Below are 57,250 nucleotides of genomic sequence, written 5' to 3' on the forward strand. Positions count from 1 at the left end.
CGATTGACAACTTCGGTGACATTTCGGGTGCGGGCGGTACGGCGATCAGGTTTGCCGGCGGCACCAACCAGTTGATACTGGAAAACGGCAGCTCGCTGAACGGCATCGCCGANGGCACGCTCGGGGTCAACACCTTGCTGGTGAATGGCAGCGCTACGCTTGCCNGCGTGACAGCCATCGGCTTCCGGTATGTCGGCTTTATCAACGCGACTCAGGCCGTCGACAGCACCTCGACCATCACCAACGCTTCGGTAATGTCAGGGACACTGACCAACCAGGGCACGCTGGACGGCGCTTTACAGATCACCAGTGGCGCCACGCTTGTCAGCAGCGGCGTCGTATCGGTGGATGATGACTCGGTCAACAATGGCCAGATCCATTCAAACGGCCTTCTGATTAACACCACCACCCTGACCAGCAACGGCGCCATCGCGAATGCCGGCACGCTCAGCAATTCAGGATCCGTGATTAATAATGGTTCGCTGAGCAATACCGGCAGCCTTGCCAATACCGGCATGATGACCAACAGCGGCGGTATGACCAATACCGGCACCATCAGTAATTCCGGCATTTTCAGTAACGCGGGGACCTTCAACAACACTGGTGACGTGTTGGCATCGAGCATTGGCGTGACGGGCGGGGGAAGCGTCAATAACACCGGCACGATTATCGGCACCGATGATACCGGCGTAAGGCTGGAGGCGGGGGGTGTGCTCACCAACTCTAGCAGCGGCTTTATTCAGGGTGGCATTTTCGGTGTGCAGGTCGCCAGCGGCGGCACGGTCGTCAATGCAGGCACCATTCTTGACGATGCGATCGCCGGTCTTGCACTCGGCAGCCAGGCTTCTCTTACCAACAGCGGCGTGATTGGCGGGGTTATCGGCCTTCAGTTTACCGGTCAAGACGCCAGCGCTATCAACAGTGGTACGATCTATGGCACTGGCGGTATCGCTGTGCAGTTCGGCAGCGGCGCGAATGCCCTGACTCTGACCACCGGATCTGTCGTCAACGGAGATATAGACGGCGGTTATGGCGCGGGTCAGATCACACTTGCGGGTTCGGGAATTTTGGCCAGCCAACTGGCCAATTTCGGTGCCGGAAGTCGGCTATCGATTGTTGAGAAGGCCGTGTGGAGAGCCAGTGGCACTTGGACGATAGGGTCTGTGATGAACGCCGGAACGCTGCAGCCCGGTGCTGCGGGCAGTGCGTTGCAGGTCAAGGGTGACTTCATACAGACGGCTGGCGGTACGCTGCAGGTCGCTGTCAATGCGGCCGGCGAGAGTTCACAATTGCAGGTCTCTGGCAGCGCGACGCTCGACGGCACCTTGTCTGTGCTGGCGGCCAACGGCACCTATAACACCTCTACCGCCTACTCGGTCATTTCCAGCACAAGCCTGACCGGTGAGTTCAGCAGCGTGAAGACCGATCTTGCCTTCCTGACGCCCCAGGTGACCTATAACCCGAACGGAGTCACCCTGACGCTCACGACCGGTCGTAAACCCGTGGACTTCTCCAGTGCGGCCAGCACCACCAACGAACATAACGTCGCGGTCGCTGTGCAGGCGGGCGGTGAGGACACGACGCTTTATCAGGCAGTCCTGGGACAGAGCATAGAGGGCGCTCGCAGCGCCTTTAACATGCTTTCGGGTGAAGCCTACGCCTCTGTCACCACGGCCTTGCTGGACGACAGTCGTGCCGTGCCAAAAACCATGCTGAACAGGCTACGACAGCAGACCTACGGCGCTGCCGCCGGTGAGTCTGCAGCTCTGGGCACCGGCGAAGCGAGTACGGTCACGTCTGGAAGTGAGTCCACAACCTCCACTGTGATAACATGGGCCGAAGCCTTTGGTGGCCGAGGCAAGATCAGAAACGACGGTAACGCCGCATCGCTCAGTCACGATCGTTCTGGTTTCATGACCGGCATGGATGCGCGCTTTGGTCAGGATTGGCGGGCGGGGGCTGCAGCCGGCTACACAAGTTCCAGCCTGACCCTATCTGAGCGGACGAGTTTCGCTGATGTCGATACCTATAACCTTGGTCTTTATGCAGGTCGCGCCTTCGGCCGTGTCACGCTTCGCTTGGGCGGCGCCGTTAGCTGGAGCCATGTTGACATGGGACGCCTGGTCAGTTTCCCGAGCTTCGAGGATGCACTGATCAGCCAATATGATGCCCGTACAGCGCAGATGTTTGGTGAGATGGGTTATGGCTTTGTCTGGAAAGGCGTTGCCATGGAGCCGTTTGCAGGCCTGTCGCGTGTCCACCAGACGCGTGGTGCCGCTCAGGAACAAGGTGGCGACGCGGCCCTGAACGTGCAAAGCGCCACCACGGATACGACCTACTCTACGCTGGGACTGCGCTCAGCCAGCCGCTGGATATTCAGTAATGGCGTCAGGCTCGTACCCCGCATGACATTGGGTTGGCAGCACGCCTTCGGGGACCTGAACCAGGCCAGCTATATGACCTTGACCAGCACGGGCAATAGTTTCAAGGTAAATGGTGTTCTGCTGGCAAGGGATGCGGGTGTGGTCGAATTGGGCCTGGACTGGAAGGTAAGAGACGAAATCAAGGTGGGCCTCTCCTATCAAGGGACGCTCTCCAAAAACGCTCAGGACCATGCCGTCACCGGTGTCTTCTCCTGGGTATTTTAAGGTCGTCGTGCATCTTTACAGGCGTGGTTTGCAACGCTGATCAATAGTTTCTATCAGGTTCTGCCGCCTCACCAATAAAGGGACGGGGCGTCAGACCACAGGGCGGCTTAACAAAAAAGCCGGCCCAGTCCGGGATACAATATATGAATCGTTTACAGCCAAACTTCTGTGCCTGTGGCAGCGGGCTCAGTGCATTGCGCTGTTGCCAGGCGGATCTTCAAAATTTTGCCTCTACGCCCTCCAGCCGTCACCTGTTGCCTCTTGTTGACGAAGCCATTAGCCGACATGCCAATGGCGCTTTGAAGGAAGCGGAGGCCCTGTGTCTTGAGGTGCTTGAACTTGCACCCGGTCAGGGCGGGGCGTTGGCCGTTCTCTATCAGATACGTAAGGCTGAAGCCGCAATGGTGGCCGCAGAGGTGCTGGTTAAGCGTCTGGTGTCGCTAGATCCCAACAATATCTGGGCCACTCAGGAACTCGCTTTGCTGTTGTTTGGCAGGGGCCATCTGGCGGAAGCGGAAGGTCACGCGCGCAATGCCGTGCGTATTGCGCCCACCGACCCGGTTTCACATAATCTGATGGGCATGATTTTGACGGAAATGAACCGACCGCAGGTTGGCGAATTTCACTATCGCAGGGCGCTTGAACTTCTGGGGCACCGGCAGCCCATTCTTCTCGCCAACCTCGCCTGGAACCTGAAGAATCAGGGGAAGATGGCGGAATCGCGGGCGCTTTATGAAGAGTCCGTTGGCCTCGACCCATCTATTCTGCAGACCTTGCTCGGTTGGGCGCGCATGGAGGAAACCGACCGGGATTTCGCGCGCGCGGACGCGCTTCTGGATCAGGCTGAGGCCATGGCGCCTGGCCATCCCAGCATATGGTTGCATCGCGCGGTCGTGCGCGGGCGTACCAAACATTATGACGAGGCCTTGGCCATACTAGATCGCATCGCTCTATCGAGTTCTGGAACCGGGCTTGGCACCAATGAGATGCTGGAAAAGGGGCGCTTGCTGGACAAGATGGGGCGCTTCGATGAGGCTTTCGAGGCCTTTAGCGGCGGAAAACGTCTTAACGTGGAGCAGGGTGGCCCGGTGTACATGGCGGCGCATGCCACGCAATTGGTTGAGCGACTGAAGGCCTACTTCACCAGCAGCCGCTTACGCATTGTGCCCCGCGCCACGACGCTTGAAAATAACCCGAAGCCCATTTTCATCCTTGGATTTCCGCGCTCTGGCACGACGATGGTCGAACAGACTCTGTCGGCCCATCCCAAGGTGTCCGCCGGAGACGAACTGACCTTCGTTAGTGATGTGGCTGATTTGATGCCCCGCATGCTGAATAGCCCTCTGACCTATCCCGAGGCCCTTGCGGACCTATGGATGGGGGACCAATGCGAGGGGCTGAACAATCTGCGGGATTATTACCTGCAGCGTGTGAAGCAACTGGGTATTGTCGAGCCGGGCGCCACGCGCTTTACCGACAAGATGCCTCTGAATGAAACGCACCTCGGGCTGATTGCGCTGATGTTCCCGGATGCGCCGCTTATACATGTCCTGCGCCATCCTCTGGATATTGTTCTGTCGGTCTATTCCAATCACCTGACCCACGGTTTTTACTGTGCCAACCAGCTGGAGACCATTGCTCAGCATTATGTTCTGGTGATGGATCTGGTGGCGCACTATCGGCGTGAAATGACGCTAAAATATCTGGCCGTAAGATACGAAGACATCGTCGAAGATCAGGAGCCCAATGTCCGTCAGATTTTGGCGTTCGCGGATTTGCCTTTCGACAAGGGATGCTTAAAGTTCCATGAAAATAAGCGTTATGCACGCACAGCGAGTTATGCTCAGGTAACAGAACAGCTCTATGACAAGTCGCGCTATCGTTACAGGCATTATCTGAAGCACCTGGCGCCGGTGATTCCGATTCTGGAGCCAACGATCGCGCGCCTGGGATATTCGATAGATGGCTAGTGTGGCGCAAGGTCAGCAGGCCTCCCTTCAGGGGGGGGTATCTCGGACGGTCGATGCGTGGTTGGCGGAAGCTGAGGCGCATGTACAATCGGAGCGTTTCGACGCTGCGGAAGAGATTGTGTCACGCGTCCTGGAGGCGCATCCCGCCTATGCGCCCGCTTTGCACCAGGCCGCCATCCTTGCGCACAGGCGAAAGCAGCCGCAAATGGCTTTGCATTGGCTCGAAAAGGCGATTGTCAGCGCGCCCGATCAGCCGATTTTTCATCGCAATATCTGCGAGCTCTATCGCAGTCAGGGGCGTTTGGAAGAAGCGGTTATTCATGGCAGGAAGGCTGTAGCGCTGGCGCCTGAAGACGCAGGCGCTCACTATAACCTCGGTGTCATTCATTACGACCGCATGGAGATCGACGAGGCTATTGCCTGCGCACGTCATGCCTTGTCACTCCAGCCGGACATGGCAGCCGCACATTTTGAACTGGCGGAAGCCTTGCTGTTGAATGGCGTGTTTGAAGAAGGATGGCGGGAATATGAATGGCGGTTTGATCTGCCGAATTCCCCGTCCTTGCTGCCCCACAAGGGTAAAACTTTGTGGGACGGTAAAGCCATGCCTGATGGCACCTTGCTTCTGATCGGCGACCAAGGTTTTGGCGATACCATCCAGTTTTGTCGCTATGTGTCAGAGGTGGCGAAACTTTGCCCCAACCTCATTATGGCGTGTAGTTCCGAGATGCGGCCCATCGTGGCCCAGCAGAATGGGATCGTCCATTATGCCGATCGTTGGGAGGAGGTGCCGGCATTTGACGCCTATTGCCCGCTTTCGGGTCTCCCGCGCCTCTTTGGCACGGATTTGCAATCGATCCCGGCGCCTGTGCCCTATGTACATGCTGAGGCCTCTTTGGTGGCCAAGTGGCGGAAAAGGCTAGAGGCTTTGATCCCTAGAGGGTTTCGGACTGTGGGGATTGTATGGGCGGGAAGACCAACCCATGGCAATGATCTGAACCGCTCGATGTCGCTTAGGAAGCTTGCGCCTTTGAGCGCTCTGGAACAGACCGTCCTTGTGTCGTTGCAAATGGGGCCAGCGGCCGCGCAGGCGGCTGACTACTACGGCAGGGCACCGCTGATCAATCTGGGTGCTGAAATTGTCGATTTCACCGACACCATGGCCATTCTGGAAATTCTGGATCATGTGGTCGCAGTCGATACGTCCATTGTTCATTTGGCAGGCGCTATGGGCAGGCCGGTTTCGGTCTTATTGCCGTTCGCACCCGACTGGCGGTGGCTGCGTGATCGCTCTGACAGTCCTTGGTATCCGACTGTTGAGCTGTTCCGTCAGGCGTTTCCAGCCGACTGGTCTGGTCCCGTGGCGTCTGTAGCCGCTCGCCTTAGGCTCGCCACCCGTTAAGATCTCCATCCGCGCCATAGTCGCCAAGCTCCAGTGATATCCCCGGAGATAGTTCCGGACCTATCTCCGGCACTTCGCTCAATTCGACCGCGGCACAAAATCCGCCGACCGGCCGCTTACTTTCAGCATACACTGAAGGCCGTGAAGGATACGGCGGCGGTCATTAAGCGGTTCGTGTGGCCTTGGGTGTCCGAGTCTTTTTAGCAGACGGGTTCTTTTCAGCGTCGTTGTCGCCGGAAGCGGCTGGCGCTGGTGCCTTAGTCTCGGGTGCTATTGCAGGTTTTGGGACATTCCACTTGCTATAGGCGTCGAAGTTGAACTCGGTTGCTGAAATTATTGAGCTCTGACGCAGAGATAAAAGGATCGTTTGATCCACTTCGCCGTAGTGCGTGGTGAACTTTACGGCGAGATCGTCTTTATCCCGATATCCGCTCATAAGGGGGATAATAGTGATGTCCTGATCCATACCGTTCGTCTCTGATGGTTCACCCAAGCTGATGACCTTCCCCACATACACCTTACGATCATCCATCGAGATCATTACATACTTGTTTCTTTGAAGTGACAGGTTGAATAAGAGATTATCCAGTGGGCTATCGGCCAGAATGCCGCCCATTATGAACACCCGCGCATTCCATGTTCCAAATCGGAAGCGTAGCTTTAGGGATGAATAAAACTGGTAGATGTAGGCGGAGAGGAAAGTGGTTGCTGATAGTATGAGAAACCAACTTACGCGCATCGCCTCGGGCTTATCCTTAGCTCCCAGGTTCATCACCATATCTTGCAGCCACAAATAGACTGGCAGACGAACCGTGAGCCGTCCAATTTGAAATGACGGAATATGGTATAGAATGAAGGTGAGACTGACAGCTATGACCAAGCATTTCAGTCCCAGTTCCGCACTTTTCAGATAGAGATACTGGCCTTCATATCTATGAAGCTTGTAAACGTGATTGGGACTGATATGGCATGCAATAAAGCCAACCACGAGTACAATAAGGCCCAGGAAGGTCAGCATCGACCGAACCTAATCAGGCGTTGACGATAGCTTTTGCACGTTCGGACGCTTCTTTAAACTCGTCCGTTTCGCGCACTTCTTCGGGATCAATTTTTATGGTTCCGCGGCCCACGACTTCTACCGACCGATAAGATGATCCTACCAAGTTTTTCAAAGTTGTGTCGGCCTTTGTTGGAGCCCAACCCATTATCCTAAAAAGAGCCACACTCATCTCCGAAAGTCGCTGCTGGCGCAACAATGAACCAAATAGCGTTTAAACGCAATATCGTTGGGTATTGTACAAATTTCAAGCCGCTAGATCTTACGTCAGGGATCGAGTCCGCACGGTGGTGCAGGGGCTTGACGCCAAGCTGAGCACCATCACCTTCAACCGCGAAACCCTGCCGATGTCAGCCGCGAAATAGACGACCCTTGTTCGAGCCAAACTTGCGCCGCACCGATAGCCACGGTGCGGCGCAAGTTTGGCGACAACAAAAATTCAATGTTGGAAAACGGTCGTGAAGGCGGCGTGAAGCTGGAAGAAACCGCCTTCTAGGTTGATTATTGTGGTGTGCGCATGATCTCGGTCGATGCGCCCCTGTTACAAGGCTATCACCATGGCTATGCACGTGGCGCGGCGCCGATGTCGACCAGAGAAGCGCGTTCCGACAACAACGCCAGGGTCTCTGTTGTGTCAGTCGCCGGACCTAAAATGTACGCCGTCTTCGATCTTGGCGTGGCCGCGCTCAAGCCGGCACCAGCATGAAAGACGGGGCCGCGCCTCACCCTTGCCGTCCCGCACAACTCAGAAAGCCCCCGCTATGAACAGATGTCTTGACCTCTTCAGACGCAAACCAAATGTGCCCCAGCCTGGGTTCCTGCCCGATCCCCTCAACTGGCAAGAAGACGCCAAGCGCACCGAAGCCTGTGTCAAGGCGTCAAACCTGTTCGATGCCGACTGGTATCTGACACGCTATCACGACGTCCGCGCGGCTGGCGTTGATCCCTTGCAACACTTTCTGCGCCACGGCGGATCTGAAAGGCGCAATCCGTCCACCCGGTTCGATACAGAGGCCTATCTGCGCCTCTATCCCGATGCCGTCAAAGGACACCCCCTCCTACATTATCTGCGCTATCGCAAGGAACGCAACCTCCACGCCCCCCGCGGTCGGGGAAAGCCCGGAGCCGCACCTACCGGCCCTATCCCCTCCGGCCGTGTCTGTCGCAGCGTACCCGAACGATCTGTACAGTACGTCGTATGATCCTTATCCGTACACCGCCGCCAAGTCTCTCGACAATGACAGGGCCTGTTATGAGAGGGACTTTCGCGACAGGGGCTATTCGGACGCCCACGTGACAGCCCCGACAGAGCGCGGCTCCCGGCAGGCCGCCTATATCAGGGACGCCGCCAAACGATCGCCGGCGATCCCGGCGCCTGGCTCAATGTCCCTTGATCACCGAGATCTGAGTGCTCTGCGCCACGCATTGCGACAGGCCGGCTTCGACATGGACCCCGCCGTTGCTCTGGTCACACCGCTCGCCGGTTCGCCCCCGACACAGGCGTCGGGCTTCGCCGTTATCCTCAGGCGGTCCCCCCCGAGCAACTTGTCCACCTACCACGCCCCCTATCCGTCAGCAGAGGCTCTACATCCTCTCCGTCCCGAACTGAACTTTAGAGACAACCTCTATGAGTGGTGACCGCAAACCCCCGTGGCGAGTTTCCAATACCTATCGCCACCTCAGCAAGTCCGTTCCTCGGGAACTTGCCCCCGCGGAGCTTGACAGGGTGTTCGCCCATGAAGCGGCCAATGCCGACCGGCGCGGGCTTCTGGTTGGCCGATTTATAGGGGAAAAGCCCCCCGCCGGCATGCTCCTGCCGCTACGCCTGGCGGTCCGACTGAAACCAGCGCCAGCGCAAGACATGAACCAGGGCCAGGTGAGTTAATCCGTCCGCGATGTCCAAGTACGACCCATTACGGCGCTTCCTGCGGCGTCGCGGCACGAAAGATGTGCTGCTGACTTTTAACGAGATCGAGCGCATCATCGGCGGCTTCCTGCCCAAGGCAGCGGAGGCCCCCGGCTGGTGGAGCAACACCCAAAGCCCGGAACGCAACCGTATCCAATCTGCCGCATGGCTTGATGCCGGATACCATGCCGAACCCTGCAAGGAACGCGAACGCATCCGCTTCCGCCAAAACATTGACCCTAAATAGATAGTTGAAAGCTCATCATGCCCGCTGAAATCGGCAGCCCTGCCAATGAGCCCGTCCAAGAATCGCGAGCCGGCCAGGCGATGCGCAGCATGACGGTCGATTCCTCGGTCACGGTCAGGGACACGACAGGGACTTTCTTCAATATCCTGGCGTAGATGAAGTGCTCGCTGGCGCTTAGGATAGACTCGTCCAAGCTCATATTGCTCGGCGCCAAGGATGGGAAGGCGTCCCTGACTGCCATTGTTTTGCCTCACCTCAGGGGGCTATTCGGAGCAACCTGCGAGAACTGCAATTCAGACTATTTAATTTGCAGTGCAGAGCGGATGGTTTGGAATGGCAGAATAAGTGAGAGGGGTGGATCATTTAGCGGTATCGCACCGTAGGACTGATACCACTTCGCAACCCGCTCGTTCTTGGCATCTATGAACATGGCGACCCCGCCAACTTCGTCAGCGACGCGAAGGCAGCGACGACCCGCCGCCAGGAGAAGTTGGCCTCCGATAAGCCCTTTGCCTTGCAAATGTATAGACACCGCAAGTCGGCCGAGGCGAAACATAGGAACGTCGTGTCGAGGCAGGCCTTTTATTATGGCGGCGGGCGCTCGTGCGAATTCAATCGAGACCGGACTTAGCGAATAGTAGCCCAAGATTGTATTCTGATCGTCGCTGCTCATGGCGAGGAAGGTTTTGGAAGCTCCTTGCTCGTGGTTCTTGCGCGCGTGTTCCCACAGGAAACGATTTAGGTCCGCATTGCCGCAATCAAAGCTTTTGCGATCGTGATGGCGCGCGATCGCTTCTTCATGCCAAGTCGGAATGATCATTCCTTTGGCAATGCCTTGGCGGCTGCCAATAACTTTTCGTTGGGAGAAGGCGGGTTCCCCAGGAGAGCCAGCACTTTTAAGGTGTCTGTTTCCGAAAGGCTGATCCGTTCAGCACGATCGATGGCGGACTGGGCAGCTTCAATTGCCGTGTTTAGGATGAAGGTCGTGAGGTTCGTATGCTCAATTGCCGCAGCACGCATCAAAACCGCCTTCTCTGATGGCTTTAGGCGAATAGCCAAACGGCTGTTATCATCGATGGCAGGTCTTGGCATGAGTGAACTCCAACTCAAAAAGATACCTACTCCTACCAAAAATTCGAAATCTCGTCAATTGTACGCTTTCAAAGCGTACATAGGTAAATTTGAGCTCTTCTGTGGTTGCCGCCCGTAGTGCAAGAAGAATCTGAACTAAATTTGCGAGTGATCGAGTGCGGTCTTCTGTAAGGCTTTTAAGTGCGGTATTTCAGAAACCGCTGGCCGGTATGGTGATCTGCGGACCAGGTCCAAATCTAACTTTCGCGCTGGATGGTGGCGATTTCATGCATGGTCATATGCTGTAATTCTTTCAGCCGATTTGGCATGTCCATGCTTTCATGGAAAATTCCGATGATGATTATGGTATCTTTGTCATAAGGCTGAAAGGCAATATAGCGGTGCTCCACCAGATGGATTAAAAAGCCTGTGCCTGTGGCCAGATCATCGCGGTGTGGCGAGTTGAAGCCCTCGTGGTTTTCAGCAATGTGCTGAAATCCGGCCAATAAGGCCGCACTGTATTGTCTGGCCTGTGCAATGCCCCACCGTTCCTTGGTATCGCGCACCGCCTTTTTTAAATGCATTTCGGCAGTCAAGGTCAGACGATAGGTTTTGGTGTTCATCGTCGGCGTTAGCGATCCAGGCCGTCGAGGAACTCGTCCATATTCTGTCCCACCTCTGCGGCGGAATAGGTACGACCGTTTTTAATATCGTCGGCAGATTTCAGGAGTTCTTTGAAGACGTAAAGCCGTTCCGCCTCTTTTTCCATATCGCTGCGGATCAGGGCGCGGACATATTCACTGGGGGTGGCAAACGCCTCTTCGCCGCTGGTGCGAAGATCGACGTAGGCGCGCATTTCATCAGGCAAACTTACGTGCAAACTACTCGTCATGACAGCCCACTTCGTCGGTTTCAACAGCTTTAAAATGCCCCTGTCGGGCGAAAATGTCAATAGATGACATTTGCGCTAGGCGTCAGGTGAGGGGCAGCGCAGCCCGCGTTGGGTCGAGGGCCACACGCATCGTCTTCGTTTGCACTTGAAGCCGTTCTTCGGGAACCTTGGCATCTCGGAGGAGACCGCCGGCCGAGTACAAGCCTATCGCGTTCATCGCGCCGGCCGGACCGGGCGCAAGCCCTAGCCGCCGAAAGAGGGGGAAGAGGCAGTGGCGGCCAAGCCGCCCTCGCGCTCGACTATCCACGATGAGATCGTGACCTTGCGCCAGGTGCTGAAGACGGCGCAACGCCACGCCTGGCTGACCCACCTGCCGGACCTGTCGCCGCCCTATGGTACACGCGGCAAGATCAGTCATCGGCCGTGCTTCAGTCCGGTCGAATACAAGGCGCTGTACACCGCCACGCGGGATTACGCCAAGACCGTACATGAGCGCCATCGCTGGAATGCCGAGCAGGTGCATGACTTTGTTCTGTTCATGGGCAATACAGGCTTGCGGCCGGACGAGGCGAAGAACCTCCAGCATCGTGACATCGCCATCGTCAGGGACGAGGACACCGGCCAGCGGATTCTGGAGATCGAGGTGCGCGGCAAGATCGGCGTTGGTTAGCCGGAAGTGAACTGCGCAAATTTGCGTAAGTGCATGGAAAGCAGGTCATCCGAACAAGGCGACCAGGCTTAGGGGCTGCTGCGGTGCTGGTTTTGGCCTTGGCACCAGCTTGCCGGCGCATCAACGATATCAATGCCATTTTTTTGTCGAGTAAGGTCATAGTGATGGTCCGATTTAATGGAAACGGAACATGATATGATGGAAAGTCTTTCAGCCAGGGATGCTCGCCGGATTGCCCTGACCGCGCAAGGGTTCGGAAAGGCAAGTGCCGTTACGCCTTCGCGCCGCAAGCTGTTGGATTTGGTTGAGCGCCTTGGCGTTATACAGATCGATTCCGTCAATGTCGTTTCTCGCGCACATTATATGCCGCTGTATTCCCGATTGGGCGCGTACCCGCGCGAACTTTTGGAAGACCTGGCCTGGGGCAGGAAGCCTCAGGTTTTCGAATATTGGGCGCATGAGGCCAGTCTGTTACCACATGAGCGACAACCTTTGTTCCGGTGGCGCATGGCCGATGCTCGCAGCGGCGTAGGTGTCTGGGGCAATGTCGCCCGTTTCCTGCAAGATCACAAACATCTGGTTGAGAGCGCCCTTGCGCAAATTCGCCAACGAGGCCCTCTTGCTGCGTCTGAACTGGACATTGGCAGCAAAGGCGAGGGGGGCTGGTGGGGCTGGAGTGACGCCAAACGGGCCGTCGAATGCCTGTTCTGGGCGGGTGAGGTTATGGCGACGACGCGTCGCCGGTCATTTGAGCGAGTCTACGCGCTGCCCGAGGCCGTACTGCCGTCCGCCATCCTGTCGCGGCCGACACCCAGCCGAAGGGATGCGCATCGCGAACTGGTACGCTTGTCGGCCGAGGCGATGGGCGTTGCGACGGCACGTGACCTGCGCGACTATTACAGACTGGGCCTGTCAGACTCGAAGAGCGCCATAGAGGAACTGGTTGAAGCGGGGGATCTAACGCCTGTTCGTGTTGAAGGCTGGAAAGATATGGCTTATCTGACCAAAGAGTTGGCAAAGCCCGCTGTTGCCAAAGCCTGCACGCTGTTGTCGCCCTTCGATAATGCCATTTGGTTTCGCGAGCGCACAGAGCGCTTGTTCGGTGTCCGTATCGTACTGGAAATCTATACGCCGGCACCCAAGCGGGTTTACGGCTATTATGTTCTGCCGTTCCTCGAAGGCGATGCCATCACCGCACGGGTCGACCTGAAAGCGGATCGCAAGGCATCGGTCCTGGTTGTACAGGCGAGCCATTTGGAGGCCTTGGCCACGCGACACACGGTTGAACGTCTGGCTGTCGAGTTGCGCGGCTTTGCAGCATGGCTCGGGTTGGCTGCGGTCCGTGTTGAAAATCGTGGCGCTATGGCGGCAGCCCTGTCGGTCAGGCTGGCCGGCAGTTTTTGAGATGTGAATTGAAATCCACCTGTTGCAATCCTTTGCTTGGCTAATATGTGACTATTGACACGTCGCCTTCTCAGGCAGAAACGACATTTTTTCTCTAACACACAGGCTCTTATGTCCGTGATGTCAACGACAAGACGCGTTGATTTATCCTGATTTCCGTCAGGGGTTTTGGCATGTATCGACACCCATTGGAGGCGGCAGGAAGCATGGACGACGGTTGATCCGGCTCTTATCCGCGGGTTGGTTACCGCATGACCAAGGTTCGTCGCGGGGCTTCCTCTGTCTAGTAAACGTGCATCGGCATTGAGCTTGCTCATACCCGGCTTCGAGGGTTCCCCAACCTCCCCAGCCTGCCGCCACTAATGAGTGTCGAAGTCTATCTAAATTACGCCGTTCACCTCCTTCTTTTCGGAATAATGTATTTGGCGAAGATCAGGCGAACTTTGGTTCGACCATACGAGCGATGGCCCATATGAAGCCCACCAACTCCCGGGCGATGGCGACAATGACCTTGGGTGCGGCCTTGCCGGACGCGATCAACCTTTTGTATCGCGCCGACAGCCGAACCTGGGCCGTCCACGCAATATTTCGGATCGGTTCGGGGAGGCCTTTCATTCGGTCTCGAATGATTTGAGTGACCCGTGCCGGGAACCGATAGGTCCACGCCGCCTCCACCAGACATGTCCTGGCAAGACTATCGCCGGTCTTCGTAACTCCTCCGCGACGTATTGTGGCACCGCTTGAGTGCTCTGATGGATTGAGCCCCAGGAATGCCATGAGCTGACGGGGTGATTCAAAGCGGTCGAAGCTTCCGACTTCAGCAACAAGAACGGCGGCCACGACTAAGGACACGCCGCGTAGCGCCTGGATGGCATTTACAACCGAGGCGAGAAGCCGCTTCGGTACGAGCTCGATAATAGCCGCCTTCAATCTAGCGCAAAGCGCCTCGGCACGTTCGATCCTATGAAGCATCTCTTCATGCGCCAGGTGTTGAGCGGGATGGGCAAAGGTCAACTCGCCAAGCCAGCGCCTATGGGATTTGGTCCAATGGCCATACGGTGAAGTGATGCCATGGCGCAGTAGAAAACTCAGGAGGTGCTGACGCGCCTTTCTTAGGTCAACCATCGCTTGAGACCTAAGCCGAACAAGGTCTCGCATAGCCTCGTGTGCTTCATCTGGAATCCAGACTGACGTCAGTTGTCCGGCCCGCAGTGTCTGCGCGAGCATCATGGCGTCACGTCTATCTGTCTTTACTCTATCGCCAACCTTCCTGGGGATGAGAGATGGCGCGACAACATCGCAGGTGTGACCAAGGCCGCTTAGTCTTCGTTGCACCCCGTACCCACATGGGCCGGCCTCATAGCAAAAATGCAAATGTTGCCCGCCTTTGGAAAGCTTTCGGCTTAACGTCCGAATGGCCTCCGGCGTATTCTCGATCGTTCCGTAAAATCGAACGTCTGCACCCGCAGCTCCATCAACCTGGGCCACTGCGATCGTTTTTTTTGTGTACGTCCAACCCGACAAAGAGTGTAGTCTTTTCCATGGTCCGCCTCCAGTGTCTGGGGATAGGCTCACTATGAGCAACCCCCGTTGCGCTTGACGCCTGAGTTGACACCTCGAGGCGGGCCACTTCAATTGGCTAATGCCTCACGGACATGATGGTCTAGCACAAGTATTTTTCAATGGCCTAAATTATGTATAGATTCATGAGGATGTGCGATTTTTGCTCAGGCTCATAACCTGAAGGTCGTCAGTTCAAATCTGGCCCCCGCAACCAACTTAACTACGCCTTCGGGTGTGGTGACAGGAAGTCTATCAGAAACTACAACACAGACCCCCGAGGCGAAAGCCAAGGGGGTTTTTGTTTGCCGGCATTGGTCGGCCAGCCAATTTAGAACGTTGCCGTATTCGCCGTGAATGGTTGCGTACATCTCATCTGCCTCCCCAGGGGTAAGGACGATTCTATCTATCAGTCCCCGGAGTACTTCGGCCGCTCCCTCCCGTTCCTCCTCGTTATTCAACGCGACCGTGAGCCGTTGCACTTTTTCCCGATAAACATTCGCCAGACTTGGTAGTTTATCGAGCTCAGCGACGGTCTCGTGATCCAAACGCATCTGCAGGTCAGACTTGCGGTTTTGCAAATCGGCCATTCTGGCTTTCATGTCTTCATTATAAAGTCCCTCTTCGATGGCCGTTATGATTGCACCAATAGCCTTTTGGGTTTTGGCCAACTCCGCCTGCCAGGCACGCTCATTCGCGCGGCGAGCATGGTTCTGCTTATTCACCTCCTCGATGAAACCTTTCATCGCCATTTCCGCGACATCGGGTGCGAGCATGCGATCTTTTAGGCCGCTCAACACGCCTTCTTCCAGATGAGATTGACGTACAGTTCGACCATTGGCACAGGTCCCGGCGCTGCGGTTCGCACATCCATATCTGTCGATGCCACGCATCGCATAACTGCCCCCACAAACGCCGCAGGTTAGTAAACCCGACAGGAGCCACTTGGGCTTCTTCATATGGACCAGCCCGTGCGCCATCCTGTTTTGTCGTCCCGTTCACTGAGGCGCTGTTTTTTCACGGATTTCGTCAAGCCTCTGCCGCGCTTGGTCCCAAATCTCCTGAGTGACAATGCGAAGGTGCGGCACATCTGAAATGACCCATTCAGATCGAGGATTCATACGTGACACGCGCCGGCCGCTGGTCGGGTCCTTCAGATAACGCATTCGGTTCCATATCTGCCGGCCGATATAAATCTCGTTGTTAAGAATGCCTGTGCCGCGATCGGGAAGCTTGCGCGGTTGATTTTAGTCTTGTCATGAGGGTTGGCAATAAAAAGGACGCGGCGATAAATTATGCCGCGTCCTTTTATGTATTTTCGGCCCATCTTCCGAAAGCGACACCAGATCTGCGGGCTTCGCGATTACACCTCCCCCCACAACGAAGTTGCCGCTTCGCAAGGGAGGATGATCAGAGCCTTACGCCGCCCGGACGTGCGCCAGGAAGCCGTTGATCTGGTTGCGCAGGTTGGCGGCCTGATGGGCCAGTTCGCCGGAGGCCGACAGCACCTGAGCGGCACCGGCGCCGGTTTCCTCGGCCATGCGGGCCACGCCGGTGATGTTCGTGGTCACCTCCTGCGTACCCATCGACGCCTGATTGACGGCCTGGACGATCTCATTGGTGGCCGAGCCCTGCTGCTCCACAGCGGCGGCGATGGTCGATGACGAGTCGTTGATGTCGCGGATGGTGCCGGTGATGTTCTCGATGGCCTCTACGGCGCGGCGGGTGGTCGATTGAATACTGCCGATGTGCTGGCTGATCTCGGCTGTGGCGCGGCTGGTCTGGCCAGCCAGGGCCTTCACCTCCGAGGCGACGACGGCGAAGCCCTTACCGGCTTCCCCGGCGCGGGCCGATTCGATAGTGGCGTTGAGCGCCAAAAGGTTGGTCTGCGAGGCGATGCCGGTGATCATATCGACAATGCCGTTGATGCGGTCGGCGGCTTCGGACAGTTCCTGCACGATGGCGGCGGTGGCGTCGGCCTCACGGACGGCTTCACGTGCCTTGATCGACGAGTGCTCGACCTGACGGCCGATTTCCTGCACCGAGGCGCCCAGTTCTTCGGCCGAACCGGCGACTGAGGTGACATTGGTGCCGGCTTCTTCGGCGGCGGCGGAAACCGAGGTGGCCTGGGCGGCCGATTCATGCGCCGACGAGGTCAGTTGCTGGGCCGTGGCCTGCATTTCTGTAGCGGCGGAAGAGACCAGTTCGACAATGCCACCAACGGCATTCTCAAACTGATCGGCCAGATCATACATGGTCTTCTTGCGCTGAACCTCGGCATCTGCGCGGACCTGACGGGCTTCTTCTTCGAGAGCTAGAGTACGGATCAGATTGTACTTGAAGACCTCGACCGTCTTGGCCATATCGCCGATTTCGCTGCGTTCGCCGACATTGGGGATGACCACGGCGGTGTCGCCATCAGCCAGTTTCTGCATGACGCCGGACATCCGGCTGATCGGCAGGGAGATGCCGCGGATCATGGCAAAGCCAATGACGAAACAAGCGGCGGCGGTCGCGCCGAGAGCGATCATGATGAGAGTGATGGCTGTCTTGCCGAGGGCAACACCGGCTTCAGCCGCGTCGTTGCCCGCTTTCAACTGGAAGGCGCGATCGCTGCCGATGGCTTTGCGCAGAGTATCGGCGTTCTTCTTCATAGAACCCTGGAACAGAGATATGGCACCGGCCTGATCTCCAGATTCAACCATGGCAAACAGCGTTGCGTTGTCGGCCAGACAGGCCCCCTTAGCCTTGTTGATCGCTTCAGCCATCCGGCGTTCGTCACCCTCAGAGATCAGTGGTTCATAGGCTTTCAAATCCTTTTCGATACGCTTCATGGAATCGGCGATCTTGTCTTTCATATCAAGACGCGCTTCGGGCGAAACGAGGATAAGCTGGGCTTGACGACTGCGCATCTGTTCAAAATCTTGCGATAAATCGCCAAGCACATTAGCGGCAGGTAGCCAGTTAAGGGCCACATCCTGTGCGGCGGCATTGACCGCACTCAGACGTTGAATAGAGAAAAGGCCGAGGCCTATGGTGGCGCAAAGCACCAAGGCGAACGCGCCGATAACGCGTGCGCGGATCGTCATATTCTTAAACATTGTCGTTCCCCAGCAATACAAAAAGTTGCATTTGAAAACCAACGCTGCGCCCCTGTGGATAAATTAATGGTTAATAACCACAATCGCCGTGGGGCAAAATGCAAATTTTTGCAATCTTGGGTCTATCTCTTCCGGCAGTGGAAACAGGAGCCATCAACAAATCAGCCTCTCTTTTGATCCGGCCCGGCTTCAGATCGAGGTTGGCAGGCATAGCGTCAGTAGTAGTTCAGTGTCGCTAACAAAACTCGCGCGGAACGATCCCTCGCGGAACATGTCGCGGTTCGACAATATCGACGAATGCTCGCAAAGGTGCAGTCATGAGCCTGCTAATGGGCTTCATGATTAAGAACCATCCGCTCGCAGCCCTCACGGACATCACGGGAGAATTTATTCGGCGTATCCCAATCCTGGAATGAGATGGAGCCCGCGCCAGACCCGGGCGGTCCACAATCGGGAAAATGCCGAAAGCGCAATCTCGTAGAACCCCTGTTCAACAAATCTAAAAACTGAAGTAGGGGTTTTACATGGCACGACACAACCTGGGAATCTCACCTCGGTTGCGTCAGCCTTGGTTGAAAATAGCAACGAATACCCTTTGACCTCGGACGCCTAACGCTAAATAAACAGAGGAAATGCTTAATGAAACTCCAAACTTTGGCTCTACACCACGCCTATAAGCCTGAGGTGCCACAGCGTCCGGCGGCGGTGCCAATCTACCAGACAACGTCCTACACATTCGACGATACCCAGCATGGAGCGGACCTGTTCGATCTGAAAGTTGCCGGCAATATCTATTCCCGCATTATGAACCCGACCACGGCCGTTCTGGAGCAGCGCGTCGCTGAAATGGAGGGCGGTATAGGAGGCTTGTGTGTCGCGTCCGGCATGGCCGCCATCACGGCAGCCATTGAGGCCATTACAGATGCCGGCGACAATATCGTTTCGGTTAGCCAGCTTTATGGTGGCACCTATAATCTGTTCATGCACACGTTTCCGCGGCAGGGGATCGAGGTCCGCCTTTTTGCAGCCGATGATTTTGACGCGCTGGAACGCCTCATCGACGCCAGGACCAAGGCGGTCTTTTGCGAATCCATCGGCAATCCGGCCGGAAACATCGTCGATCTCAAGCGCATCAGTGAAATCGCCCATCGTCACGGCGTTCCGGTGATCGTAGACAACACGGTCGCTACCCCTTTTCTGTGCAGACCCTTTGATTTCGGCGCGGACATTGTCGTCCACTCCCTGACCAAATATATCGGCGGTCATGGCAATTCCATCGGCGGTATTATAGTCGATTCCGGCAAGTTCGATTGGACCGCTCAAAAGGCACGTTTCAGGGCTTTGAATGAGCCTGATCCCTCGTATCACGGCGTTGTTTACACCGAAGCGTTTGGGCCGGCGGCCTATATTGGTCGGTGTCGCGTCGTGCCTCTGCGCAACAAAGGCGCGGCCTTATCCCCGCACAGTGCGTTCCTGATTTTAATGGGGCTGGAAACCCTGTGTCTTCGAATGGAACGCCACTGCAGCAACGCACAAGCCGTGGCGGAGTATCTCAATAGCCACCCCAAGATTGCCTGGGTTAATTATGCGGGATTGCCGGACAACCGGTATAATGCTTTGGCGCAGGCCTATACTCAAGGCAAGGCCTCGGGCATTGTGTCATTCGGCATTAAAGGCGGGCGTGATGCTGGCGCTACCTTTATCGACGCCTTGCAGATGATCTATCGTCTGGTGAACATCGGCGACGCCAAATCGCTGGCATGCCACCCCGCATCTACGACGCATCGTCAGCTCGGCCCGGATGAACTGGTTAAGGCCGGTGTCTCAGAGGACCTGGTGCGGTTGTCGATCGGTATCGAGCACATCGACGACATCATCGCAGATGTGTCTCAAGCTCTGGATAAGGTGTAAACGAATTGTCACGGTTTGGGCGCGGTCGCTTTAGCGCCCAAACTCCTTCCTCTAAAGGACGGTTTTTGGCGTCGAAGAGCCCGTGGGTGACTTGACCCGTATATGCTAGACATCTTCCTGAAGAGCGACCGAGCCTTCGTGAAGACGGGGGGGGGGGACGCTGAAACGCCTGGCCGACAGCCGCCCATTGGCTTGACGTTGCAAAAGAGATTGAGCGGTCAAAGTGGGGGTATCGATTAGTGGCAGATCAAGGGTAGCTCAAGTGTTTGTGTCTGTGTCGACATCCAACACGATGGCTACGCCAATCATCGCGTCGAATTTGCAGTAACATCAGTTCTAGTTTTCGATCCGGTGGAGTGAATAATATTCCGAGCTTAGATGATACAGCTAGACGGCCTATCCTTTTAAATTGACAACATGCCAGCGACTGCCGCCGGCGGCTATCCAGGATTGCGCTGTGTCAAAGGCCATCCGGGAAGAGGGCTTCTATAAAGCCAAACTTGGTCAAGTCCTGGATACGCTGAGGGTAAAGAACACCATTCAGATGATCAAACTCATGCTGGAACACACGCGCATGAAAACCATGCGCTTCGCGCTCCAGCGGGCTGCCGTCCTCAAGTGTGCCGCCATAACGAATATGGGTCGCGCGTGGCACCCACCCGCGCATGCCCGGTACAGACAGGCATCCCTCCCAACCATCCTCGGTCGCGTCTGTCAGAGTTTCAAGCCACGGGTTGAGGATGGTCGTAACCGGAACCGGCTTTTCGTCCGGATATCGCGGATTGGCATCGAAACCAAAAATCATCAATCTCAAATCGACGCCAATTTGCGGTGCGGCCAGACCGACACCGTCCGCAGAGTGCATGGTCTCATACATGTCAGCGATGATCACCTGCAAGGCGGGATCGTGGATGTCTTCGATCGGTTGGGCGACACGCAGGAGGCGGGCATCACCCATTTTCAGTATGTCACGGATCATGATCGTACTCTCAAGACTTAAGGAGCCGGCGGCGTTGCATCAAGCTTGCCCAGCGCCAACGCCATCAGCATGACGAATTTCTGAAACACCTCTTCCGTCAGTTGCTGGTCATTGACGATTTCTTCCAGGCACAGTCCGCGAATAAAACACCCGATCATATACTCCGTCAGTCGGGGCGTAGGGTCATGCGCGAGGTAGGACATCGGCTCTTGTGCGTCGCTTTGCGGCGTCGACTCGGGCAGATAATCTTCAAGCCGTTCGTCGAAGCGTTGACGCAAGGCCTTGTCGGTGCGCGCCGCGATCATGAATTCAATATTGGCCGGAAAGTCCTGCCGGTAATTCTCCCAGACCAGCCGAAGGTGCTGCTCCAGTTCGTCGTCCCGGCCTTTCAACTTGTCCGCCATGGCGTTCGTACGCAGAATACGGCGACTGATCAGGAAGGCGGCGGCTTCGGCGAACAGGTCGACCTTAGTTGGAAAGTGATGGACGAGGGCGCCACGCGAGACGCCGGCGCGTTTGACCACATCCTGGGTGGATGTCCCCGCATAGCCGTCTTCTGCCAGTCCCTCCAGAGCCGCCCTGAGCAGCCGGTCCTTCATATCAGCTGTGCGTTCTTCCTGCGTTCGTCTCGGCGTTCCGGCTGAGGAGAGGGGCATGTATCACCTGTAGAATTGAGCCGTCACGAAGCGGTCTGGATCATGTCATCGGGCTTTCCGGGGGGGAAAACAAGTCTTCATGTCACGAGTCGTTTCGATAAAACCATGGCAGGACCGATATCCTTCACTCAACACCTTTACAAACATACAGGCCTGACTGTATCATTATGATCACAGCAAGGGGAATTTCGTATACCGTACGCCGCAAGGCGTTTGCCGGAAAATCTATAAATAACACTAACTTAGTGCAGTATTGTTATTTAGCTAATGAAACGAGATATAAAATCTAACTTGAACGTTTTTCTTGTTCTGTGATGACGGCCTCAGTCAGCGATTTTCGCTCAAACACATTCTGCATCTGAGAGGTTTTAAATGAAGCGTAGTCTCTTCACCACGACGGCGAGCCTGCTGGTTCTGGCGGCTGTATCTGTCGCTCCGGTTCATGCCTATGCGGCCACCAGCGATGCGGCCGTGTCCAATAGCGACGAACAGATCGAGACGGTAACGGTCAAGGGCCTGCGTCGGACGGCCATTCCGACCACCGGCGCGCTCGGGACGCGCTCCGCGCTTGACACGCCGTTTGGCCTGTCGGTCATCGACGCTGATGCACTTCTGGATCGTCAGGTCAACTCTCTGGGTCAGGTGTTTGCCGATGACCCGTCCGTCAACGCGGCAGGCAACTCGTACACCTTCCACAGCAACCATATCAATGTCCGTGGCCTGCAGCTCGATGAGTCCAACGGCTTCAAGATCAACAATCTGCCCATCTACTCGTTTAGCATCGAACTGCCACTGGAAGTCTTCCAGCAGGTTGAACTTCTGAAGGGCGCGACCGGCTTCCAGTACGGCTTTGGCTCGCCAGGCGGCATCGTCAACTACGTCACCAAGAAGCCGACCGACAAGACAACCGCTACGTTTGACGTCGGTTACCATGGCGGCAGCCTTATCGAAGCACATGCCGATGTCGGCGGGCGTCTGGGCGCCAATGATGTGTTTGGCTATCGCATCAACGCCGTGGCCGAAAGCGGCGACGCCTATAATGGCGCCGAGATTCACAGGAACGCCCTGACGGGGTCGTTTGACGCGCGTCTGACGCCTGACCTGCTCTGGACGGCCGACCTGATCTACCAGGAGCGTGACACCAGCGGACAGGTCCAGGGCTTTGGCACGGCCTTCTATACCGGCACCGAAATCATCCCGACAGTCGACGGCGGTCGTGAACTCCCGGCCTCCGATGGCACCTTCTTCAACACGAAGTTCGCGCTCGCCAGCACGGGCCTCAAATGGCAGATCAACGAGACCTGGAAGGCCAAGTTTGACGTGTCGGTCACTGACCGGTTAGCGCGCTTCGCCGCCGACTGGTTCTATCCGGTCGATGCCTCGGGCGACACGGTCGATTACCTCAATGCCAGCCGCTCCGAAAACAAGGTGGATCTGTTCCAGGCCCTGGCCGAAGGTGATGTCACGACGGGTTCGCTTAAGCACCACCTGGTGTTTGGCGCCAGCTATCAGAAGCAGGAAAACTACGCCAACGCCAATCAGGTCTGGGGCTATCTCGGCAATCTCAACCTCTATGGCAATACCCGCCTGACCTGGGACAAGTCCAACACCTACGCGCCTTATCATTCAGCGGACTTCATCCAGACGGCGATCTTCGCCAGCGACAGCATCGATTTGACCACGAAGCTCCAAGTGCTGGCCGGGTTGCGCTACACGGATTACGAACAGACGAGCTTCACGCGCACCGGGGCTCAGGCCTCAAAATATAACCAGTCGCCGATCACCCCGACCCTGGCGCTGCTCTATAAGCCGGTCCCGGATGCCACCCTCTATGCGTCTTATGTTGAAGCGCTGGAACAGGGCAGCGTCGTCGGCGCATCCTACGCCAACGCCGATCAGGTTCTGGAGCCGCTGCGCAGCAAGCAGTACGAAATCGGCGCGAAATACAAGTCCAAGGCCTGGGGTGGAAACGCGGCCCTGTTCCGTGTCGAGCGCGGCGCCGAGTATGGAAATGCCAGTAACGTTTTCGTCCAGAACGGCGAAATCCGTTACGAAGGCCTTGAGGTCAACGGTTATGTATCGCTTACCGAATCCTTGCGTCTGTCCGGTGGCGTGACGGCCCTCGACACCGCCTATCAAAAGGGCGATCCCGCACTTGATGGTAACCGTGCCGCCGGCGCACCACGCACCCAGGCCGTGGCCAACCTGGATTACCGCGTTAATGCGGTGCCTGGCCTCAGCCTGAACATCGGCGCACGCGCCAACAGCAACGAGGCCATCGATGAAACCAATAGCCTCTTCCTGCCCGGCTACACGGTATTCAATGCCGGCGGACGCTACACGACTGAAATCTCAGGCCGTCCGGTGACCTTCCGTCTGCAGGTGGAAAACCTGGGCGACAAGCAGTTCTGGTACTACGTCCAGCCCGGTTATTTCTATGCTGGCGCGCCGCTCAACGCGTCGTTCAACATTCAAGTCGGCTTCTAAGCCAAATGGCGATTTCCTCTAGGAAACCTCTGTCGACGGTCGCAAAGAAATCCATCTACGCGGCCGTCAACATCCCCTTCATGATCATGCAGGCCCCCGCCTTCATGATCTTGCCGGCACTCTACATCAAGCACGCGGGCCTGGAACTGGTGCTTGTCGGCGCCATCCTCACGACCTTACGTGTGCTCGATGCGGTGCTCGATCCGGTCATTGGTTTTCTATCTGACCGGACGCGCTCGCGTCTGGGCCGGCGCAAACCCTGGATACTGGTGGGCGCCGTCCTCGGAGGCGCCGGAACCCTAGCGGCCTTCCAGCCGCAATATTCCACCGGCTACGTCTATTTCACCCTGGCTTTCTTTCTGATGAGCCTGGGATGGACCTTGCAGGAAATCGCGCATTCTGCCTGGCTCAGCGAACTCTCCGAAGATCCCGGCGAACGCCATAGCCTCTCCACCTGGCGTTACAATGCGGGCATGCTGGCGACAGCCATGGTGCCCCTGATCCCGCTCACGGGCGTGTTCAAGACGACCGAGATGACGCCTCAGGTCATGTCCGTCGCCGCCTGGCTGGTCGTGATCTTTCTTGTCCTGACTATCCCGCCCATGTTGCTCTTGCCAAACGGCAATACCCATAGCGCGGACGTGCGCAAGGTGCCGGCCAAGACGGTCCTTCGGGACATGTTCCGCAATAAGCCGTTTCTCCTGTTCGTCGCCATTTTTACGGCGCAGGGCCTCTCGTCGGGCATGGTCTCGGGGCTCTATTACTTCTATCTCGACACCTATCTCGGCATAAGCGGCCAGTATTCCTACGTCATGCTGTCGGTCTACGTTCTGTTCGTGGTTGGCGCCGTTCTCTGGCTCTATCTGGCGCGGTGGATCGACAAGCACCTGATCATCGGCATTTGCATCCTGCTGACGGCCGTGACGAATCTGGGCATGTATGTCATCGTGCCGGGGCCCTACGCCTTCTGGCAATTGTTCGGTTTCTTTTCTCTGGCGGCAATAGCGACCGCCGGCGCCATGGCTGCCCAAAACGCCATGCTGTCGGATATCGTCGATTTTGGCACCTTACAGAGCGGTGAGAGCCACTCCGGCAATTACTTTGCCGCCTTGACCTTCATCAATAAGTTCAACCTCGCCGCCGGCAGCGGGATCGCCTTCGTTATCGCCGGATTGTTCGGCTTCTCGGTCAAGGGCGCCAATGGTCCTGTCGCCATGGCAGGCTTCTTCCTGGCCATCATCTGGATACCGCTCGCGCTGAATGTGCTCGCCGGCCTTCTGTGCTGGAAATATCCGCTCAATCGGAAGCGCCTGGAGGACATTCGCCGGCAACTCCAATCGCAAACCCTACCCCCTGAAGAATTGAGATAAACTGTGCCTGTCATCGAGATTTTCACCAAGCCTGGCTGCGGCTGGGCCGAGCGCAACTTCGCCGCGCTGGAGCTTAAGAAGCAAGCCTATAGCATTGTTCCCTCCTGTGATCGGTCGGGGCAAAAAACGGAAGAGTTCCTGTCGCTGTCACCCTATGCACGGACGCCGACGGTGCGCATCGATGGCTTCGTCGTCTACGAGTCGGCGGTCATCAATGACTATTTCGACGACATAGTGCCTGAGACGCCGCTGCGCCCCGTCGATCCCCAGGCGCGCATCGCCAATCGTTTGTGGGTGCGCCATTGCGACCGTGAACTCATCCCGCTTCTCAGTGCCTTTGCGCCAGGCCGCGATGTTGAAAAAAAAGCTACCGCGCATGAAAGCCTGAAGGCCGGACTTGAGCAGGTGGTGTATTGGGGGCTCATTCACCGGCCCGGCCCGTACTGGGACGGTGAGGCCATCGGCCTTGTCGACCTCGCCTATCACACTTTTTTTGGCGCGCTCGAGCGGATCAATGCCGACTGGCAGGCTCAGATTGAGCTTCCGGAACCTATCGGTCAGTGGGCCGGCCGTATTGCTGCGCATCCGGCTGTCCAACATGCCCGCGGCGTAGGCCAGCAGGTGACCTATGCCGATGACATCGCCGCTAAAGGAGCCGCCTGATGATCCCTGTCCGTATTGAAACCCCCTATGGCAACATCGACCTCGACCTCGACGATGTGCACGCACCGATCACCACGGCCAATTTCCTGAACCTGATCGATAACAACACGCTGGAAGGGGCCGATTTCTACAGGATCGTGATCTCCAGCCAGACCTATGGCGAACTTCCGACCATCGACGTGATCCAGGGCGGTATCGGCTGGACGCGCTGCAAGGATGTGCCACCGATCGCGCATGAACCGACCACCCTCACGGGGCTGCGCCACATCGATGGGACCATCTCCATGGGGCGCACGGCCGAGTTTGGCGCCAGCAGCGAGTTCTTTATCTGCATAGGCGAACAGCGAAAGCTTGACGCTGGTGTGATTGAAGGCCCCGGCGCGGCCGGTTTCTCCGCCTTCGGTCAGGTAACCTCAGGCATGGATGTCGTGAAAACCATCCAGCAACTGCCAACCCTTCACGAGTCACCCACGGGTGAGGAACGGTTCAACGACCAGTTCCTTATCGAAGCGGTACCACTGAAGGTACGGCGCCTGTGAGCGAAGACCTGGGCTCATGACATTCCGGCCACACCGCGCCAGAAGGCCCATGTCCAGGACAGTAAACGACCAGCTTGGCTAGCCGTACCGAAAGATACGAATACGAAGTCCAGAATGCCTGAAGCCCATGGCATTATCTCCTCAGGTCGTCTGCCTAGACGGGCTCGCCGGTATTGGCTGCGAAGCGATCCTGAAGCCACTGAGCGAACTGTTGTGCCGGTTGAGTTAGGCGATTGAAATTGCGCACAACCATATAATAGGCGCCGTTCGGTACCGACAATTCGAAGGCAGGAACCAGGCCGCCCGTGCGGATTTCGTCAGAGACCAGTATCTTGTCCAGAAGGGCGATCCCCTGACCGCGTATTGCGGCTTGCATGACAAGCCCCCCGTCAGGCAGGACAGGGCCGCGCGTGGTTTGCGGAAGCGCCAGTCCAGCCAGCATGAACCATTCCGTCCAGGCGTTCCTGTTTTCCTCATGCAGCAAGACATGATTGAACAGGTCACCCGGGGTTACGAGTTCAGGGCCGCTATCCCTTAAACCGGGAGCGATCACCGGAAGCATGTCGACCTGGGCGAGTAATCGGCTGTCCGTTCGGGGCCACGCGTGATGCGTCCGGCTGTATCGAATGGCGATCTCGACATCTTGGCTGCGAAACTCGACCAGCCGCGGATCGGAATCAACGGCAATATCGACAAGGGGATAATCGTTCTGAAAATCCGGAAGGTGAGGGATGAGCCAGCATGCCGCAAATGAGGGCTCTACTGATATTCGCAAAACTTGCAGCGGCTGTTCGTTCCGCAGGATTTTGAGGCTGGCATCGATATCGTCGAATGACTGTGTCAGGACGGTTAAAAGCCGGGCGCCTTCAGGCGTAAGAACAACGCGCCTGTGGCGGCGTTCGAAGAGCGCCTGCCCCAACTCAATCTCGAGGTCACGTATCTGACGGCTGATCGCGGCCTGCGAAACGCAAAGCTCGTCAGCCGCAGACGTGAAGCTGCTAAGCCGGCCTGCGGCTTCAAAACTTCGCAACGCAGTCAATGGCAGGCGCCCTCGTTTCATTCATAACCTCAAGTCATGTGAACGCGACCATAAGCTCGTTTGAGTGGCGGCGGCAAGTCAGGAATATTGGCGTATCAATGAGATGGAAGGAGAGCCGCCATGTGGGCCAAGATCGTCGAGACATTGGTTGATGTCGTCCTCATTATAACGTCGCAAAGGCGTTGAACGCGGTGGGATGCCAGTCCGATTAAGGGGTGTCTCTCTGATCGACCGTGTCGGCCGAAGTCGGGACCACCGGTTTGTCCGTCAACAAGCCGAAGGACAGACGCACGAGCAGGGCGTAAAATCCACTTGTAAAAGCACTGTGGTGCTGAGCCCACTCCGCGGATAGGAAGTCGTCTTTCATCTTGATCTCCTTCAAGTATAACGGACATAATGCGTTTGGTATCCCTCTACGTCCAATCAGGACCAGCGCACGATTCATAAGTGAGACTGTTGTATGGCAACGCGTCGCCTCCCCCCGCTCCTGGCCGTTAGAGCGTTCGAAGCGGCCGCACGTCTGGGCAGTTTGACGCGTGCGGCAGATGAACTCGGCATAACCCAATCGGGCATCAGCTATCAGGTCCGGCTCCTCGAAGGCCTGGTTCAAGGGCCGCTGTTTTCAAAAAGTGGTCGCGGCATTGTTCTGACGCCTTTGGGTGAGCGTCTCGCGCCTTCAATGACGCTTGCCCTCGATTCTATCGCGAAGGCTTTTGCGGAGATCCGACCAGCCGAGGGGGATGTGTTGACGGTCGCGTGTACGCAGACCTTTGGTGCGAACTGGCTGGCTTTGCGTATCGGCCGTTTCCAGCTCTTGCATCCCTGGCTGGCGGTCAGGGTGGTGGCCAATGACCAGATGGCCGATCTTGAGGCCGGTGAGGCCGATGTAGCCCTGCGGAATACCTCGTCACCATGGCCCGGACTGGCGTCGGATTTTTTGATGCGGTATCCTATCCTTCCGATAGCTTCCCCCGAATTTCTGCGAAGATACGCAACGGTGGACACACCTGACGATGTTTTAAAGCTGCCCCGGACGACCTCAGACGATCCGTGGTGGGCTGTGTGGCACGAGGCGGTGACAGGCCAGGTGACCAGTCAGACCGCGAAGGGGCAACTTAGATTCGACAGTCAGCTTCTTGACGGCAATGCGGCAGTCGCCGGTCACGGGGTCGCGATGGTGAACCCGCTCTTATGGCAAAGGGACATAGAAGAGGGGCGCCTGATACCGGTTATCAAAGGATGGGCCAAGGCGAAGAGCGATTTTTGGTTCTGCTGCCTGGAGCGACGCAAGGGCGAACGAAAAATCCGAATATTCCGGGAGTGGATGAAGGTGGAAATCTCGTCCTCGATCGCAGAGCTATCTGCCCGCTTCGAAGGGTTGGCGCAAGACATCGCCACTTACCATAAATAGGGTCCGCGAGCCTATAGGTGCCTGATCTAGACGCTGCGTTCCCCCCTTCAGTCGCTACGGCGGTCAGGAACCAGCAGCGCGGCGTGGGAACTCGCCAATTTAGATTTTACCGCGTTTGGCATTACCAAATGTCGTTTGTGAAATGAATTCTAAAGTGTAGGAAATTCATTCTTTCTAACGGGCAAGGGGTTGCATATGTCAAAGTTCAAAGCGTCCATGGTGGCGACGGTTACGATGGTCGCGGCTGCGGGGCTGGCGTCGGGCGCACACGCGACCGATGGCTACTTCGCTCATGGCATTGGTGCCAAGGCGAAGGGCGCGGGCGGTACCGAAATCGCCCATGCGCAGGATTCACTGGCTATTGCCGCCAATCCGGCCTCAGCCGTCGACCTGGGGAATCGCCTTGACGCCGGTCTGGAGGTCTTTTCACCCGACCGTTCAGCGGTCATCCATGGCAATGGCATGGCGGCAGATGCAAGGTACGACGGCAATGACAGCAAGCTGTTTGCCGTTCCGGAATTTGGTCTCGTGCGGCAGATCAACGGTCGCAGCGCCTGGGGCGTGGCGGTCTATGGTAATGGTGGCATGAATACTGATTATGCCGTCAACCCCTTTGGCCGCTTCGGCGCCACCCGTTCAGCCGGGGTCAATCTGGAGCAACTGTTCATTTCCCCAACCTATGCCTACCGGTTGACCGAGCGTCAGAGTGTCGGCGTCTCGCTTGATATCCTCGTGCAGGCGTTTTACGCCAAGGGCCTTTCGCCCTTTGCCAGCGCTTCGCAGGACCCGGCCAATTTTAGCAATCGCTCCAAGGATACGGTACTCGGAAGTGGCGTGCGCATCGGTTATCTCGCGCATATCACCGATAAGCTGGCTTTTGGCGCGTCATGGAAGTCGCGCACCAAGGCGGGCGACTTTAAAAAATACTCCGGTCTGTTCGCCGAAGGCGGCAGTTTTGATTCCCCCTCCACATACGGCGTGGGTCTCAGTTATCAGGCAACGGCCCCGCTCAACCTGGCCTTCGATGTCCGCAAGATTAACTACTCTGAGGTCAAATCTGTTGGTAATCCGCTCTCCCAGCTCTTCCTGGGCGCCCCGTTTGGCTCTGATAACGGTCCAGGCTTCGGGTGGCGCGACGTGACGACCTACAAGGTGGGGGCAAACTATGCTATTTCACCTCGCCTGACGGTACGCGGCGGTTATAGTCATTCGGATCAGCCGATCGCCGCCAGCGAAACCTTTCTGAATATACTGGCGCCGGCGACGGTTCAGGATCAATATACGACCGGCGCTACCTGGGCGCTGACCTCGGATCTCGAACTGACGGGCTACGTGCTGGTCGCCCCGAAAAAGACGGTCAAGGGCGCCGGTTCTATTCCCGCGTCGTTTGGCGGTGGCGAGGCGGATATCAGCCTGGCAGAGACCGCCGTCGGCGTCTCCGTAGGTTGGCGCCATTAAGGGAGAGGCCTCGTGGCTTTTGACACATCGGCAGCCCTTTATGCGCTGGAGGGCGGCGCACTGATCGGTCTCGCTGCGGGCGGGTTATACCTGACCACCGGTCGTATCGCCGGTATCAGCGGCATCTTCGGCGATAGCTTTCTGCGCACACCGCAAGCGTGGCGGTGGCTGTTCGTCGCGGGGCTTGTGCTGGCGGGACTGGGGGCGCGTCTGTTGCGTTATCCGCTCCCTGAGGCCATCGGCAGTCCGACGGGGCTGCTTGTCATCTCCGGCCTGTTGGTTGGATTTGGCACGCGCCTTGGCAATGGTTGTACGAGCGGACACGGTGTGTGTGGCCTGGCGCGATTGTCCGTACGGTCACTTGTGGCTGTGGTGATCTTTATGGCGACGGCAGGTCTGACGGTATGGATCGTACGCCATGGAGGTGGCGCATGAAAGCTTTAGCGCCTCTCCTGGCCTTGGTGTTTGGCGGGCTGTTCGGTATCGGCCTGATTGGGTCAGGCATGATCGACACGAACAATGTCAAGGGCTTCCTTGATATCGCGGGCGAGTGGCGGCCCGCCCTGGCCTTTGTCATGGGTGGCGCCGTGATTGTGGCTCTGCCGCTTTTCTGGTGGACGCGGCGCCGGACTCGTCCCCTGGTTGGCGACACGCTTGAAGCGCCGCCGGCAAAGCCAGATCTCCGCCTGGGCGCCGGGGCCGCGATCTTTGGTGTTGGCTGGGGGTTGAGCGGTATATGTCCGGGGCCAGCGATCGTCTGGTTAGGCTTTGATCCTCTCGCCATCCTGCCGTTCATCGGCGCTGTTCTTGTCGGGGCCTTCATCGCCGACACCCTTTTTAGGCCAAAGGCCTAGATCGCTTTTTAGTCAAGGCGCGTACGAGGGTGAGGGGGCGCACGGCCTGCCTCTAAATAAAATCTAATTGGTGTTAATTTAGATTAGTTTTTCTTGCCGGAGCCGCGATCTTTTCTCGTTATGCGTCTTTCGGCTCGCTTTATATAAAGCGGGAGAGTTGAAGAGAAAGCGCGCGTGGCCTTTCTCTCATCGCTATGTTTCAAATCTCAGCCTGTGGGGGCATCATGTCCAATTTAAGTAAGAAAGCCGCCTGGTCGGCAGGGGTCAGCCTGTCCCTTATGGCACTTGTCAGCATGACGTCAGCGAGCGCTCAGACTGAGGCGAGCGTTCCGGCGCCGGCGGACGTACCCGAGAGCGGTGTCACGGTCATCGTAACGGGCACGCGCGAAACCGGCCGGAAGGCGCGCGACAGCGCGACGCCCATCGATGTCATCACCGCTGCGGATCTACGCGCCACCGGTCAGACAAATCTGTTAGACGCGTTGAAAAACGTACTGCCATCCCTTAACGGACCGGCGGTGGGTTATGATGTCGGCGCCCTGGCCCGCACCTTTCAACTCCGTGGGCTCAGTCCGGCCCATACGCTTGTTCTGGTCAACGGAAAGCGCCGCCACCTGTCGGCCGGTCTTTATGCCGATTCCGATCCGGCACAGGGGGCCAACGCGGTCGATCTCGATCTTATCCCGCTGGCGGCCATAGACCATATTGAAGTTCTGAGAGATGGCGCCGCCGCCCAGTATGGTTCTGACGCCATTGCCGGTGTGATCAACATCATATTGAAGTCTTCCGGCAAAGGTGGAAGTCTCTCCGTTCTTGGGGGAAGCTACTACAAGGGGGACGGAGCCAGCGGGCAGATCGATGTTGAGGCGGGTGTGAAGCTTGGCCAGGACGGCACGCTAAATGTGAGCGCAGGCTATCGTCATCATGATTTTTCCAACCGGAGTGGCGAGACGGGCGATGTGCAGACCGCCAAGGTGCAAGGTGATCCTCAATCTGACGTCGCGACGCTTGGCTTCAATCTGGTGAAGCCACTGAATGACGCCGCCACCGTCTATAGTTTTGGAACGGCCGCCCACCGCAAGGCGACCGCCTGGGAAAATCCGCGTCAGCCGGGCTGGGTCTCTGACGCAACGGACCTGCTTTATCCGAATGGCTTCACCCCGCAGGAAAAGGTTGATGAAGCGGATTACAGCCTCACCGCGGGCGTGCGTGGCCAGACCGGCAATGCCTGGAACTGGGACCTGAGCGCGACCTACGGTCGCGACGAGGAAAATCTCCGCAATGTCAAAACGGTCAATCCGGACTTACTCGCTGACACGGGCAATGCCCAAAGCGATTTTTATGTCGGTGCGTTCATTTCGTCAGAGCTGACCACCAACCTTGATATCAAGCGGGCGTTCAATGTCGGGCTGGCGGCCCCCCTCAACGTTGCGGTCGGTGTGGAGGCAAGGCACGAAACCTATGAGATCAAGGCCGGCGAGCCAAATTCTTACTATGGAGGCGGCCCTTCGGCCTTTCCGGGCTTCCGCCCATCGGATGCGGTTAAGGCCGAACGTGACGGTCTGGCCAGCTATGTTGATCTCTCAACCCTGGTGACCCCGAAATGGGAGCTTGGCCTGGCCGTCCGTGCCGAGCACTATGATGGGGTTGGCGATACGCAAACGGGCAAGCTTTCGACGCGTTACAATCTGTCGCCAACCTTCGCCCTGCGTGGCACGCTTAGCAGCGGGTTCCATGCGCCAACGCTCGCCCAGCAATATTATTCGGCGACAACCGTCACGACCGGCTATGCCTCGATCCAGTTACCGCTCGGCTCGCCAGGAGCAGCCATCCTTGGCGCGCCCGATCTCAAGCCCGAAAACTCCCGATCCATCAGCGCCGGTTTCGTCGCTGAACCGGTTCGTGGATTACATGTGAGTCTCGATGCCTACACGATTGCGGTGGATGACCGGATTATCGAGTCCGCCTATCTTTATGATCCACTTGCGCTGGCGGCGATCGAAGCCAACGGGTCTGTCGTACCCTCGGAGCTCGATCCGGCCAATGTCGCGGCGGTTTTCTTCACGAATGGTGTGGATACACGGACCGACGGTGTCGACATAACAGCCGACTGGCGCCAGCAACTGGGGGAGTTGGGTGCCATCAAATGGACATTCGCCGGCAGCTACAACAAAACGACCATACGGGCGATCCATGACGCGCCGGCGGTGCTTGAAGCGGCAGGCCTTGGTCTTGTTGACGCCGTGCAGCGCTCCAATCTGACGACGGCCACGCCCCAGATCAAGGCCTCACTGGCGGGCGTCTGGACCTCCAGGGCCTGGGCGGTGACCTTGCGCAATACCTACTACAGCAAAACAACCCAGGCGCAGGGCTATGCCGAACCCTACTATAAGATAGCCACAAAGGCGGCGGTCATTACGGATCTTGATCTGGGTTACCGCTTCAACGACGGCTTACGCCTCAATATCGGTGCCAGTAATCTCTTTAATGTTTACCCGACTAAGATTGCGCCAGAGATTTATCAGAACCTGAACTACGACAAGTATTCTCACGTCTCACCCTATGGCATAAACGGCGGCACCTATTATGCCCGCCTTACGGCCAGCTTTTAGGTCATCTGATGGCAATCACTCTCCTTGATGGCGGGACAGGGCGTGAACTCGCGCGGATGGGGGCGCCGTTCCGGCAGCCGGAATGGTCAGCGCTCGCCCTGATCGAGGCGCCGGATGCGGTCACCCGTGTTCACGAAGCCTTTGTGCAGGCTGGCGCCGAGGTCATTTCCACGAACAGTTACGCGGTCGTGCCCTTTCATCTCGGTGAGGCCGTCTTTGCCGAGCGCGGCCATGCTTTGGCTTCCCTGGCCGGACGCCTGGCACGTGAGGTCGCCAATAGAGCGCCGCATCCTGTTCAGGTGGCCGGCGCCCTGCCACCGATCGGTGGGTCCTATCGCGCTGACCAGTTCAACGCCGAAACGGCGCGGCCAGTGCTACAGACCCTGGTTGATGCCCTGGCTCCGTATGTCGATCATTGGCAGGCAGAGACCCTGAGCGCCATTGAAGAAGCTGAACTGGTGCGTGACGTGCTGGGCGAGGACGTCCGGCCCCTCTGGCTATCCTTTACGCTTTATGATGAAGATAGCTTAGGCCCTCCGCGCCTGCGCTCGGGTCAACAGGTCGACGATGCGGTCCGGGCGGCGATAAGGCTGAAGGCAACCGCTGTTCTGTTCAATTGCAGTCAGCCCGAAGTTATGGCCGAGGCGGTGACGGTGGCCCGAACCGTCATTGACAAGGCGGGGTCGGATCTGCACGTGGGCGTCTATGCCAACGCCTTTCCTCCCCAGAGATCCGATGCTGAAGCCAATGCCGGGCTTGATGACATTCGCTCTGACCTCACAGAAGAAGGCTATACCCGTTTCGCTCGAGCCTGGCAGCGCGCCGGTGCGACCCTGATCGGCGGATGTTGTGGTATTGGTCCAGAACATATCGGGGCCCTCCACCGGGCCTTCAAACAATAATCCTATTCCGGAGAAGAACATGACCATTTGGAAAACCTGGCTGGTGACCGCCACCTTGGCCGCTGGCCTGATCGGTCTTTGTCCCGAAGCCTATGCCAAACCCGTCCCTGCGGTCCGTCCCACAGCGCCTTTGGTACTCTATACGGATTTCGGCAATCAGGACGGCGCAGTCTCAGAGGTCAAGGGCGTGGCCTATGGCGTATCGCAAAAGCTGCTGATTTCCGACTTAAGCCATCTCAATCCGAGCGACATCTTCGAAGGCGCCTATCGCCTCTATCAGGTCGCGCCCTACTGGCCGAAGGGGACCGTGTTTGTGACGGTCATTGACCCCGGCGTGGGAACGGCCCGGTTATCGATCGTTCTGAAAACCAAGGTCGGCCACTATTTCGTCGCGCCCGACAATGGTTTGGTGACCTTGATTGCCGAGCAGGAAGGGATTGCCGAAGTGCGTGTCATCGACGAGGCCACCAACCGCCTGCCGGGTTCGGGCAAATCGCACACATTCTACGGACGCGACGTCTTTGGTTATACCGGCGCACGCCTGGCGGCCGGTGTCATCAGCTTCGAGCAGGTCGGGCCGGTTGTGTCGCCGGACAAGTTGGTACGCTTGCCTTACAAAAAAGCCGAATTCGTATCCGATGCGATAGCGGGCGACAAGATCACGGGTTTGATACCTGTCCTTGATGTTCAGTACGGCAATGTCTGGAGCGATATTTCGAGGGACCTGTTCGATAAGCTGAACATCAAGATCGGTGACAAGGTGCGTGTTCGGTTCTTCCATGGCGACCAACTGGTCGATGATCTGACGGCACCTTATCAAAACACCTTTGGCGAAGTGCCAGTCGGTGAGCCGCTCGTCTATATCAACAGTCTGCTCAACGTCGCGGTTGCGCTTAACCAAGGTAATTACGCCGCCGCACATCACATCGGATCTGGGCGCGACTGGTTTATCGAGGTCACCAAGGCGAAGTAGCCTCACCTGAAAGGGGGCTCAATACGGGCCCTCTAGCTTCTACCCCTGGAGGGACGTGTGGCTGAGACCATTTTTCATATTGTTGGCGCCAATCTCACGCCGCCGGCCTTATCTGATTCCGTGATCGTCTTGATTGACGCTCAAAATGAGTATGTATCGGGCCGCCTGGCGCTTGAGGGTATGACAGAGGCGGTAGGGGCGGCGGCAGAGCTTTTGCGCCGGGCCCGTGCCGCCGGGGCACCTGTTATTCATATTCAACAACTGTCCGCGCCTGAGCGGCCCCTGTTTACGCCAGGATCCCCCCTGGCCGACTTTATACCAGACCTGGCGCCTCAACCCGGTGAGATCGTCATTGGAAAACGCAATTCCAGCGCTTTTGGGGGCACCAATCTGGCCGAGGTGCTGCGCGCCACCGGCCGCAAGGAGCTTATCCTCGCTGGCTTTATGACGCACAATTGCGTCACCGCAACAGCGCGGAGCGCAGAAGACCACGGACTACGTACAACCATTGTGGCGGCTGCGACAGCCAGCCGCGATCTCCCAGATTCTTTAACAGGGGTGATCGTGCCGGCGAAGGTTAACCAGGCGGCCGCGCTGGCGGCCCTGGCGGACCGAACCTCTGTCGTGATTGCCGATGCGTCCTGTCTGACCTGAGACGACGTCGCTCAGCCTAGGCGACGGATTTGGAAAACAGCTTAATCACCAAGGTGCCCGCCAGTATGAGCGTTATGCCCAGCAAGGCCGACAGGTCGAGGGACTGCCGATAAAGGAAATAGCCGATCGGCGAAATAACCACGATGCCGACGCCGGACCACACGCGCCTGGTCACTGTCATCTCCGATGGCATAGTGCTGCCTAGCGCGTTTGCCCCAGATGGTGACATGCCCAACGCGCCAGTTCCAACGCAAGGTATTTTCCAGCTGCGTCATGTGGCCGTGCCGTGCCTTCAAATAGCCTTTGGGAATCGATTATCTTACGGCCAATGAACGACCTGAAAAGCTGGCCCAGCGTCAGCACCGGCTTACCCCCCGCCGGACCAAAAAAGCTTACGCCACCTGACCTTCAAGCGCCTTTGATACCAACCTTGCCCCCTGGCCGACGGCAGCATCCTCCTCGCGCCGTTGAACAGTATAGCGATTTTCAGGAACTGGCAGGCCAAGATGACCCCGCAAGGTCTTCTCGGTGTAATCCTGCCGGAAAAGGCCGCGTGCCTGCAGAATCGGAACAACTTTCTCGCGGAAGGCCGCAAATGACTCTGGCGTCGTCACTCTGAGGATAAAGCCATCGGCGGCGCGTTCAGTGAACCAGTGCTCGAGCTGATCCGCAACGGTTTCGGGTGATCCGATAAATCCGGTCTGCCAGACGCCAAAGCGCTGGGCCACCTGCCTTAGGCTGAGGTTCTCGTCCTTGGCGATCCGGATGATCCGCTCGGCGTGGCCCTTGTAGCTGTTCAGGGTCAGACCGCTGGTATCAGGGAAGGGGCCATCGAGCGGGTATTGGCGAAAATCGTGGTAATTGAAGGCGCGGCCCACCTGCACCAGGGCCTTTTCGATATCCAACCCCTGGCGGCGTGACTGGGCGATCGCGTGGGCGGCTTCATCTGTATCGGCGATGATCGGGTCGATGCCGGGGGTGACGATGATTTCGTCGGGATTGCGACCAAGCGCTGTAGCTCTGGTCTTAAGATCGGCGTAGTAGGCCTTTGCGTCCTCGATCGTCTCGCCTGTGGTAAAGGTGGCGTCGGCGATCAGCGCGCCAAGGTCGCGGCCGGCATGGCTGTCGCCGGCCTGAAAGATCACGGGCTGCCCCTGCGGTGAACGCGTCAGCGCCAGCGGCCCGGCGACGGAAAAGAACTCGCCCTTGTGATTGAGTGTATGTTGCTTCGTCTTGTCGAGAAAAACGCCAGTGTCCTTATCACGCGGAAAGGCATCGTCCTCGTAACTATCCCACAGCCCCTGCACCACGCTGACAAATTCGCCGGCGCGGGCATACCGCACCGAATGATCAAAATGCTCTTCACGGCCATAGTTGCGCGAGGCGCCTTCAAGGCCCGTCGTGACGACATTCCAGCCGGCTCGTCCCCCGCTGATGAGGTCCAGTGAACCGAACTGGCGGGCCACATTATAGGGCTCCCAGTAGGAAGTCGTCAGGGTGGCGACAAGGCCAATCTTTTGTGTGGAGACCGCGACAGCTGACAAAAGCGTCAGCGGTTCCAGGCGATTGAGGAAGTGGGGCGCTGAGTCGGGCGTGATGTAGGGGCTGTCGACAATAAACACGAAGTCGAACTTCGCCGCCTCCGCCAGTCGGGCGTTATCGATATACCAGTTGATATTGACGCTGGCGTCGCCGGGAACGTCAGGATGGCGCCAGACGGCTGGTGTCATGCCAACGCCTTCCAGGATGGCGCCCAGCTTGATTTGTCTCGTGTTGGATTGTGTCATGTCGGTCTCGGATGTGGAGGTGGGATGATCAGGCGTGTGTTAAAAGGGCTTCCAGAACGGCGCCCGCTTCGGTCCGTTTCAGCCAGTCGGGGCTAACCTCGACAAAGCGAACACGTCCGTCGCCATCGGCGATAATCACCGTCGGCTGCGGCAGGGTCCATGTCTGGGTGCCGATAACTTCGCCGATCCAGCCCGCGGGCGGCGCGGCGGGTACATCGACGGGCTCGAAGGTAATACCGAGCGCCTTGCCGAAGCGATTGTCGGTATCAGACGCGACCGTAAATCCGAGATCATGTCGCCTTTTGATCTCGATCAGGCCTTCCGGCACTTGCGGGCTTATGGCGATCAGGGCAATGCCTTGCGCTTTAAGCTCTGGCCACAGCGTGCGCTGATAATAGGGCAGGGCGATATTGCAGGCGGGACAACCGGCAAAGCGGAAGAAGATGAAAACCGCACCCGCCGCCGGCAGGTTGCGTGAGGTGATCTCGCCGCCTTCGACATCCTTAAGGGTAAAGTGCGGCAGGTCGTCACCTGGCTGAATGTGGGTCGAAGCCTTGTAAGCCTCGATCAAGGCGGCGCGCTGGCCGATGTTCTTCTGCAGTTGCTCAGGCGCCCAGGTGCGCTCGCGCTCGGCGTGAAGGGCTTCAAACTGTTGGGTGAGGCTTTCGGTGGCCATGGTGAGCGCTCCTATCGGTGAGGGCTCACGGTATCAGGAGGGTCCATACGAATATAATGAGAAAGGTCATCGCCCGATTGAGAAATCTTTATAGGTCGCGGATCAGGCGGCGTGTCAGTTCGGCCAGGCGCTCGGCGGCGGCTGTGAGCGCATCGTGGGTTTCAACCACGCAAGCGACCTGGGGCAGGGCGGGCAGAGTGTTGCTCTCGATGGCGTCGAGGTCGCGGAGGAACAGATGGGTGCGCGCCGTGACCGCCAGGCCGGCCTGAACGGCGGCTTTGAGGGTAGACAGGTTGGGCGTCTCAACCGCGATGCGGTATGGAATGTCAGCATGTTCGAGGGTACGGATGGCCGCTTCGCGGAACCGGCAAGGCTGCTCGATCACAGCTAGTGGCAGTACGGCTTTACGCGTCAGGTCGTGAGCGCCGTACCACTGCATAGGTGCCGTGACGATGGCGCCCGGATCATTGCTCCCTGAAAAACCCAGAATGACATCGAGATGCCGGCGTTCCAGCAGGGTTTGCAGTTCGGCCGTGCCCGCCACCCGCGCGAAGATCTGTGCCTCAGGATGCAGGGCGGAGAAGGTCGAGAGCAGGCCCGTCAGCAAGGTGTCGGCGAAATCCTGCACCATGCCGATACGCACCGGGCCCGCAAACTGATGGGTGCTGACCGCCGCCACCGCCTCATCGTGCAGGTTCAAGACGCGACGGGAATAATCGAGCAGGACATTGCCCGGTCCAGTCAGGGTCAGCTTGCGGCCATCGCGCACGAAAAGCGCCTGTTGCACCAACTCTTCCAGCCGTTTGATCTGGAGGCTGAGCGCTGACTGCGTAACATAGACCTGCTCGGAAGCGTTCAGCATCGAGCCGGTATCGACGATAGCGACGAAACTGCGCAGCAGGTTGGTGGGCAGATTGACGGGCATGGAGACTCCAGAGGTTGAAGCCCTATATTTTATATTTTGTATTAAGGCGCAAACCTATTTGCTTCGCTCATGGCATTATCAAAACTAAACTCATCTGCGTAAGGATTTCATGTCAGGCCGCATGAGTTTTTCTTATAGGTGGGGCTATTAAATCTCAATTGTATATGTAGGAAATTGACGTCTTAATTGCAGGACCCCACCCATCATGGATGATCCCGCAATGAGTCAAAGCCTGCATCGTACCTTAAAGCACCTGAGCCAGGCACACTGGCTGTCCCCGGTCGTGCTGTTGTTGCTGTGGGAGGCCGGCTCGCGCACGGGTCTTATTCCTGAACGCACATTGGCCGCGCCGTCGACCGTGCTGGAGACGCTGGTGGGCATGACGACGTCCGGCGAACTCCCCATTAATCTTCTGGTGTCGCTCGGACGCGCCGCGCTTGGGCTGGCCATCGGTGTCGCCATCGGCGTCGTGCTCGGCCTGACCGCTGGCCTGTCCCGACCGGGCGAGGCGGCTATTGATCCGCTGATGCAGATTAAGCGCACCATTCCAGTCGTCGCCCTGACGCCGTTGTTTATCGTCTGGTTCGGCATCGGTGAGACGCCCAAGATCGCCCTGATCGCCTTCGCTACGCTGTTTCCGGTCTATCTCAATCTCTATAGCGGCATTCGTGGCATCGACGTCAGACTGATCGATGCCGCCCGCAGCTTTGGCCTTAACCGGTGGCAGATTATCGTCGACGTCGTGTTGCCAGGCGCTTTGCCGGCGCTTTTTACTGGCCTGCGCTACGCTTTGTCCATCTCCATCCTGATGCTGGTGATTGCTGAGCAGATCAACGCCACCGCCGGCCTTGGCTACCTGATCAACAATGCCCGAGACTATATGCGCACCGACATCATCGTCGTCTGCCTTCTGGTCTATGCGGCGCTTGGTCTGGCGGCCGATGCGCTTGTGCGTCTCGTTGAAAATCGCGCCCTGTCCTGGCGTCCCAATTTCATTACCGCCTAGTGCCGGAGCCTGTCATGAACGCCATCCTCTCGCACAACCGCTTCGGCCTTACAGAGCCGGTCTATCGTTCTGACACTGAAGCCTACGGCACGAAACCGTCCGTCCGTCTGCGCGGCTTCACGCGCCGGTTTGGTGACAATGCCATTATCGATGGGCTCGATCTTGACCTCGCGCCAGGTGAATTGGTTTCACTGCTCGGTCGTTCGGGTAGCGGCAAGACGACGCTCCTTCGCACGCTGGCCGGGCTTGACGGTACCTCGGGTCAGGACGTCTCCATTCCGGCGGCGCGCGCCGTCGTCTTTCAGGACGCCCGCCTGCTGCCGTGGAAGCGCGTCTGGGAGAATGTCGCGCTGGGTTTGAAGGGCAAGGATATCCGCAAGCGCGCCGAGCAGGCCCTGCGCGAGGTTGGGCTCGGACACCGTCTGGACGCCTGGCCCCTGACGCTTTCCGGGGGTGAAGCCCAGCGCACAGCTCTCGCGCGGGCTTTGGTGCGCGATCCGCAATTGTTGCTGATGGACGAGCCTTTTGCAGCCCTCGACGCCCTGACCCGGCTGCGCGTGCATGAGTTGGTGTTGAAGCTGTGGCGCATCCACAAGCCGACTGTGATGCTGGTTACGCACGATGTCGACGAGGCCATCGCGCTCAGCGACCGTATTCTGGTACTCGATAAGGGCCGCATCGTCGCTGAGGAGCGTATCGATACGCCGCGCGGTGAGCGCCTCGCCCTGACGGTTGCCTTGCGGGAAAAGCTGCTCGGCTGTCTCGGCACCGGCCACATCTCTGAAGATGATGATCTCACCGTCGTCTTTGATGACAAACCCAATATTCCCTTTTCTCCGTCTGATCCTTTTTAAAAGGTACGCTTCATGACCCTTCCCACCACAGATCAGCTCGAAATTCTCGGCCTGATATCAACCCAGTATGCCTCCGAAACCCACGCCGCATCCGGTCCGGTCATCGATAAGACCTATGTCGAGACTCACGCTCTGGCCCATGAAAATGGTGGCTTCGACCGCGTGCTGATCGGCTATCATTCCGCCGCCCCCGACGGTGCACAGGTTGCCGCCTATGCCGCGGCGAAAACCACAAGGCTGAAATTCCTGCTGGCGCACCGCCCTGGTTTCATCGCCCCGACCCTGGCGGCACGTTCGTTGGCGACTCTGGAGAATTTCGCTGATGGCCGTCTGGCGGTCCACATCATCACGGGTGGTTCTGACGCTGAGCAGGCGCGCGATGGCGACTTCCTGACCAAGGACGCGCGTTATGCCCGCTCAGCCGAATATATCGACATCCTGAAGAAGACATGGACGAGCGCAGGCCCCTTCAGCCATGACGGTGCGCACTATAAAATTGTCGATAATTTTTCGGCGGTGAAGCCCCTGCAACAACCGCATATTCCTGTCTTCTTCGGCGGGGCTTCGCAGGCCGCCATAGACGTCGCCGGGCAGTATGCCGACGTCTATGCCCTGTTCGGCGAGACGCTGGAGGGCGTGCGCGAAACGCTCGACAAGGTGCGCGCCAGCGCCCGCCGTCACGGCCGCGAAGGCCAGATCAGCTTCTCCTTGTCGCTGCGACCTATCCTGGGACGCACCGAAGACGAAGCGTGGGCGCGCGCCGCCCGCATACTGGAAGACGCCCGCGCCCTGAAGGAAAAGGATACGCCGACCTTCTTCCGCCGCGCCAAGAACGAATCGGAAGGCACCAGACGCCTGCTGGAAACGGCAGGCGGCGGCAAGGTGCGCGACAAACGGTTATGGACCGAAATCGCCGAGCTGACGGGCGCGCAAGGTAACTCGACCTCTCTGGTGGGCACACCGGAACAGGTGGTTGAAGCCTTGCTCGATTATTACGACCTCGGCATTACCAAGTTCCTGTTCCGTGGTTTCGATCCGCTCGAAGATGCCATCGACTACGGACGAAACCTGCTGCCCCTGTTCCGTCAGGCAGTCGCAGATCGGCTGGGGCTAACCGCCGTGGCGGCGGAATAGCCATGACGGTGCACACGGCCATAGAGACACCTGCCAATATCGCCCGGCTACGCGCTTTCGTCAGCGATCTGGCCGATCTGATCGATCAGGGTCATGACGAGGCCGCCATCCTCGCGGGTGGTCGGGTCCTGCTGAAAAACTTGATCGCCACGGATGACTGGCTACCTGAGGCCTTTGCGCGACCGAGTCCTGAGCGCTACCAGCAATATCTCCTGCACTGTGACTCCGCAGAGCGCTTTTCGGTCGTCAGCTTCGTGTGGGGCCCCGGGCAATCGACGCCGGTTCACGACCACACGGTATGGGGATTGGTTGGCGTGCTGCGCGGCGCCGAGTTGGTTGAATCCTATGTCCGCGAGGAGGGCGCCCTGTTTTGCACCGGCGAGGGCGCGCTCCACGCCGGCGAGGTTGAAGCGGTTAGCCCGTCGATCGGCGACATTCACCGCGTCAGCAATGGCGCCCAGGGCGTTTCGGTCAGCATCCATGTCTATGGTGCCAATATCGGTGCGGTTAAGCGCGCGACCTATGCTCACGATGGCACACCCAAACCCTTTATTTCCGGCTACGCAAATAGCCATTTGCCCAATCTATGGGACCGTTCGAGATCATGATCGTCATCACCCCGCAAGCCGTCCGTTCCGCCCTCATCCGGGGCGAGGAAATCGCCCTGATCGATGTGCGTGAAGAAGCCGAGTTCGCCCTTGGCCATCCTCTGTTCGCCGCGCAGATCCCGCTGCGCCGCATCGCCGCCGAAGCGCATTGGCGTCTGCCGCGCCTTGATGTCTTGCTCGTGGTTTATGACAATGGCGAAGGTCTCGCCGAGGAGGCCGCCCGTGCCTTTGAGGACCTTGGCTACGGGCAGGTGAGGGGGCTTAAAGGCGGTCTGCAGGGGTGGCGCGAGGCGGGTTACGAACTGTTCGAGGACGTCAATTCCTATGCCAAGGCGTTTGGCGAACTGGTCGAGCATCGTCGTCATACGCCGTCCCTGACATCGCCGGAGGTTAAGGCTTTGCTCGATGCCCGCGCCGATGTGGTCATCCTCGATGCCCGCCGGTTCGATGAATACACCACCATGTCGATCCCCACCGGTATCAGCGTGCCTGGCGCTGAACTGGTGCTGCGCGCGGGGGGGCTGGCGCCTGATCCGCAGACCACCATCATCGTTAATTGCGCCGGTCGCACACGCTCGATCATCGGTACGCAGTCCCTGATCAATGCCGGTTTGCCCAATAAGGTCGTGGCGTTGCGTAATGGCACCATCGGCTGGACCCTGGCCGGCCAGACGCTCGATCACGGTCAGACACGACAAGCGGAAGGTTCAGTTGATACCGACGCCCTGACCCGCGCGCGCAATGTCGCCTATCGCGCCGGCGTCAAGCGCCTGACGATCGACGATCTGCACCTGCTCGAACAGGATAGGTCGCGCACGCTCTATCGTTTCGATGTCCGACAGAAGGCGGAGTTCGACGCCGGCCATATCGCCGGCTTTAGCCACGTCGCCGGCGGGCAGCTTGTGCAGGAAACCGACCACTACGCCCCGGTGCGCGGCGCCCGCATCGTCTTGGCCGATAACATTGGCCCGCGCGCCGATATGAGCGCCTCCTGGCTCGCCCAGATGGGCTGGGAGGTTTACGTGCTGGACGGCGGCTTTGATAGCCACCTGGAAACTGGCCCAGATGGCGCACCGCTCCCCCGTGGTCCGGAAGGCCGTTACCGCCGCCCCTATGAGGGCACGCAAAACAAGGCGGCCGCCATGCAGGCCTATCTCGACTGGGAATACGGGCTGGTCGATCAACTGGTGCGCGACGCCACACACGGTTTTTACGTCATTTAATCAAGGAGATGTCATCATGAGTGTCAAATTTATCGGCTATATCGGTTTCAACAATGCCTCGGAAACCAGCGGTCTTTTGACCGGCGCCAATCTTGTACTGGACCGCAACTATGTCGATGCGGCGGCACGGGCGCAGGAAGCTGGCGGCTTCGATCGTGTCCTGATCCCGTTCGGCTCCAACTCACCGGAAAGCCAGATTGTGGCGGCCCATGCGGCGGCCATCACCACCAAGCTCGGCTTCCTGGTCGCGCACCGTCCGGGTTTTACCCAGCCGACCCTGGCCGCCCGCCAACTGGCGACGCTTGACGGCTTGAGCAATGGACGAGTTGCCGTCCACATCATCACCGGCGGCGCCGATGAGGAAATGGCGCGCGATGGTGACCATACGGTCAAACCGCAGCGCTATGCCCGCACCGATGAATATCTCGATGTTTTGAAGCAGGAATGGACGGCGCTGAAACCGTTCGACCACGACGGCAGGTTCTACAACGTAAAGGGCGGCTTTGCTGCCATCAAGCCGAAGAACGTGCCGGTCTTCTTCGGCGGCTCTTCTGAAGAAGCGATCGAGGTGGCCGGCAAGCACGCTGACGTCTACGCCACCTGGGGTGAAACCCTGGAGCAAACGCGCGAAATCATCGGCCGCGTTCGTAATTCGGCGGCCAAGCACGGCCGCAGCGGCCTCGGCTTCTCGCTGTCCTTGCGTCCCGTCATCGCCGATACGGAGGAAGCCGCCTGGCGCAAGGCCGATGATATCGTCGAACAGGTCAAGGAGGCGCGTCTGGCCGCCGGCCTGCCGATCAGCGGGCACAATCCGGCCAATGTCGGCGCTAAGCGCCTTCTGGAGACCGCGGCGGCCAATCGCCGTGACGGACGCCTGTGGACGGGCGTTGCCGCGCTCACCGGTGCGCAAGGCAATTCGACCGGCCTGGTCGGCACGCCGGAGCAGGTATCTGACGCCTTGCTCGACTATTATGAACTGGGCGTTGATCACTTCCTCATCCGCGGGTTCGACCCCTTGGCCGACGCCATCGACTATGGCCGCGAACTCCTCCCTCTGACGCGTGAAAAGGTGGCTCGCCGCCTTGAACGGGGCACGGCGCTCGCCGGCTGATCACGCCTTTAATCGCCGGATACCGAACCTCCGTTCTGCGCTCGCAGGACGGAGGTTTTTCTTTATGCGGCAGGGTATTGCGGCCCGGCTGATCTCTACCGTTAGTTTTGCTGAACCTATTAGCAATTGTCATAGACACAATGTGTCAATTCATTTGCGACCCACAATTAAATCCTCTTAATTGAGTGTTATATAAGGCCGGCGGGATCTAGAAAAACACATCCCCACCATAACAGGGCCGCATTCTTTCACCTTTGGAGCCCTCATGTTCTCGCTGACATCTCGCCTTTCGTTGTTCAAGTCCGCCCTTATGGTGACCGCCTCGCTCGTTGCGGTGCAGGCCCATGCCACTGAGCCTGTCGCAGACGCTGTGGCAGTCCCCGATCCGGCGACGGTCAGCGCCGATGCAGAGATCGTCACCGAGGTGGTGGTAACCGGCGCCAGAAGTGCGCGTGCCCGCACCGTGGCGGATAGCCCCGTGCCGATCGACGTGCTGGGCTCTGCCCAGTTAAGGGCAACCGGCGCTACCGGTTTGAAGGACGTGCTGGGCTCGCTCATTCCCTCGTTCAGCCAGCCAGCCCAAGGCGGTGGCGGCACCTCGGCCAGCGTGCGCCCCATCGCTATCCGCGGCTTAAGCGGCGATTATCTGCTGGTACTGGTCAATGGCAAGCGTCGCCATACCACGAGCCTGATCAACAATCTGTCGCGGGTCTCGGGCGGGTCGACCCCGGTCGATATCGACCTGATTCCGACCAATGCCATCGGCCACATCGAAGTGCTGCGTGATGGCGCGGCCGCCCAGTATGGTTCGGACGCCATTTCCGGGGTGCTCAACATCATTCTCGACAAGGTGCCCGAAGGTGGCAGTTACGACACAACTCTTGGCCAGACCTTCGACGGTGGCGGTATCCTCTTCCAGCAAGCCCTGAGCTATGCCACACCGGTCGGCGACAAGGGCGGTTTTGTGCGCCTGTCGGGCGAGGCAAAATACCATACGCCGGCCTATCGCGCCATTCCGGTCACGGGCAATATCTATCCCGTATTGGCCAATGGCTCGGCCGATCCGCGCGAAGCGACGCACAACCATATTCTCCAGCACGGTTACGGCCGTTCCAACCGTGACGTTATCTTCAATGCGGCGCTCAATTCTGAACTGCCGATCCATGAAGATCTGACCTTCTATACCTACGGCACCTATAGTTTCCGCTCGATCAAGGACGCGCGCGGCGGCTATGCGCCGAACAATGTCGCGTCCCTGCCGGACATCTATCCGGACGGTTTCCAGGCCTTCCGCCGCATTGAGGAAAACGACTTCCAGGTGTCGGCCGGTTTCCGGGGAGAAACCTGGGGCTGGAACTGGGATGCCTCTTCCAGCCTGGGCCAGGACCATGTCCGGCTTGACGCCGAGGGCACGCTCAATCCATCGCTTGGCCCGGTCAGCCCCACCGAATTTTATCTGGGCACGCAGATTTCCAGCCTGTGGGTCAACAATCTCGACATCGACCGCGGCTTCAATGTCGGTCTGAGTGGGCCGCTGCAAGTGGCGCTTGGTCTCGAACACCGCTGGGAGCAGTTTGAGAACAAGGCCGGTGAGCCGGATTCCTATCGCAATGGTGGATATATAATCCCCAAAGACGGCACGCCGTTTGGCATTCTCAACGGCGGCAAGATTCCGCCGGCCGGCCTGGTCTCCTTTACAGGTACCACGCCCGATGACGCCGCAAAGTTGTCGCGCAACAATGTGGCCGCCTATGCCGATATCGGCGCCGACATCCTCAAGAACTGGTACGCAGGCCTTGCCGTGCGGGCCGAACACTATGACGACAGCGCTGGTGATACGGTCAGCGGCAAGTTTTCGACGCGCTATGAAATCTTGCCGGGCATTGCCCTGCGCGGCGGCATTAATTCCGGTTTCCGCGCCCCGTCCCTTGCCCAGACAGGGTTTTCAACGACGCAGAACACAAGCTCCCTTAACGCTCAGGGCCAGATCGAAACCTTCCAGTCGAAGTTCCTGCCGGTCAATTCACCGCAAGCCGTCCTGCTGGGGGCCGAACCGCTCAAGCCCGAAAAATCGCTCAGCTATACCTTCGGCGCCACCTTCGAGCGCGGCAATGCGCGCCTGACCATCGACAGCTACCAGATCGAGATCGACGATCGCATCGTCAAGACCGAGCAGCTCAAGGGCGCTGCGGTTCAGGCCATTCTCGCCAGCCAGGGCTTCAACGACCTCGCATCGGCGCAGTATTTCACCAACGCGATCGACACCTATACGCGCGGCATCGATGTGGTCGGTGAGTACACCTGGAAGACGGAAAACCTCGGCACGTTCCGTGGCACGGCGGCGTACAGCAGCAATCAGTCGAAGATCCTGCACGTCATCGATAATCCTCCGGAACTGGTGACGCTGGGCGCCAATTACGTTCTCTTCGGTCGTCAGGCGCAGCAGGACCTGCTGGTCTCCTCGCCCAAGGACAAGGTGATCCTGGGCGTCGACTGGTCGCTCGGCGACTTCAAGACCAATCTGAAAGCGGTGCGTTATGGCGAATATACCGAATCCGGCCCGGTCGCCACGGCCGATCAGCACTACCCGTCTGCCTGGATCACCGATCTGGACATCAGCTACGCTGTCAACAGCCGCCTGACCCTGTCGGTCGGCGCCAACAACCTCTTCAATGTCTACCCGAAAGAACGCCCCGCCTCCGTGCTCTACCAAGGCTCTGGCCTTTACGGCTCGTTCTCGCCCTACGGGCTGATCGGCGGCTTCTACTATACCCGTGCGTCCCTGCGTTATTGATCTCAACCCCTGCATAAAAAGGAAACGACTATGACCCAATCTGCCTTGCGTAAGACCGACGTTCCTGCCGGCCAGTTAGATATCCGGCCCTTGCAACCGACCATCGGCGCCGAAATCCATGGCATCGATCTGAGCCAGCCCATCAGCGACGCTATCCGCGATGACATCCGCGCTGCCGTGCTGCAATATAAGGTCGTGTTCTTCCGGGATCAGACGCTTGATCACGATCAGCACGCCGCCTTCGCAGGCCGCTTTGGTCCGCTCTATACCCATCCGAGCACAAAACATGATGCCAAGATCACCTCGATCCACCAGATCAGCGCTGAGGACTCGAAAACCTATCTTGCCGATGTGACGGCCAAGGCCTTGCGCGACGCCTACCATACCGATACGAGCTGGCGTCTGGTGCCGACCTGGGGCGCGGTGCTGCGCGCGGTCGATCTGCCGGAACGTGGTGGTGACACGATCTGGGTTGATGCCGGCCTGGCCTATCGCAGCCTGCCGGACGACATCAAGGCGCGCCTGGAAGGCAAGCTAGTCACTCATGATTTCCGCAGCGCTCTGGCCCGAGCGGGCCATGACTATCCGGTGGTCGCCCATCCGATCGTTCGCACCCATCGTGAGACGGGCGAGAAGATCCTGTGGGTAAACTTCAGCCAGCACCCGCAGATTCTACGTCTGGAGCTGTCGGAAAGTCAGGAACTGCTCGATATCGTCCTCGATCACTACAAAAATCCCGAATATCAGGTCCGCTTTTCGTGGGACAAGGGATCGGTGGCCTTCTGGGACAATCGCGCCGCTGTCCACTATGCGGTACGTAATTATGGCGATTATCCGCGGGTGTTGGAGCGCATTTTGATTGCGGACGAACCGCTCTACGCCGACCTGTAATCTTAAGTCTTGCCGCGCAACCCATCCGAAAAGTGGCATCCACCTTATCGGATCGCGCCCCTGAAAGAGCCACCGTCATGCCGATATCCCGTCGCCTGTTCACCGTCTTAACCCTTGCCGCCGCCACGTCTCTCGCGTCGTGCGGTCCGCAAGCTGACAAGGGTACCTCCGCCAGCGCGGTCGTGCTCAAGGTCGGCAATCAGAAGGGCACGACACGCGCTCTGATGACGGCGTCTCATGCTCTGGATGGCGCACCCTATTCGGTTGAATGGTCTGAATTTCCCGCCGCCCAGCATCTCCTCGAAGGCCTGAACGCCGGCGCGGTCGATGTCGGGCTGGTGGGGGATGCGCCCTATCTCTTCGCCTTTGCCAATGGCTCACCGCTTAAGGTGGTCTCAGCCATTGCCTATGGCGACGGTTCCAGCACAGCGCTTATCGTGCCAGCCACCTCAAAGGCGCAGAACCTATCCGACCTGAAGGGCAAGCGCATTGCCACCGGCAAGATCTCGGTCGGACACTATCTGTTGCTGTTGGCTCTGGAAAAGGAGGGCCTGACCACCAAGGACGTGCAGATTGTCTTCCTGGCGCCGGCTGACGCCAAGGCGGCCTTCGCATCGGGCAGCATCGATGCCTGGTCGACCTGGGCGCCCTTCCTGACTACGTCCGTGCAACAAGACCATGCGCGTGTGCTCGTGAGCGGCAAGGGCCTGATGACCAGCCATGCCTATCAGGTAGCGACGCCAGCCGCGATCCATGACAAGGCCGCTGCCTTACATGATTTCGACGCACGTCTTGCCAAGGCCTATGTGTGGGGCGCGGCGCATCCCGAAGACTACGCTGCGGCCCTGTCCAAGGACACAGGCCTTCCGATCGATATCGCCGCGGCGATGGTCCGGCAGACCAGCCCGCGTATCGTACCGCTCGACGACTCTATCCTTGCTGAGGCTGATGGCGTGGTCGACCATCTGTCGAAAGCCAGCGATACGCCGCCGCAAAAGCGCCCCATCGCGGACGCCTTCGCCGAAGACTTTAGGTCGAAGTAGGTATCGTCTGCCCGAGTCGATCGGGAGGCCTGCACGCGCAGCTTGTTTCTCTTTTTAAAACAAACCGGTTTATTTAAAATAACAATAGTAGGAAATTGAGGTTCGGGTTATTAAAGAGCGTGATAGTCAAGTTTAAGGAGAGCCAATGGCGGCGAGTACAAGAACGTGTCCGGTGCATCGCCTTGCCATCGTCGGCGGTGGTTTCGGGGGCAGCGTGCTGGCTCTGAAGCTTGCTGAACGAGACGGCCAGCGTCCTGTTCTGATAGAGGCGGCGCGCTGTGCCGGCGCCGGGCTGGCCTATGGTGCGGGCGGGCCGGATCATCTGTTGAATGTGCCGGTTCATCGCATGGAGGTCGGCCTCGAGCCCGCTTTCGCCGATTGGTTAGCGGATTACCCGTCAGAGATAGCGGCGGGTGTTGCCGAAGCCGGCGATCTGGCGCACGCCTTCGTGCCGCGCCGGCTTTTCGGCCTGTATATTCAATCGCACATCGACGGGGCGGTCGCAAAAGGGCGTATCCTGCGCATTCGGGGCGAGGTAACCCAACTGCAAAAGGACGGCGCCACCTATGTCCTTGGTCTGGTCGATGGTCGCCAGTTGAACGTGGCACGCGTGGTGCTGGCGACAGGCAACATGGCGCCAAAAGCGCCAGACCTTTTGAGTGAAGATCAGAAACACCTGACGGACTCGCCTTTGTTCATACCCGATCCATGGGCATCGGACGCGCTGACGGCTCATGAACCGGACTGGCCCATTCTATTGATAGGCACAGGCCTGACCATGGTCGATATCGCCTTAAGTCTGTCGCGGCAGGGCCACACGGGTCCGATCTTTGCCCTCTCGCGTCGCGGTCTTCTGCCACTTCCCCACGTCTCGGGCGGAACCTGGCCGGCGTTTCTCGATATTCATATCGGCCAATCCCCGCTGAAGCTTCTGCGCCGGATCAGGCAGGAGGCGAAGTCCGCGCTGGCCAAAGGTGTGCCATGGCAGCGTGTTCTCGATGCGGCCAGACCGCATGCCGCGCAAATCTGGGCTGCCTGGACGCGCGCGGAACGGAGCCACTTTCTACGTCACGCCCGGCCCTATTGGGATGTTCATCGGCATAGGGTCGCGCCACGTGTAGGTCGTGCCCTGGAGGATTTAATAGAAGGCCGGCAGGTCATACCGCTGAGCGGGCGTTTAAAAAGCTTTGCCCCACGCGGTGACCATCTCGATGTCGCCTATAGCGTTCGAAATCGCCGGGAGATTCGCCATATCAAGGTCGCGCGTGTGATCAATTGCACTGGACCAAGAAGCGATTACGCGACGCTGGGCACGCCTTTGTTTGCGGCTCTGCGTCAGCAGGGGTTTATCCATGCCGATCCTTTGGGGCTTGGACTGGAAACCCATGATGCTCGCGTCGTCGATGCGCATGGGCATGTTTCGGATAGCTTATTTGCCATTGGCAGTCTGACGCGGCCCGCCTGGTGGGAGGTAACCGCTGTGCCGGAGTTGTCGGCACAGATATCGCGGTTAGTGGAGGTGCTCACGCGCGCTGAAGTCTTGCCCAGCGCCGTGCGTCCGCTCAGTCTTGCGCTTGATTTCTTCGATCTTGGCGCGGGAATCTAGAGAGGTTTCGGGACGTAGATACGAGGTCATATCCCTTGTGAGGCAATCAATAGAATTGGGATATCATTTCTAAATTTTCTCATTATATTAAGGGCATAGGGGCGAGTTTTACGGAGATTTCGCCCGGCACTTGACCTAAGCCATAGGAAATTGCGGAGCTTATATGTTATCTCAGCGGGCCAAATATACTATACGTGCCATGCAGGAACTGACGCGATTGAAGCTCGGAGAAACGCTTCAGGCCACGGAACTGGCGGAGCGCATCAAAGCGCCACTGCATTTCCTTGAAGGCATACTTCTGGAGATGCGACGCGAAGGTTTCCTGCAATCGAAGCGGGGGCGGTCAGGTGGCTACGCGCTGAACAAGCCAGCCGATATGATCTCTATTGCCGATATCATTCGCCAGATCGACGGCCCGCTGGCTCTGACAACCTGCGCTAGCCGTACCGCCTATGCACGGTGCGAAGACTGCCCTACGCCCGATCATTGTGAATTACGCCCCATCCTTTTGGCGGCGCGCGATGCGGTGGCACGCGTCCTCGAGGATTCGACGCTGGCGCATCCCGAAGGTCACAAGCATCCGCTGCGTTCGAGTTGATCTCAACGCTATCTTGGAAACCATGCGTACTTAAGTATTCTTGGGGGAACGCATGATAAATTCTCATTTGAAACACCACTAATTTAGTATGATATTGCTGGCTTGTTAAGAAAGCCCTGTCATGCCCGCAGCGATAATACCCCTTGTACCCTCTGATACCATTTGGCTTAGTAGTGACCCTTTCCCGACCGCTACAGCCATAGCGCTCGGTCAGGGGTGGTTCGAGCAGGCGTTCGACGCCTGTGGCTACAAGGTCAAGGCCTTGCAGGACAGCCGCGAACCGGCTTTGCGTTCACAACATTTCTATCATGATATCAAGACCCTTATCCGTGAGGGTGGCAATGTGCATCCCTTATGGACGCGCGCCGATAACCTGAACCAGGAAGGCCGTGATCATACGGTTGTGGTGGGGTTGACGTGGCACGATGAGGCGCAGGTTCTTTTGGGGCGGCCGGGCGCCACGCACGATCTACGCGGTAAACGGCTCGGCCTTTCAAAGGCGGCCGGCGAGATTGACGCCTGGCGCGCCATGGCTCTGAGGGCTTACGATACCGCTTTGACACTTGAAGGGCTCACCTTCGACGATGTGGTCCTGACCGATGTCCAGGCGCCGCCGCTGCAGTGGCAGAACCAGAACCGCATCGGGGGCACCAGATCGCAGGTGACCGAAAAAGCGCTGCTCGATGGCGAGGTTGATGTCATCTTCGCCAAAGGCGCCAATTCAGTCCTTTTCCAGCAGGCACATGGCCTTGAGGTCATCCTCGATATCAACCGGCTCGATGACCCAACCTTGCGCGTCAATAACGGCACGCCACGTCCGATCACGGTGCACCGTCATTTCCTTAATGACCACCCGCATCTGGTGAAGGTCTACCTTCAGGTGATAAACGCCGCGGCGCTCTGGGTGCAAAGCCATGAGGAGGAAGTGGCAGGCGTCACTGCTAAGGAAACGACGCCGACGTGTGACACTGTGCATCGTGGCTACGCTCAGCGCTTTACCGGCAGTTTCGATGTCAATCTCGATCCGGCCCGTATCGACGCCTTGCAGAGCCAGGCTGATTTTCTCTATCACCATAAACTGATCGATGCGCGGGTTAAGGTCAGTGACTGGATCGACATTGCCCCCCTGCTGGCCGCAAAGGCTGAGCCCATTACACTTCCTGCCTTGAAGGGGCTGCTTGATGTCGCATAAACCCTATATCGTTGGTTTCGGTGGCACCACACGCCCGCGTTCGACGAGTGAGAAACTCGTTGCTGCGGTGCTGGCGGAAGCTCAGGCGCAAGGCGCACGTACGGAGCTTTTCGGCGGTGAAGCTTTGGCTGCCCTGCCACATTATGCGCCGGAACATCCCAACCGGACGGACGGCCAATCTGCCTTTCTGGAGGCCATTCGCAAGGCCGATGGCATCGTCATCGGCACGCCGGCCTATCATGGCGGTGTTTCGGCGCTGGTTAAAAATGCCATCGACCTGATCGCAGATCTGCAATCGGACTCGCGCGTTTTTCTCGATGGACGGCCAGTTGGTATCGTCGTGGCGGCCGGTGGATGGCAGGGCGCAGGCGCTACGCTGTCGGCCATGCGCGATATCGTCCATGCTCTGCGTGGTTGGCCGACGCCGATCGGTGTCGCGGCCGTCAGCAGCGCGGTCTTTGATGCTGATGGTCAGCTAAGGGACGACGCTCTTGCCAGATCCATCACGTCGCAGGCGCATCAACTTACGTCATTCGTGCGGGCGCAGATTGTGAATGAAACTGCCTAGGCAACTGATTTTGAAAAAAGCTTGATGACCTCAGGCTCGCCAAGATCAGCGCTATGCCCAGCAAGACCGGCGGGNNGAGCCACTAGGAGCGACTCGCCCTCTCGCTTTGCGCGGAATGATTTTGGAAAACGAAATAGGGTAGTAGTTACGTTGGTTGCGGGCCCCCGCAACCAACGTAACTACGCCTTCGGGTGTGGTGACAGGAGGTCTATCAGAAGTCATAGCACAGACCCCCGAGGCGAAAGCCAAGGGGGTTTTTGTTTGCCGGCATTGGTCGGCCATTTTCGACGGCCTGTTCGATGTCGCGGAACTGCGTCTCGGTGAGAAGCCGCAGGCGATCGTGCGGATCGCGGCCGATCGGAAGGGCGGTGCGCGCCATGACTGAGGCAGAGAAGATAGACAAGGTCGATCCGGAAACCCTGGTCTTGCGCGCCAAACCGCGCCGTGTGATCCGTATCAAGCGCAATCTTCTGATCGGTCTTGCCGGCGCGGCCTGTCTTGTCCTTGTCGGCCTGACCTGGCTGGGATTGGCCCCCTCCCTGATCCATCCGGGGGCGCCGGCCGGCGAAGAGAAGAACCCGGAAAAGCACAAAGCCGGCCTCCCTGATCAGGTTGCCAGCCTGCCGAAAACCTACGCGGACGTGCCGCAACTGGGCGAGCCGTTACCGGGCGATTTGGGGAAGCCGATTCTTGAACACAGACGACGGCATGGCGATATGGCGATGACAGAGCCGGGGGCGCCAATTAGTTCTAAGGTATCGCCGTCTGCCGCCGACCGCACGAGCGGTCTGTTTTTCCAGGTCGCCGCTCCCGTGGCTCCCGAGCGGCCAGTGACATCGACTCCTGATCTTTCTGGCACAGACAATCAACCATTGCCGGCCCTGGCGGCGATATCTCAGGGATCGTCACTAGCGACAGCAAAGACGGCCTTCCTCGAAACGTCACCCCGGAGCGCTAGTCTCAATCCCTATAGTGTCCAGGAACCGGCGAGCCCAAACATCGTGATGGCCGGCACCGTTATTTCCGCATCGCTGATCACGGGATTGAACTCGGATTTGCCGGGCACCATCCTCGCGCAGGTGACAAGCGACGTGCATGATGTGACGGGACGGGTGACCCTCATTCCGCAAGGCACACGGCTGATCGGGAAATGCGACAACACGGTGTCGTTTGGTCAGTCACGGGCCCTCATCGTCTGGCAGCGCCTGATCTGGCCTGACGGGCGATCTCTGCAGATCGACAATATGCTGGCCTCGGATATGTCCGGTTATGCCGGACTTTACGACCAGGTATCGTTCCACTCAACCTCCTTACTAAAGGGTATCGGTCTGTCGACTTTGCTGGGGCTCACCGGTGAACTGGGAACCGATAGCGATGATGATCTAGTCAGGGCTTTGCGTCAGTCCGTTCAGCAGACCGCCAATGAGGCTGGCCAGAAGATCGTCAGCCGGCAACTGGATGTTCAGCCGACGCTAAAGGTGCGACCGGGCTGGCCGTTGCGGGTGATCGTCCAGAAAGACCTGATCATTACCCAAAGACCTGAGGGAGATCGTCCGTGACCGATATAAAACTGCCAAGGCTGCCCGATCGCACACCGATCAAACTTACGATTACGGTTGGTATGGAATTGCACGGCACGTTGAAGCAATACGCTGACCATTATCAGTCTGCCTACGGCGTGACGGAACAAATCTCGGACCTGATTCCATTTATGTTGAAGGCGTTTATTGAAAGCGACAGGGCCTTTGCAAAAGCAAGGTTCGTTCGAAAATAGATCCCATCGTGGCGCGCCTTGCTGGATGAATATCTATAAGCATCTGAAAAAGCTACATAGACAGGGCAATAAGCTGAAATCAGAACGCTGGCGCATATCCACCGAGATCAGCAAGCTTTGCGCTCATACCTATCGGCTGAGGCCAATATCGATTTAAATATCGATGCTGGAGCAAATGGTCTCCTTGGATCAAAATGCCGCGGGCAAGTCGAGGTTGATGCGGATTTTCGAACCTCAACCTCAGACCGGGACGATCAGCTTGGATCACGTTGACCCCCGCCGATCGCCCGCTGAAATTCGCTCGTGGCTCGGCTACTTGCCCCACGAATTTGACGTTGATCCCAAAACCACGGCTCGCGAAAGGCTCGATCAGATAACCGCAGCTGCAGTCAAGATCATGGCGCCACCTCCGACCGGCTAGGTGCCGGGACCCGTACGGCCCCGGCTTAATCCTGTCACCTGACGTCTGTGTCGCGGGATTTAAACCTTGGCTTTGGCGGCCTTGGTCTTGTCATAGGCACCGAGCCCCGGCTTGTAGGTCTTGTCGTCGATGAACTGCTTAATGCCTTCCTTGCGCCCCTCGTTATCGTAGAAATTGGCGGCTTCCTGAGCGCGGATCAGGTAATCCTCAGCCTCGTCATAGGTCATAACCCCAACGCGTCGCACCGCGTCCTTGGTGGCTTTAAGCGCCACAGGATTTTTGGCCAGCAGAACATTCGCCACATCGGTCACGCGCGCCTTAAGCTGATCGAGTGGCAGGGCCTCATTGACCAGGCCCCAGTCGGCGGCGGTCTTTCCGTCGATGTTTTCGCCCATCAGAGCATGGTACATGGCTTTGCGGAAGGGTAGAAGCTCGGTGGCAACCTTGGTGGCGCCGCCGCCTGGCAGGATACCCCAGTTGATTTCCGACAAACCGAACTTGGCCTCCTCAGCGGCGAAGGCCAGGTCACACGCGAATAGCGGACCGTAGCCGCCACCGAAGCACCAGCCATTGACCATGGCGATGGTCGGCTTCTGATACCAG

Annotated in this window: 57 protein-coding genes and 1 pseudogene (1 of these 58 cut by a window edge); 39 read left to right on the forward strand and 19 right to left on the reverse strand. The window is 58.2% G+C overall.

From position 1 onward, the window contains the following. The first annotated feature begins 1,166 nt into the window (after positions 1-1,166). The 3 genes from B060_RS28450 (at position 1,167) to B060_RS0115180 (ending at position 6,020) form a co-directional block, all read left to right on the forward strand. A complete protein-coding gene (locus tag B060_RS28450) occupies positions 1,167-2,648 on the forward strand; it encodes an autotransporter outer membrane beta-barrel domain-containing protein (RefSeq protein WP_425303998.1) in 1,482 nt (493 codons plus the stop codon). Positions 2,649-3,127: 479 nt separating this feature from the next. Then, on the forward strand, positions 3,128-4,618 hold the full coding sequence (locus tag B060_RS0115175) for a sulfotransferase (protein ID WP_201768096.1): 1,491 nt from the start codon (positions 3,128-3,130) through the stop codon (positions 4,616-4,618). Beyond that, positions 4,611-6,020 carry a tetratricopeptide repeat protein gene (locus B060_RS0115180; protein ID WP_018082650.1) on the forward strand — a complete coding sequence of 470 codons (1,410 nt, stop codon included), beginning with the start codon at positions 4,611-4,613 and terminating at the stop codon, positions 6,018-6,020. Before B060_RS0115175 ends, B060_RS0115180 begins: the two co-directional genes overlap by 8 nt. Positions 6,021-6,183: 163 nt before the next feature. Here the strand turns inward: B060_RS0115180 and B060_RS0115185 are convergent, their stop codons facing one another. Beyond that, on the reverse strand, positions 6,184-7,038 hold the full coding sequence (locus B060_RS0115185; RefSeq protein WP_018082651.1) for a hypothetical protein: 855 nt from the start codon (positions 7,036-7,038) through the stop codon (positions 6,184-6,186). A 13-nt stretch (positions 7,039-7,051) separates the two neighbouring features. Further along, positions 7,052-7,243: a hypothetical protein gene (locus B060_RS26620; protein WP_081606883.1), complete on the reverse strand. Its 192-nt coding sequence runs from the start codon at positions 7,241-7,243 to the stop codon at positions 7,052-7,054. 70 nt (positions 7,244-7,313) lie between these two features. On the opposite strand from B060_RS26620, the gene B060_RS28255 reads away from it, so the two are divergent. The 5 genes from B060_RS28255 (at position 7,314) to B060_RS0115210 (ending at position 9,230) form a co-directional block, all read left to right on the forward strand. Continuing rightward, positions 7,314-7,442: a hypothetical protein gene (locus tag B060_RS28255; protein WP_269078012.1), complete on the forward strand. Its 129-nt coding sequence runs from the start codon at positions 7,314-7,316 to the stop codon at positions 7,440-7,442. A gap of 152 nt (positions 7,443-7,594) precedes the next feature. Continuing rightward, complete coding sequence (locus B060_RS0115195; RefSeq protein WP_018082652.1) at positions 7,595-7,783, forward strand: hypothetical protein; 189 nt, start codon at positions 7,595-7,597, stop codon at positions 7,781-7,783. Between the two features lie 94 nt (positions 7,784-7,877). After that, a complete protein-coding gene (locus B060_RS26195; RefSeq protein WP_155847715.1) occupies positions 7,878-8,279 on the forward strand; it encodes a hypothetical protein in 402 nt (133 codons plus the stop codon). Positions 8,280-8,370: 91 nt separating this feature from the next. Then, positions 8,371-8,715, forward strand: coding sequence for a hypothetical protein (locus B060_RS27260; protein ID WP_155847716.1), 345 nt, complete (start codon positions 8,371-8,373; stop codon positions 8,713-8,715). Positions 8,716-8,972: 257 nt separating this feature from the next. After that, positions 8,973-9,230, forward strand: a complete 258-nt coding sequence (locus B060_RS0115210) for a DUF7662 domain-containing protein (protein ID WP_018082655.1) — start codon at positions 8,973-8,975, stop codon at positions 9,228-9,230. Here B060_RS0115210 and B060_RS0115215 read toward each other — a convergent pair. The 5 genes from B060_RS0115215 to B060_RS0115235 all read right to left on the reverse strand — a co-directional run bounded on the left by B060_RS0115215 (position 9,223) and on the right by B060_RS0115235 (position 11,193). Then, entirely contained in the window at positions 9,223-9,423 is a 201-nt protein-coding gene (locus B060_RS0115215; RefSeq protein WP_155847717.1) for a hypothetical protein, read from the reverse strand. The genes B060_RS0115210 and B060_RS0115215 overlap by 8 nt on opposite strands. Before the next feature lie 105 nt (positions 9,424-9,528). After that, the gene (locus B060_RS0115220; protein WP_018082657.1) at positions 9,529-10,050 is read right to left on the reverse strand and encodes an N-acetyltransferase; all 522 of its coding nucleotides are present in this window, start codon (positions 10,048-10,050) and stop codon (positions 9,529-9,531) included. Further along, positions 10,047-10,322 (reverse strand): type II toxin-antitoxin system TacA family antitoxin, encoded by a 276-nt coding sequence (locus B060_RS0115225; RefSeq protein WP_026172880.1) that lies wholly within the window; start codon positions 10,320-10,322, stop codon positions 10,047-10,049. Before B060_RS0115225 ends, B060_RS0115220 begins: the two co-directional genes overlap by 4 nt. A gap of 236 nt (positions 10,323-10,558) precedes the next feature. After that, entirely contained in the window at positions 10,559-10,924 is a 366-nt protein-coding gene (locus B060_RS24745) for a type II toxin-antitoxin system RelE/ParE family toxin (RefSeq protein WP_018082659.1), read from the reverse strand. An 8-nt stretch (positions 10,925-10,932) separates the two neighbouring features. After that, a complete protein-coding gene (locus tag B060_RS0115235; protein ID WP_026172881.1) occupies positions 10,933-11,193 on the reverse strand; it encodes a ribbon-helix-helix domain-containing protein in 261 nt (86 codons plus the stop codon). A 271-nt stretch (positions 11,194-11,464) separates the two neighbouring features. Between B060_RS0115235 and B060_RS24750 the strand changes: the two genes are divergently transcribed. Beyond that, on the forward strand, positions 11,465-11,863 hold the full coding sequence (locus B060_RS24750) for a hypothetical protein (protein WP_018082662.1): 399 nt from the start codon (positions 11,465-11,467) through the stop codon (positions 11,861-11,863). A gap of 195 nt (positions 11,864-12,058) precedes the next feature. Beyond that, a complete protein-coding gene (locus B060_RS0115250; protein ID WP_026172882.1) occupies positions 12,059-13,267 on the forward strand; it encodes a winged helix-turn-helix domain-containing protein in 1,209 nt (402 codons plus the stop codon). Between the two features lie 432 nt (positions 13,268-13,699). Here B060_RS0115250 and B060_RS24755 read toward each other — a convergent pair. From B060_RS24755 to B060_RS0115265, 4 genes and pseudogenes are all read right to left on the reverse strand, one after another. Further along, positions 13,700-14,810 (reverse strand): annotated as a pseudogene (locus tag B060_RS24755) (IS110 family RNA-guided transposase). Positions 14,811-15,000: 190 nt separating this feature from the next. After that, positions 15,001-15,786: a recombinase zinc ribbon domain-containing protein gene (locus B060_RS24760; RefSeq protein ID WP_157405652.1), complete on the reverse strand. Its 786-nt coding sequence runs from the start codon at positions 15,784-15,786 to the stop codon at positions 15,001-15,003. Positions 15,787-15,825: 39 nt separating this feature from the next. Then, positions 15,826-16,038 carry a recombinase family protein gene (locus B060_RS28455; protein WP_081606879.1) on the reverse strand — a complete coding sequence of 71 codons (213 nt, stop codon included), beginning with the start codon at positions 16,036-16,038 and terminating at the stop codon, positions 15,826-15,828. 207 nt (positions 16,039-16,245) lie between these two features. Next, on the reverse strand, positions 16,246-17,928 hold the full coding sequence (locus B060_RS0115265; RefSeq protein ID WP_018082666.1) for a methyl-accepting chemotaxis protein: 1,683 nt from the start codon (positions 17,926-17,928) through the stop codon (positions 16,246-16,248). A 639-nt stretch (positions 17,929-18,567) separates the two neighbouring features. Between B060_RS0115265 and B060_RS0115275 the strand changes: the two genes are divergently transcribed. Continuing rightward, positions 18,568-19,839 carry an O-acetylhomoserine aminocarboxypropyltransferase/cysteine synthase family protein gene (locus B060_RS0115275; protein WP_018082668.1) on the forward strand — a complete coding sequence of 424 codons (1,272 nt, stop codon included), beginning with the start codon at positions 18,568-18,570 and terminating at the stop codon, positions 19,837-19,839. A 460-nt stretch (positions 19,840-20,299) separates the two neighbouring features. Here B060_RS0115275 and def read toward each other — a convergent pair whose 3' ends face one another. Next, positions 20,300-20,818, reverse strand: coding sequence for a peptide deformylase (gene def, locus B060_RS0115285; protein ID WP_018082670.1), 519 nt, complete (start codon positions 20,816-20,818; stop codon positions 20,300-20,302). A 17-nt stretch (positions 20,819-20,835) separates the two neighbouring features. Further along, positions 20,836-21,417 (reverse strand): TetR/AcrR family transcriptional regulator, encoded by a 582-nt coding sequence (locus B060_RS26200; RefSeq protein ID WP_018082671.1) that lies wholly within the window; start codon positions 21,415-21,417, stop codon positions 20,836-20,838. 429 nt (positions 21,418-21,846) lie between these two features. Here B060_RS26200 and B060_RS24770 point away from each other — a divergent pair, with 429 nt between their 5' ends. Genes B060_RS24770 through B060_RS24775 form a run of 4 tightly spaced genes read left to right on the forward strand, consistent with a single transcriptional unit; the run spans position 21,847 to position 26,533 of the window. After that, positions 21,847-23,961, forward strand: a complete 2,115-nt coding sequence (locus tag B060_RS24770) for a TonB-dependent siderophore receptor (protein ID WP_018082672.1) — start codon at positions 21,847-21,849, stop codon at positions 23,959-23,961. Between the two features lie 5 nt (positions 23,962-23,966). After that, the gene (locus B060_RS0115300) at positions 23,967-25,331 is read left to right on the forward strand and encodes an MFS transporter (RefSeq protein ID WP_018082673.1); all 1,365 of its coding nucleotides are present in this window, start codon (positions 23,967-23,969) and stop codon (positions 25,329-25,331) included. A 3-nt stretch (positions 25,332-25,334) separates the two neighbouring features. After that, positions 25,335-25,994: a glutathione S-transferase family protein gene (locus B060_RS0115305; RefSeq protein ID WP_018082674.1), complete on the forward strand. Its 660-nt coding sequence runs from the start codon at positions 25,335-25,337 to the stop codon at positions 25,992-25,994. Continuing rightward, a complete protein-coding gene (locus B060_RS24775; protein WP_018082675.1) occupies positions 25,994-26,533 on the forward strand; it encodes a peptidylprolyl isomerase in 540 nt (179 codons plus the stop codon). The genes B060_RS0115305 and B060_RS24775 overlap by 1 nt, the downstream gene beginning before the upstream one ends. A gap of 154 nt (positions 26,534-26,687) precedes the next feature. Here B060_RS24775 and B060_RS0115315 read toward each other — a convergent pair whose 3' ends face one another. Then, a complete protein-coding gene (locus B060_RS0115315; protein ID WP_035423274.1) occupies positions 26,688-27,593 on the reverse strand; it encodes a LysR substrate-binding domain-containing protein in 906 nt (301 codons plus the stop codon). Positions 27,594-28,032: 439 nt separating this feature from the next. Between B060_RS0115315 and B060_RS24780 the strand changes: the two genes are divergently transcribed. From B060_RS24780 to B060_RS0115360, 8 genes are all read left to right on the forward strand, one after another. Further along, positions 28,033-28,983, forward strand: a complete 951-nt coding sequence (locus tag B060_RS24780; RefSeq protein WP_018082678.1) for a LysR substrate-binding domain-containing protein — start codon at positions 28,033-28,035, stop codon at positions 28,981-28,983. 195 nt (positions 28,984-29,178) lie between these two features. Next, positions 29,179-30,441 carry an OmpP1/FadL family transporter gene (locus tag B060_RS0115330; protein ID WP_018082679.1) on the forward strand — a complete coding sequence of 421 codons (1,263 nt, stop codon included), beginning with the start codon at positions 29,179-29,181 and terminating at the stop codon, positions 30,439-30,441. 12 nt (positions 30,442-30,453) lie between these two features. Further along, the gene (locus B060_RS0115335; RefSeq protein WP_018082680.1) at positions 30,454-30,876 is read left to right on the forward strand and encodes a YeeE/YedE family protein; all 423 of its coding nucleotides are present in this window, start codon (positions 30,454-30,456) and stop codon (positions 30,874-30,876) included. Further along, a complete protein-coding gene (locus tag B060_RS0115340; RefSeq protein WP_018082681.1) occupies positions 30,873-31,295 on the forward strand; it encodes a DUF6691 family protein in 423 nt (140 codons plus the stop codon). The genes B060_RS0115335 and B060_RS0115340 overlap by 4 nt, the downstream gene beginning before the upstream one ends. A gap of 224 nt (positions 31,296-31,519) precedes the next feature. Next, positions 31,520-33,907 carry a TonB-dependent receptor plug domain-containing protein gene (locus tag B060_RS0115345; RefSeq protein ID WP_201768097.1) on the forward strand — a complete coding sequence of 796 codons (2,388 nt, stop codon included), beginning with the start codon at positions 31,520-31,522 and terminating at the stop codon, positions 33,905-33,907. An 8-nt stretch (positions 33,908-33,915) separates the two neighbouring features. Next, positions 33,916-34,809: a homocysteine S-methyltransferase family protein gene (locus B060_RS0115350; protein ID WP_026172883.1), complete on the forward strand. Its 894-nt coding sequence runs from the start codon at positions 33,916-33,918 to the stop codon at positions 34,807-34,809. A gap of 19 nt (positions 34,810-34,828) precedes the next feature. Continuing rightward, positions 34,829-35,782: an SAM hydrolase/SAM-dependent halogenase family protein gene (locus B060_RS0115355; protein ID WP_018082684.1), complete on the forward strand. Its 954-nt coding sequence runs from the start codon at positions 34,829-34,831 to the stop codon at positions 35,780-35,782. A 57-nt stretch (positions 35,783-35,839) separates the two neighbouring features. Beyond that, positions 35,840-36,436 (forward strand): cysteine hydrolase family protein, encoded by a 597-nt coding sequence (locus B060_RS0115360; protein ID WP_018082685.1) that lies wholly within the window; start codon positions 35,840-35,842, stop codon positions 36,434-36,436. Between the two features lie 16 nt (positions 36,437-36,452). Here the strand turns inward: B060_RS0115360 and B060_RS27265 are convergent, their stop codons facing one another. The 4 genes from B060_RS27265 to B060_RS0115380 all read right to left on the reverse strand — a co-directional run bounded on the left by B060_RS27265 (position 36,453) and on the right by B060_RS0115380 (position 39,824). Continuing rightward, the gene (locus tag B060_RS27265; RefSeq protein ID WP_018082686.1) at positions 36,453-36,617 is read right to left on the reverse strand and encodes an SMR family transporter; all 165 of its coding nucleotides are present in this window, start codon (positions 36,615-36,617) and stop codon (positions 36,453-36,455) included. 211 nt (positions 36,618-36,828) lie between these two features. After that, positions 36,829-38,223, reverse strand: coding sequence for an LLM class flavin-dependent oxidoreductase (locus tag B060_RS0115370; RefSeq protein WP_018082687.1), 1,395 nt, complete (start codon positions 38,221-38,223; stop codon positions 36,829-36,831). A 28-nt stretch (positions 38,224-38,251) separates the two neighbouring features. Continuing rightward, positions 38,252-38,899, reverse strand: coding sequence for a peroxiredoxin-like family protein (locus B060_RS0115375; protein ID WP_018082688.1), 648 nt, complete (start codon positions 38,897-38,899; stop codon positions 38,252-38,254). Between the two features lie 88 nt (positions 38,900-38,987). Continuing rightward, complete coding sequence (locus B060_RS0115380; RefSeq protein ID WP_018082689.1) at positions 38,988-39,824, reverse strand: LysR substrate-binding domain-containing protein; 837 nt, start codon at positions 39,822-39,824, stop codon at positions 38,988-38,990. 205 nt (positions 39,825-40,029) lie between these two features. Here B060_RS0115380 and B060_RS0115385 point away from each other — a divergent pair, with 205 nt between their 5' ends. From B060_RS0115385 to B060_RS0115460, 16 genes are all read left to right on the forward strand, one after another. Then, a complete protein-coding gene (locus B060_RS0115385; protein WP_018082690.1) occupies positions 40,030-40,830 on the forward strand; it encodes an ABC transporter permease in 801 nt (266 codons plus the stop codon). A 14-nt stretch (positions 40,831-40,844) separates the two neighbouring features. Further along, positions 40,845-41,684 carry an ABC transporter ATP-binding protein gene (locus B060_RS0115390; RefSeq protein ID WP_018082691.1) on the forward strand — a complete coding sequence of 280 codons (840 nt, stop codon included), beginning with the start codon at positions 40,845-40,847 and terminating at the stop codon, positions 41,682-41,684. 12 nt (positions 41,685-41,696) lie between these two features. Beyond that, on the forward strand, positions 41,697-42,818 hold the full coding sequence (locus B060_RS0115395; RefSeq protein WP_018082692.1) for an LLM class flavin-dependent oxidoreductase: 1,122 nt from the start codon (positions 41,697-41,699) through the stop codon (positions 42,816-42,818). Between the two features lie 2 nt (positions 42,819-42,820). Further along, positions 42,821-43,426 (forward strand): cysteine dioxygenase family protein, encoded by a 606-nt coding sequence (locus B060_RS0115400; RefSeq protein WP_018082693.1) that lies wholly within the window; start codon positions 42,821-42,823, stop codon positions 43,424-43,426. Next, positions 43,405-44,649 (forward strand): rhodanese-like domain-containing protein, encoded by a 1,245-nt coding sequence (locus B060_RS0115405; protein ID WP_018082694.1) that lies wholly within the window; start codon positions 43,405-43,407, stop codon positions 44,647-44,649. Before B060_RS0115400 ends, B060_RS0115405 begins: the two co-directional genes overlap by 22 nt. A gap of 16 nt (positions 44,650-44,665) precedes the next feature. Continuing rightward, positions 44,666-45,760, forward strand: coding sequence for an LLM class flavin-dependent oxidoreductase (locus B060_RS0115410; RefSeq protein WP_018082695.1), 1,095 nt, complete (start codon positions 44,666-44,668; stop codon positions 45,758-45,760). 265 nt (positions 45,761-46,025) lie between these two features. Beyond that, positions 46,026-48,554, forward strand: coding sequence for a TonB-dependent receptor plug domain-containing protein (locus B060_RS0115415; protein WP_018082696.1), 2,529 nt, complete (start codon positions 46,026-46,028; stop codon positions 48,552-48,554). Between the two features lie 30 nt (positions 48,555-48,584). Further along, positions 48,585-49,445 (forward strand): TauD/TfdA dioxygenase family protein, encoded by an 861-nt coding sequence (locus B060_RS0115420; RefSeq protein WP_018082697.1) that lies wholly within the window; start codon positions 48,585-48,587, stop codon positions 49,443-49,445. A gap of 77 nt (positions 49,446-49,522) precedes the next feature. Beyond that, positions 49,523-50,488, forward strand: coding sequence for an ABC transporter substrate-binding protein (locus B060_RS0115425; RefSeq protein ID WP_018082698.1), 966 nt, complete (start codon positions 49,523-49,525; stop codon positions 50,486-50,488). 145 nt (positions 50,489-50,633) lie between these two features. Further along, positions 50,634-52,094: an FAD/NAD(P)-binding protein gene (locus tag B060_RS0115430; RefSeq protein ID WP_081606881.1), complete on the forward strand. Its 1,461-nt coding sequence runs from the start codon at positions 50,634-50,636 to the stop codon at positions 52,092-52,094. A 163-nt stretch (positions 52,095-52,257) separates the two neighbouring features. After that, entirely contained in the window at positions 52,258-52,692 is a 435-nt protein-coding gene (locus tag B060_RS24790; protein ID WP_051081093.1) for an RrF2 family transcriptional regulator, read from the forward strand. Between the two features lie 121 nt (positions 52,693-52,813). Beyond that, positions 52,814-53,884 (forward strand): ABC transporter substrate-binding protein, encoded by a 1,071-nt coding sequence (locus B060_RS24795; RefSeq protein WP_018082701.1) that lies wholly within the window; start codon positions 52,814-52,816, stop codon positions 53,882-53,884. Continuing rightward, positions 53,874-54,452: an NADPH-dependent FMN reductase gene (locus B060_RS0115445; RefSeq protein WP_018082702.1), complete on the forward strand. Its 579-nt coding sequence runs from the start codon at positions 53,874-53,876 to the stop codon at positions 54,450-54,452. The genes B060_RS24795 and B060_RS0115445 overlap by 11 nt, the downstream gene beginning before the upstream one ends. Positions 54,453-54,606: 154 nt before the next feature. Continuing rightward, entirely contained in the window at positions 54,607-54,837 is a 231-nt protein-coding gene (locus tag B060_RS27615) for a hypothetical protein (RefSeq protein WP_162149125.1), read from the forward strand. Next, positions 54,830-56,011 carry a TraB/TrbI/VirB10 family type IV secretion system protein gene (locus B060_RS0115455; protein ID WP_018082704.1) on the forward strand — a complete coding sequence of 394 codons (1,182 nt, stop codon included), beginning with the start codon at positions 54,830-54,832 and terminating at the stop codon, positions 56,009-56,011. The genes B060_RS27615 and B060_RS0115455 overlap by 8 nt, the downstream gene beginning before the upstream one ends. Continuing rightward, the gene (locus B060_RS0115460; RefSeq protein ID WP_018082705.1) at positions 56,008-56,226 is read left to right on the forward strand and encodes a DUF2274 domain-containing protein; all 219 of its coding nucleotides are present in this window, start codon (positions 56,008-56,010) and stop codon (positions 56,224-56,226) included. The genes B060_RS0115455 and B060_RS0115460 overlap by 4 nt, the downstream gene beginning before the upstream one ends. A 480-nt stretch (positions 56,227-56,706) precedes the next feature. On the opposite strand, the gene B060_RS0115470 is transcribed toward B060_RS0115460, so the two are convergent. After that, positions 56,707-57,250: the 3' portion of a p-hydroxycinnamoyl CoA hydratase/lyase gene (locus B060_RS0115470; protein ID WP_018082707.1), read on the reverse strand. Its footprint extends 317 nt past the window's final position; the window shows 544 of its 861 coding nt (coding positions 318-861); its start codon lies off the right edge, out of view — the gene reads right to left on this strand; its stop codon occupies positions 56,707-56,709.

Source organism: Asticcacaulis benevestitus DSM 16100 = ATCC BAA-896, assembly GCF_000376105.1.
In the GTDB taxonomy this organism is placed as follows: Bacteria; Pseudomonadota; Alphaproteobacteria; order Caulobacterales; family Caulobacteraceae; genus Asticcacaulis; species Asticcacaulis benevestitus.

Bases quoted from the DNA above. Each gene is read 5' to 3' on its own strand.
- B060_RS28450 (WP_425303998.1), top strand. From the start codon at position 1,167: ATGAACGCCGGAACGCTGCAGCCCGGTGCTGCGGGCAGTGCGTTGCAG.
- B060_RS0115180 (WP_018082650.1), top strand. From the start codon at position 4,611: ATGGCTAGTGTGGCGCAAGGTCAGCAGGCCTCCCTTCAGGGGGGGGTA.
- B060_RS0115185 (WP_018082651.1), bottom strand. From the start codon at position 7,038: ATGCTGACCTTCCTGGGCCTTATTGTACTCGTGGTTGGCTTTATTGCA.
- B060_RS0115195 (WP_018082652.1), top strand. From the start codon at position 7,595: ATGATCTCGGTCGATGCGCCCCTGTTACAAGGCTATCACCATGGCTAT.
- B060_RS0115210 (WP_018082655.1), top strand. From the start codon at position 8,973: ATGTCCAAGTACGACCCATTACGGCGCTTCCTGCGGCGTCGCGGCACG.
- B060_RS0115220 (WP_018082657.1), bottom strand. From the start codon at position 10,050: ATGATCATTCCGACTTGGCATGAAGAAGCGATCGCGCGCCATCACGAT.
- B060_RS0115225 (WP_026172880.1), bottom strand. From the start codon at position 10,322: ATGCCAAGACCTGCCATCGATGATAACAGCCGTTTGGCTATTCGCCTA.
- B060_RS24745 (WP_018082659.1), bottom strand. From the start codon at position 10,924: ATGAACACCAAAACCTATCGTCTGACCTTGACTGCCGAAATGCATTTA.
- B060_RS0115235 (WP_026172881.1), bottom strand. From the start codon at position 11,193: ATGACGAGTAGTTTGCACGTAAGTTTGCCTGATGAAATGCGCGCCTAC.
- B060_RS0115250 (WP_026172882.1), top strand. From the start codon at position 12,059: ATGATGGAAAGTCTTTCAGCCAGGGATGCTCGCCGGATTGCCCTGACC.
- B060_RS24760 (WP_157405652.1), bottom strand. From the start codon at position 15,786: ATGAAGAAGCCCAAGTGGCTCCTGTCGGGTTTACTAACCTGCGGCGTT.
- B060_RS0115265 (WP_018082666.1), bottom strand. From the start codon at position 17,928: ATGTTTAAGAATATGACGATCCGCGCACGCGTTATCGGCGCGTTCGCC.
- B060_RS0115275 (WP_018082668.1), top strand. From the start codon at position 18,568: ATGAAACTCCAAACTTTGGCTCTACACCACGCCTATAAGCCTGAGGTG.
- def (WP_018082670.1), bottom strand. From the start codon at position 20,818: ATGATCCGTGACATACTGAAAATGGGTGATGCCCGCCTCCTGCGTGTC.
- B060_RS26200 (WP_018082671.1), bottom strand. From the start codon at position 21,417: ATGAAGGACCGGCTGCTCAGGGCGGCTCTGGAGGGACTGGCAGAAGAC.
- B060_RS24770 (WP_018082672.1), top strand. From the start codon at position 21,847: ATGAAGCGTAGTCTCTTCACCACGACGGCGAGCCTGCTGGTTCTGGCG.
- B060_RS0115300 (WP_018082673.1), top strand. From the start codon at position 23,967: ATGGCGATTTCCTCTAGGAAACCTCTGTCGACGGTCGCAAAGAAATCC.
- B060_RS24775 (WP_018082675.1), top strand. From the start codon at position 25,994: ATGATCCCTGTCCGTATTGAAACCCCCTATGGCAACATCGACCTCGAC.
- B060_RS0115315 (WP_035423274.1), bottom strand. From the start codon at position 27,593: ATGAAACGAGGGCGCCTGCCATTGACTGCGTTGCGAAGTTTTGAAGCC.
- B060_RS24780 (WP_018082678.1), top strand. From the start codon at position 28,033: ATGGCAACGCGTCGCCTCCCCCCGCTCCTGGCCGTTAGAGCGTTCGAA.
- B060_RS0115330 (WP_018082679.1), top strand. From the start codon at position 29,179: ATGTCAAAGTTCAAAGCGTCCATGGTGGCGACGGTTACGATGGTCGCG.
- B060_RS0115340 (WP_018082681.1), top strand. From the start codon at position 30,873: ATGAAAGCTTTAGCGCCTCTCCTGGCCTTGGTGTTTGGCGGGCTGTTC.
- B060_RS0115345 (WP_201768097.1), top strand. From the start codon at position 31,520: ATGTCCAATTTAAGTAAGAAAGCCGCCTGGTCGGCAGGGGTCAGCCTG.
- B060_RS0115350 (WP_026172883.1), top strand. From the start codon at position 33,916: ATGGCAATCACTCTCCTTGATGGCGGGACAGGGCGTGAACTCGCGCGG.
- B060_RS0115355 (WP_018082684.1), top strand. From the start codon at position 34,829: ATGACCATTTGGAAAACCTGGCTGGTGACCGCCACCTTGGCCGCTGGC.
- B060_RS27265 (WP_018082686.1), bottom strand. From the start codon at position 36,617: ATGACAGTGACCAGGCGCGTGTGGTCCGGCGTCGGCATCGTGGTTATT.
- B060_RS0115370 (WP_018082687.1), bottom strand. From the start codon at position 38,223: ATGACACAATCCAACACGAGACAAATCAAGCTGGGCGCCATCCTGGAA.
- B060_RS0115375 (WP_018082688.1), bottom strand. From the start codon at position 38,899: ATGGCCACCGAAAGCCTCACCCAACAGTTTGAAGCCCTTCACGCCGAG.
- B060_RS0115380 (WP_018082689.1), bottom strand. From the start codon at position 39,824: ATGCCCGTCAATCTGCCCACCAACCTGCTGCGCAGTTTCGTCGCTATC.
- B060_RS0115385 (WP_018082690.1), top strand. From the start codon at position 40,030: ATGGATGATCCCGCAATGAGTCAAAGCCTGCATCGTACCTTAAAGCAC.
- B060_RS0115390 (WP_018082691.1), top strand. From the start codon at position 40,845: ATGAACGCCATCCTCTCGCACAACCGCTTCGGCCTTACAGAGCCGGTC.
- B060_RS0115395 (WP_018082692.1), top strand. From the start codon at position 41,697: ATGACCCTTCCCACCACAGATCAGCTCGAAATTCTCGGCCTGATATCA.
- B060_RS0115400 (WP_018082693.1), top strand. From the start codon at position 42,821: ATGACGGTGCACACGGCCATAGAGACACCTGCCAATATCGCCCGGCTA.
- B060_RS0115405 (WP_018082694.1), top strand. From the start codon at position 43,405: ATGGGACCGTTCGAGATCATGATCGTCATCACCCCGCAAGCCGTCCGT.
- B060_RS0115410 (WP_018082695.1), top strand. From the start codon at position 44,666: ATGAGTGTCAAATTTATCGGCTATATCGGTTTCAACAATGCCTCGGAA.
- B060_RS0115415 (WP_018082696.1), top strand. From the start codon at position 46,026: ATGTTCTCGCTGACATCTCGCCTTTCGTTGTTCAAGTCCGCCCTTATG.
- B060_RS0115420 (WP_018082697.1), top strand. From the start codon at position 48,585: ATGACCCAATCTGCCTTGCGTAAGACCGACGTTCCTGCCGGCCAGTTA.
- B060_RS0115425 (WP_018082698.1), top strand. From the start codon at position 49,523: ATGCCGATATCCCGTCGCCTGTTCACCGTCTTAACCCTTGCCGCCGCC.
- B060_RS0115430 (WP_081606881.1), top strand. From the start codon at position 50,634: ATGGCGGCGAGTACAAGAACGTGTCCGGTGCATCGCCTTGCCATCGTC.
- B060_RS24790 (WP_051081093.1), top strand. From the start codon at position 52,258: ATGTTATCTCAGCGGGCCAAATATACTATACGTGCCATGCAGGAACTG.
- B060_RS24795 (WP_018082701.1), top strand. From the start codon at position 52,814: ATGCCCGCAGCGATAATACCCCTTGTACCCTCTGATACCATTTGGCTT.
- B060_RS0115445 (WP_018082702.1), top strand. From the start codon at position 53,874: ATGTCGCATAAACCCTATATCGTTGGTTTCGGTGGCACCACACGCCCG.
- B060_RS0115455 (WP_018082704.1), top strand. From the start codon at position 54,830: ATGACTGAGGCAGAGAAGATAGACAAGGTCGATCCGGAAACCCTGGTC.